Raw genomic sequence first — 57,671 nt, 5'->3', positions numbered from 1 at the left:
TGTGAGCATGAACTGCTCTCCACGGCCGCTCGAGCCCATATGATAGAAAGAAAATTCGCATGGCTGCTGCAAGCCTTTTTCCCTCAGTTCAGAAATAGATAGGTCTATAATTCTGCCGCTCATGCGATCGTACAGCTTTGTAATGATCTCAAGCGTTTTTAATATAGGAACACGGTCTCTTATTAAAGAATCAATTATCTCATAGATGCCGGTTTTCACTTGCGGAAGACTGTCCCGATCGGCTTTTTCGATTTTTTGAACCGTCTTTATCACATTCTCATTTTTCTTTCTCAGCAAATCTGATAATGTCACAATCCCAGCGACCTTTGAACCTTCCATTACCGGCAGGTGTTTGATTCCCTTAAAAAGAATCAGTGAAAGGGCGTCATAATAATAAGCGGACCTTGATACCGTGACTGGACCCGCTGTCATAATGGTGCTTGCTGGAGCAGTAATATCTGCCCCTTCAGCTGCCACCCCTTCCACAATGTCTCTTTCCGTAATAATGCCTTTTAAGCTGTCCTTTTCTGTAACAAGGATCGAGCTAATCTTTCTTTTAAGCATGAGCCGGGCAGCTTCCTGAATGGTTGCAGCGGTGCTGACTGAGGCTGCCTCACTGCTCATGACATCCTGAACCCTGATCATGAATGCATCGTTTTCCCCATAATCTGTCGCAAGCTTGACCTGTTCTGCAAGGGATGTGTATACATCCTTCAATCTGAGGGCTACCTGAGTCAGCAGGTAATCATGAACTGCAGGATCATCCCATCTTTTTCTCACCACTTCAAACGGAATGAACAGTGCCCTTACCTCACTGGAGGCTTTGACTTCAACCAGCTCTGCAGAAGTTTGTTTGGAAACACCCAGGAAATCAGCGAGGCTGGAAAATCCAATCAGCTCTCCTGTTTGGACTACTTCGAGCACTTCCTCCCGCCCGCTGTGGTCATTTTTCACTAATACCTCTGAAAGACCTTCTAAAAGGAGCAGAAGGCCTTCACGCGGTTTATTTTTTTTCAGGATCATATCATTCTTTTTGTAGCAGCGTACTTCACACATGGCTAGAAGTGAAAGGGCCGTGTCAGATTCCACCCCATGGAAAAAGGGGTGAAACCGCACAGCCTCCAAATTGTACAGGTTATACAGATTTTGATTCATCATCGTTCATCCATACTTCACCATCTTTATAGACCATTTGTTCCGGATAGCGAAGATCCATAACTTCCTCCTGAATTTTTTGCGAAGGAGCGGCTGTCATTAGAGAAACAATGATATTAGCTGCAAATGCCGCTGTGGCACCAAACACGCCGGCACCTGTATCAATGATTCCGAGGATTGTAAATCCGCCATATTTAGCTGCAAAGATGTACGCCAAGGTTACACCTAATCCGACCAGCAGACCGGCAATAACCCCCTGTGAATTTGAACGCTTCCACCAGACACCCAGAACGAGCGCCGGGAAGAATGTCCCTGTCGCGAGCGCGAAAGCCCAGGCAACAATTTGCGTAATGGCTCCTGGCGGGTTAAGTGCGATCACACCTGCCAAAAGAGTGGCGATGACAATGGACCAGCGGGCAACGGAGAGACGAGTTTTTTCAGTTGAATTCGGTTTTAGCACCCGGTAAAAAATATCGTGAGCAAATGCGGAAGAAATTGCAATCATCAATCCTCCGGCCGTTGATAACGCAGCAGCCATTGCCCCTGCTGCCACCAGACCGATGACAAACATCCCAAGATTGGCAATTTCCGGTGTCGCCATAACCACGATATCATTTGAGATAATGAGTTCCTTCCATTGCAGGACTCCATCGCCATTGCCATCCGCTACCTGAAGCTTGCCTGTATCCACCCAGGTTTTCGTCCAGGCTGGCAGCTCCGTAATTTTACTTCCGGCAACCTGTGTCATTAAAATGAAACGGGAGAATGCTGCGTATGCAGGTGCAGACAGATAAAGCAAGCCGATGAACAGCAATGCCCATGCTCCCGACCAGCGGGCTGCCTTCATCGTTGATACCGTATAGAAACGGACAATTACGTGCGGAAGTCCTGCTGTACCAGCCATGAGTGTAAACATAAGGGCAAGGAACTGCCATTTCGTTCCATTGGTAAATGGCGCAAAATATTCAGAGATTCCCAGTTCGCGGTCCAGCTCACCCATTTTACCGACAAGTTCACCGTAGGAAATCCATGGCATAGGGTTCCCTGTTAATTGCAGTGCCATGAAAATGACCGGAATTAAGTAAGCGATAATTAAAATGACATACTGAGCAACCTGCGTCCAAGTAATCCCCTTCATGCCTCCGAATGCAGCATAAAAGGCAATCAGAACGACACCGATCATGGTTCCAAGCTTTGCATCAATTTCAAACAGGCGGCCAATTACCACTCCCGAACCGGAAAGCTGGCCAATCGAATAGGTGAAGCTGATGATAATTGTACAAAGGGCTGCAATCACACGGGCAGTATGGCTTTCAAAGCGGTCACCGATGAATTCAGGAACCGTGTAGCGGCCGTATTTCCGCAGCTGGGGTGCCAGCAGGAAGGTTAAGAGCAGATACCCGCCCGTCCAGCCCATAATATAGGCAAGACCGTCATAGCCCAGAAGCATGATCGTTCCTGCCATCCCGATAAAGGAAGCGGCACTCATCCAGTCAGCACCGATTGCCATTCCATTGAAAATCGGCGGCACTCCGCGGCCGGCAACATAGAACTCAGAAGTTTCTTTTGCCTTATTGTAAATGGCTATGCCAATATACAAAGCAAATGTAGCTAAAATGATAGATAATGAGACCAAAAACTGTGTATCCAAGAACATCCCCCTTTTTTTCGATCGATTTTTTTATGACGCCCCTTTTATCTCTCTGTATTGCGGAAGTTCGAACAGCCGCTTATTTTTCGTTAATTAATGATCAAGAACTTTCCCTGAACTGATTTGTTCATTTTTGTTTTCATCAATTCCATATTTCCGGTCGATCGCATCTCCCATTTTTGCATTAACAAACAGCAGAATGATAAACGTCAGTACAGCTCCCTGTGCGCCCATAAAGTAATGGAATGGGAATCCGTTAATGGTAATGCCGCTTAATGGTTCTGCAAAGAAGACCACGCCAAAAGAAGCAAGGAAGCCAATAGCAAAATAAATGATCATATTCCGAGTCTTTTCGCGGAAATAACTGTCCGCTACCTTTTTATCGATTTTCTTCAAAACTCCACCCCCGATAAAAATAATAAATTGCATTCAAATACTGATGAATTTGGTCCAAAGTCACTCCTTAATCGTGATGTATGCAGCCGAATCGCTGCTATTTTACCGGATCCATTATCCGGACCCGGACAAAACCATTACCTTAAACTGAAAATAAATTTGACTGTATCCATGAAAGGTGCGGGAACAAGAATGATTTGAACGAGGAAGTAAGCAAAGATTGATAGAAATGGGACTGCCAGGAAGATTGGCCTTTTCTTCCTTAAAGCAAGAAAAAGGCAGGTACCTGTAATGATCATCATAGCCAGTAACGGAAGCAATTCGGTTTCCCCCTTTTAGAAAGCGTTGTCATTTTTCCGCTTTCTGTTTACACTTCAAGATGGCGCTTGATACATTTTCTGATTTCATTTAATTTTAAGAAAATTCATACTTCATTATGTACAAAAATCATTTTCAGGTCAAGTACATGCTGGGAAAAAATATAAATATTTTTGAAGGACTTTGATATATAAGGTTTTTTCAGCAAAAATAGTTGGCAAAGGCTTTTGGGTATTAGAGGAAAACACTATAGTAATAATGAAAAATGCCAAGAAAAAAAGAGCCATTCCGGCCCCTTAGTCCAATTCTGTTATGATCAGCGTAATTGCCTCCAGCAGATCGGCATCTGACCAGCTTGCCATGCTTTTTTTGCTGGCAGCCGCCAGTGCATGGGATGCCGGAATGTGTACAAAACCCGCCGGTAATTCAGTGTTTGTCAATTTCAGCAGGTGAAGCACGGAATACATAACGTTGTTGCATAGATATGTCCCCGCTGTGTTTGAGATGGCTGCAGGATATCCTGCTTCCTTAAGTCTATTAACCATCCGCCGGATCGGCAGGGTGGAAAAATAACCATCGGGGCCATTTTCCTCTATCAGTTTGTCTTCAGGTGCGATTCCGCTATTATCCGGCTCGCCGTCCTGGCAATTGATCGCGATTCTCTCAGGAGTGATGGCGGTCCGCCCGGCAGCCAGCCCGAGAGAAATCACTGCATCCGGCTTTTTTCCTGCCACTTCCTCTACTATTTTCTGTGGCGCGAGATTAAAATCCACCGGCAGCAGATGCCCCATGATTTGATAGTCTCCAATCGTCTTGCCATCCAATGCATTCACGATCTTTTCTGTAGGATTGATCGGAAAATCAAGAAAAGGTTCAAAACCGGTTAACAGCAGCTTCTTCATGTCTTCTCCCCCTATATAACACTTCGTTTATCGAAATATCATACAGGATAATGGCTGAATTGTCGAAATAATGATTATTCGACAAAATTCGGGTAATGCCAGTAACCAAAAAAGAGCCTGCCATTTCGGCAGACTCCCTATTATTATGCGTCAGTTGATTCAGTTGCAGTGTCTTCTTCAACTTGGTCGTCAGTTTGACCTTCGTCTTCAGAAGTTCCAGCTGGGTCTTCTTCTGTATCAGCAGACTCGTCTTCTTCCGTATTTCCGGCATTTTCATCTGCAGATTCTTCAGCAGAACCTTCATCTTCCGTTTTGCCGGACTCTTCAGTGGACTTGTCCTCAGAAGGAGCAGCCTCATCGTTTTCTTCAGTTGCACCGCTGTTTTCTTCAGCGTCTGCTTTGTCAGCTGTGTCCAGCTCTTGTAAAGAGCTTAGCGGCTTATTGAAGAAATCAAGCGGATTGACCGGTGTTCCGTCTTTGCGGATTTCAAAGTGTACATGTACGCCTGCTTCTTCATTAAACAAGCTTTCGCCTGCCTTTGCAAGGACATCACCTTGTTCTACCTGGTCGCCAACCTCAACATTCATCTCTGTAACAGATTGATATTGTGTTACAATTCCTTTGTCATGCTCCACTTCAATGACATTACCCAACAGTGAATCTTCTTCTACCTTGGTAACTTTTCCGCTTAATGCAGCAAGGACATCAAATGTTTCCCCATCCTTAGTGGCAATATCAATACCTGTGTTCGGATGGTATGTGTTATTGTAAAATACTAGAGCAGCTTCCTGTTCTTCAGCCTTGCCGTCATAGTCATAGAATTGTTTTTGAATGACAGCTGAGTCTGGGTCTTTGACAGGCATTACGAAGTTTTCCATTGCACGGTTAACTTCCAATGCTGGCTCGTCGTACTTTTTGCCGGTAATATCAGTGGCTTCGTAATCGTAGCTGTCAGTGTCTGTAGCGTTGTCGCTAGTCTGGTACCAAAGAACACCGGTTAGAATGATTGCTGCACTTGCAATGTAGATTGCTGGGAATGCCCACCGCTTTTTCATAAAGCGTTTAAAGCTGGAATCTTGAGAAGATCGTTTCTTTTCTTCCTCTCTCATTTATCATCACCTCAGCAATCAGTCTGAACAGATTGAGAGGATTATATACATTTCTCAAAAAAAATTTTTTGGGCTTATTTTTCGACAAACGTTTTTGGATTATGCATGATCTGAGAAAATATTTTTAAAGGAGTTACTGAAGAATGGTTAAGTGGATAATACGCGTGCTGCCTTTCCTGTATATGGCGCTGATTTGGATCCTGTCCAGCATGCCGGCAGATGCTGTGGTGGAGCTGCCGGATTTGGCTGTGGACCGATTTATAAAAGAATCTATGCATCTGATTGAGTTTGGTATTTTATATGTTCTTCTGGTTCTGGCAGCAATGACTGCCGTTAAGCTGACGCCGGGTGTGAATATTCTTTTGGCACTTATTGCGTGCTTTTACGGAATTCTCGATGAGATCCATCAGTCCTTTGTACCGTACCGGTCTGCTGCTGTGATTGATGCTGTTAAGGATATTACCGGTGTGGCGGTGTGCTGGTATTTTATCAGCAGGGCTCTTTTTTATGGGAAGTTTAAAAGGCTTGGTAAGCTTCTTAGTTTCTTTGGCAGGGCAAAACGAAAGAGCTGATTCTCTATGAACCAGCTCTTTCGTTTATTTTTTAGCCGTTACTTTCGTCAGCAGTTGGTCAGAAGCTTCAATTTCCACTCCTTTATAATAGTGAGCAACGATTTCTTTGTAGTTCTTTCCTTCAGCTGCCATGCCATTTGCGCCGTATTGACTCATGCCGACTCCGTGGCCATAGCCTTGGGTGTTGATGATGATATTGTCGCCTTTGCGTTCCCAGGTGAAGTCTGTTGATTTCAGGCCCAGTTTCTCTCTGATGTCTTTTCCGCTGACTACTTTCCCGTTAATATCCACTTTGGAAACCCGCTGGCCGGCTGTTCGCTCAGTCACTGTGCCTATGGTGCTGTCATTTGGAAGCTTCACGCCCAATTTCCTTTCAAAATCCTGTACAGAAAATACCTCTCTGCCGTTAAACTTCGGCGACTGCAGGTCCCATTTGCTTTCTACACTCTTTAAATAAGGAACGGAATTTGGCCAGATGGCTTCGGAATTTTCGGTAAAGCCGTTGCTTGTTGAAAAGAAGGAAGCTGTTATCGGCGAGCCGTCAAAGGTGAGGATCTGGCCCCTTGTTGAGTTTACGGCATCTTTAACCTTTTGAATTTTCCATTTGTAATCTGGTCCCCAAATTTGCTTCAGTTCACTTTCATTTTTATAAACCTGGTGGGTTACGGTATCATACACTAATGCCCCTTCAGGAAGTTCCACGCTATCTTTGTTCATCATTTGTTTCACGATAAAGGTTCTTGCCGCCAATGCCTGTGCCTTTAAAGCTTCTTCTTCAAACTCGGCCGGCATTTCTGATGCTACCACTCCGACAATATAATCTTCAAGCGGTACCGTCTCCACCCTTTTCTGTGCAAGGCGGTAGACTCCTACCTCTATGGCTGGCCCTTGAGGAATTTCTGCCGCCGTCTCTTTCTTGGCATCAGTTTTAAGCTCCTCACCAAGCTTCCCGCTGACATTCCCTTCTGTAAAAGGAATCACAAGCAGGGAGGGAACGATGAGCGTGACGGCAAACAACAGAGCGGCTAGTACGATGAAAGGTTTGAATTTTGTCATGTTTTAAGCCTCCATAGCAAATAAATAATTCGAACTCAATTCATGTTTATGGCTATGGACAAGCTAATATGACAATAGATTAATAATTGCTTCAAAGCAAAAACCGCAGAATCGATTTGTCAGTCCTCTGACAGCTCGATTCTGCGGTTTCAGTTTGAAATGCGCGCAAGGCGACTATTTTGATGACTCTAAGGAAGCCGCCTTGATTGGCATTACTTATGCGTTCATGTCAGAAACAAGACCATTATTAACAGGTGTTTCTTCCACTTCTGTCACACGTTCGATATCTGCTCCCAGTCCGGCAAGCTTTTCGTGGAAGTCCACATATCCGCGGTCAAGATGCTTCAGTTCTGTCACGCGTGTTACGCCTTCTGCCACCAATCCAGTCAGGATCAAGGCTGCTGCTGCACGAAGGTCTGTCGCAGCTACTTCTGCGCCCTGCAGATTGCTTGGTCCGTTCATGATCACGGAACGGCCTTCAATTTTAATATCGGCGTTCATGCGGCGGAATTCCTCCACATGCATGAAACGGTTTTCGAATACAGTTTCCGTAATCACACTTGTACCCTGAGCGTGAAGCAATAGGGCCATCATTTGTGATTGCATGTCTGTCGGGAATCCAGGATGAGGCATTGTTTTAATATCAACGGCCTTCAACTTGTCTGGACCCATAACACGGATGCCTTCAGCTTCTTCAATGAAGGTAACACCCATTTCTTCCATTTTGGCGATTAATGAAGCAGAATGCTCAAGTACAGCACCTTTTACAAGTACGTCTCCGCCTGTAATGGCAGCTGCCACCATGAATGTGCCTGCTTCAATGCGGTCAGGAATGATGTTGTGCTCTGCACCGAACAGTACGTCCACACCTTCAATGCGGATCGTGCCCGTTCCTGCCCCTTTAACCTTGGCACCCATTTTATTAAGGAAGTTAGCCAGGTCCACAATTTCAGGTTCCTTAGCTACGTTTTCCAAAACCGTTGTGCCTTTAGCCAATGTTGCAGCCATCATAATGTTCTCCGTAGCACCAACGCTAGGGAAATCGAGATATATTTTTGCTCCATGCAAGCGGCCTTCCGGTGCTTCCGCTTCAATAAAGCCATTACCAACCTTTACTTTCGCACCCATCGCTTCAAAGCCTTTTAAATGCTGATCGATCGGGCGGGAACCAATTGCGCAGCCCCCTGGCAATGCCACACGGGCACGGCCATTTCTTGCTAATAAAGATCCCATGACTAAAACTGAAGCACGCATTTTGCGTACATATTCAAATGGTGCTTCTACCTTCAACTCTCGAGATGCATTTACTGTTACTGTATTATTTTCAAACTCCACTTCGGCGTTTAAATAGCGTAATACTTCATTAATAGTATATACATCGGAGAGTGTTGGGACATCACGAATTACGCTTTTGCCATCACTTGCTAACAGTGTTGCGGCGATAACCGGTAAAACAGCGTTTTTTGCTCCTTCAACTTTGACAGAACCGCTTAACCTATTTCCGCCGCGGACGATGATTTTATCCAAAGTGTATTCCCCTCCGCGTCCAATTTCTCTATATTAATATTCAATCATTATGATGGGTGTGCCAATAACTATGTTTGTCTTGGCGCCCATTCCATTTGTCCGTAATCCAAGCTGCATGTTCATTTCATTGCCATTTGTCTCAATCGATTCACCAAAAAGCGGCGAATTTGCTGATGCTGAAATAAATTGGTCTTCTTTTAGTGCTTCTATTTCTGTCGCATTAAAAGCGTCCAGTAATTGACTAGCAGTATCAGGCAAAGACTTATTAATCTTACCATTGAATTCGCCTTGGATACAAGAGAAAATTGTGGCATTTCCTCGAAAAATGTCAGAAATCTTACTATTTAGTTCTGCAGCCAGTTTGCTCTGTTCTTGTTTCCACCCCTGACCTTTGGCCTCATAAATCACATACGTCTGAACTTGACCTTTTGTGGGGGTTGATAAAATTTTTACTGTTTCTGACTGAGCATCTGTCTGCTTAATAATAGCTTTTGCTTCCCATGATTTTTCTGTTTTTTGAAAGCTCCATTCCCAATCAGGATATTGAGACTGCAGATCATTGGTGAATGCTTTTACTTCCTGAAGGTTTTGGCTTTCCATTTTTTCTCTCGCATGCAAAGTCCAATCTTTGATAAAAATATTCTCGCCCTGTAAAACCGAGGCCATCGTCAACAGGTCAAGCTCCCCTTTGGCTACAGTCGTCTTATTCCCAATGTTTATCATCATGAAACCAATAATGGCAATAATAAATAATGTACTGAATGATTTTTTCATTTGTAAACTCCTCCCCTTAGTACCATTGTTACCAAGGATAGAGTGAGCATACTTGGGAATTGTCGTCACTTTTTGACAAACTGAAAGGCAGTTAAAATACTGTTAATTTGGAGCTCTTTGTGCGCTTTAGTGCATACTTTGAAAACCATTTCACAAAATAGTATGTATGCAAGGAAACTAGCAACAAAAAGATTTTACTCAATAATTGTCAAAATGAAAACATGTATGAAGACCTATATTTATAAAAAATATGGCTATCTTATACAGTACCTAAAAAAAGGTGATGTTCTGCAGTATAAGCGGAAGCTGCTGGGACCATAAAAGATAGTCGAGAAAGAAGTTGCTGACGGAAGATCCAATTACAATTGAAAGCAGAACATACAATACACGTGCCTGAAAAACATGATTTGCCCGCAAAAGAGTTTCAAACCGCAATGCCTGAAGCGCCCACCAGGCCAGCGCAATAAACACCAGATGCGACATAATGCTGATGAGTGCCTGCTGCCCAAATCCTGATATCATCTTCTTCCCTCCTTTAATTCATTGCCACTTCGCTTACCTGCTCTGTGCGCTACAATACCATTTGACGTTTATACTATCAGGTAAGTTTCATGACTGGATATTTTTTGAAAATTAAGTTTCTTTCTTTTTCGCCGATTGTATGTCCATTATATCGAATTGTCGAATAAACACGAAGTCTAAACCAAGGCAAACAAAAAGAAGGGGAAATTTCCCCCTCTTATTTATACCCCTTTTGTCCCCTTTTTCGTAAAAGCTTTTTAAAACCCCCATTTTAAAAAGCCTTTTCCCTTAAAAATCCTGTCCGTTGATTTCCACTGCGGCCACTTGCTTTCCGCGGGGAGGAACGGGAGCCTCCTCGGCTTCGCCTGTGGGGTCTCCCGCTCCCTCTCCTCCCGCAGGAGTCAAGTGGCCTCCGTTCCAATCAACTCAGTGGAAAAACTTATGTTTGTTTAGAAAACAACAAATTACATTATTAAACACGCTTATTGAAAGAAATCAGTAAACTGATTGAAATTGCCCTGCAGGAAGTCAAATGCGATATTTGGTGCAATTCCGAACAGAATGGTGGCTGCCAGGCTGATTCCGATAACAGCTGTTAAAGCCGCTGGAATCTTAACTTTTCCTGTATCAGCATCAGCTGCAGGCCTGAAGAACATTTGCACCATTACACCGAAATAGTAGAAGTATGAAACGACTGTGGTCGCAATCATAATCGATACCAGTACATAATGACCTTCATTTGGCACTAATGCACCCATAAAAATATTCAGTTTGCCAATAAACCCGGCTGTCCCCGGAATACCTGCAAGTGACAGCAGGAAGATAGCCATGGCGATGGCCAGGAACGGTGCGCGGCGGTAAAGCCCGGCAAATTGGCTGATATCTTCTGATCCCGATTTATGTGTCACCTGCTGGATAATCGCGAAAGCGCCAAGGTTCATGAATAAGTAAGCACCGAGGTAAAACCAGAGCGTATCAAACATGAATAGTGACATGCTTGCAATCACAACCAGCAGGTAACCGGCCTGAGCGATGCTGGAATAGGCAAACAAACGCTTGATATTCCGCTGTCTTAACGCAATCAAGTTCCCAATAATCATCGTGGCTCCTGCCAGGAAGGCAATGTAATCCTGAAGAGCCAGGATCATCGGAAGCCCCTGTACATCACCGGATGGCGCATTCGCAAAGATTGAAAACAGAATGCGGATAACAATGATGAATCCGGCTGTTTTGGAAACTACGCTTAAAAAAGCTGTTACAGGTGTAGGTGCACCCTGGTACACATCCGGCGCCCACATATGGAACGGCGCTGTAGCCAATTTAAAAGAAAGTCCCACCACGATCATAAAGAATGCAAGGCCTAACAGGTAAATATGCTGTTCATTATAGATGGATGTCAAAAATCCGGACATTTCCTTTAAGTTCGTCGTTCCAGTTAAACCGTATACGTAACTCATTCCGAACAAAGTGATCGCTGTGGCAATACTGCCGTTGATCACATATTTCATGGCAGATTCGTTTGAATGCAGATTTCTTTTTCTCATGCCTGCGAGAATGTAGGACGAAATGGAAAGAAGCTCAAGTCCCACAAACAGAGTAATTAAATCTCCGCTTGAAGACATGATCATTGCCCCTAGTAATGCAGCCATGAACAGATAGAAAAATTCCCCCCTGAATTCTTCCAATCCTTCATTCGGCTCATAGCCAATGGCAATCAGCAGTACCATCGCAGATCCGATTAAGAGCAGCAGCTTAAAAGCTTTTGCAAAGGAATCAAGCCTGAACGTATCAAATAAAATGGATTCCGGACTATGCCCGATAAGGCCCATTAAGGAAACAAGAGCCGCGAGAATTCCGGCAAAGCCGACCCAGCCGAGGATTTTCCGGCTTTGGGATTTCGGCATAAACAAATCCATTAGTGAAAGAGCGGTCGCAACACCAAGGATGATGAACTCCGGCGTCATTATGCCCCATTCATAAGATAATAATGTTTCGAGATCCATCCTTCATCACCCTCCTATCCCAAGCATGATCGTTTCAAGTGTTGAGGTCAGCGGTTCGCTCAGCACACTTGGATAAACACCAATCAGGACAATTAAGCCGACTAAGACCAGGACAGGCACGAACTCAAACTTTTTCATATCCGTTATGCCGGCAAAGTCCCGATGCGCTTTGCCGTATGTGATACCCAGGACCGCGCGAAGCAGGTAAACAGCTGTCATAATGATTCCGATTGTACCGACCGCAGCGAGAATCGGCATTTCTTTAAACAGGCCAAGGAAGGCCATAAATTCACTCACAAACCCTGACATGCCAGGCAGGCCAAGGGAGGCCATTGCCCCTGCAAGAAGGAAGCCTGCCGTAATAGGCATCCCTTTTGCCAAACCACCGAGATTTTGAATGCTGGAGGTTTGAAAGCGTTCATAAAAGACACCCACAAGGAAGAATAATAGTGCTGCGATTAAACCGTGAGAAACCACCTGGAAAATCGCCCCCTGCATTCCTGCCTCATTTAATGCGCCTAACCCGATTAAAACGATTCCCATGTGGGAAATAGAAGAGTAGGCAAGCACCATTTTAAAATCGGTCTGAACAAACGCCAGAAACGCTCCATACAGTAAATTCACGACTCCAAGCACAGCCAGCCATACAGCAAGGCTTTGGAATTGCTCAGGAAATATTCCCATCCCGAAGCGGATTAAACCGAATGCCCCTATTTTCAAAAGTACTCCCGCATGCAGCATGACGATTGATGGCGGAGCTTGTACGTGGACCCGCACCATCCAGCTGTGCAGCGGGAAAATCGGAAGCTTTACACCAAATGCAATTAAAAGCGCAATCAGCATGCCCATTTTCATATTTTCAGAGATTGGCGCAACAAGCTGCGGGTTATCCGCGTTCATTGCGGCCATCAAAGCATCAATATTGGCTGTGCCAGTACGGGCAAACAGTACCATAATGACAATCAGCAGAACAGCAGATCCAAGCCCGTTATAGATCAGGAAGCTGTATGCCGCATTTTCTTTTTCATAGTAACCCCATTTCCCAATCAGGAAGAAGGTCGGAATTAATGTGATTTCAAAGAAAATAAAGAAAAGAATCAGGTTTTCAGCGGCAAATACACCCAGCATGCCGACTTCAAGCAGCAAAAACAGCATGAAGTAACCCTTCCATTCTTTTTTAATATGAATAGAAGCAATCGCTGCAAGTGTAGAAAGTACAGCTGTCAGGACAATCATGATCAGGGAGAATCCATCCAGCCCCAATTCATAATCAATGGAAAAAAGGTTTCCAAGCTGGCCGGAATCGCCAAACTGAATCCAGCTTACTTTTTCATTCAGCTGTTCCAGACCAGCACCTGCCCGGTATTGAAAATAGGCGATTAGCGCCAATATCAGCGCAGGAAGCGTGGACAGAAAGCCAACTGTCTTGATCAATGATTCCTGCGTTCTCGGCAGGAAAGATAACACTAAAATACCAAGCAGCGGGGAGAAAACTAAAATGGATAGAAAATAAGCTAAGTTCATTTTAAGTACCCCCCTGTAAACGCATAGATGACAACTAAAATAGCCAGGCCGACAAACGCCACTGTTCCATACGTCTGAATTTGGCCGTTATGGAATTTTGAACCAAGTTTTCCGAGTGCAGACGTGATGCCAGTTACACTCTTTACAAGGCCTTCAACCAGGAATACTTCCAGGAAGCGCAGGAATGAGCTGATGAATTTCGCCCCATTCACTACGGTCAGCGAATAGAATTCATCGATATAGTATTTATTGTACAAAACACGGTATGAAAGCGGCATTCTGCTTGTCAGCCAATCGCGTGAAAGCGAGTGTTTGCCGTACATTAGCCAGGCAAGGAAAATTCCAAGCAGGGATACTGCAGTTGCAACAATCATAATCCATGCAGGCCCTTCAATATGGCCATGGCCAAGTGCATGGTTATCTTCTACCAGCCAATCTCCTAGAAATGTTCCAAACCATGGTGTATTCACATATCCAGCTACTATAGCCAGAACCCCAAGCACTGCCATTGGCAATGTCATAACACTTGGCGATTCATGAACATTTTTCATATCACTTCTTGCTTCACCAGTGAACACCATAAAGAACAGGCGGAACATATAAAATGCCGTAAAGAATGCGGCAATTACCGCAAGCCAGAACAGCACCGTGTTCCCGTGTGCCCAGGCAGCGATTAATATTTCATCTTTACTGAAGAATCCTGAAAATAATGGCACACCGCTGATCGCCAGTGTTCCGATCAGGAACAGAGGGCCAGTTATGCGCAGCTTTTTCCACAGACCGCCCATATGTTCAATGTTCTGTGTATGAACGGCATGGATGACACTTCCTGCTGCAAGGAACAGCAAAGCCTTGAAAAAGGCGTGCGTCATTAAGTGGAACACGCCGGCTACATATCCGGCAGAACCCAGAGCCAGCATCATATAGCCGAGCTGGCTGACGGTTGAATAAGCGAGCACCCGCTTAATATCCTTCTGAACCAAGCCGATGCTTGCTGCAAAGATGGCTGTGAAGGCCCCAATGACAGCAACAGTCATCAGTGCTGTTTCACTTGCTGCAAACAGCGGGAATAGCGCCGCCACTAAATACACACCTGCCGCTACCATTGTCGCTGCATGGATTAATGCGGAGACTGGCGTCGGCCCTTCCATTGCGTCAGGAAGCCATGTGTGCAGCGGGAACTGGCCTGATTTGCCGACAGCCCCTACAAAAATAAGAATCGCTGTTAATGTAATCATTGTGCCTGAAACGGCACCCGCTTCAACTGCTGCAAAAATCTCATCATACTCAAAGCTGCCAGCCTGCCAGAATAATAGAATCATTCCGATCAAAAGGCCGACATCTCCGATACGCGTCATGATAAATGCCTTTTTGGCCGCAGCCTTTGCTTCCTCTTTGTAAAAATAGAAACCGATCAGCAGGAAAGAACCAAGTCCGACAAGCTCCCAGAAGAAATACGTCTGAAGAAGATTAGGCGAGATAACAAGGCCCAGCATGGCAAATGTAAATAACCCTAAATAGGCATAGAAAACAGGAAAACGGTCATCCCCCTGCATATAGCCTTTCGAATACGTATGTACCAGGAAACTGACAAGTGAAACAATCACCAGCATCAGTGCATTTAACTGATTAACTTCAAAACCCGCTGTTAACTGAACATCCCCTATAGTCAGCCAAACGCCTTCTGCTTTATAAGTTGGTGCCGAAAACCGGTCAACCAGCACCAATATGGAATAGACAAGCGATGCCAGGGTAAACAGAATCCCAATATAAGCACTCGCTTCTTTTAGCCGTTTGCCGAATAAAATAAGGAACAAAAACGATAAAAGCGGGAAAAGCGGTATGATCCATGCATTCTCCATCATTATCACAATCCCCTTTTTTGAACACACCCTATTGCACGGCGTGCCAGATTGGGACCTTATGAACAGGTCCTTTCAGGCGGGTGGCCGCCTTTTCAATTCTCAGCCAGCCTGGCTGCATTTTTACAGTATTTTTAGTGCTTCATAGCATCCATTTCATCAATGTTAACGCTCTTTTTGTTACGGTAAAGTGAAATCAGAATTGCTATTCCAACTGCCACTTCTGCTGCGGCAACCGCAATAACAAATAGCGTAAAAATCTGTCCGGTAATGGACGGTGTGATGCCATATTTACTGAATGCCACTAGATTAATATTAACCGCATTCAGCATCAGTTCGATTGAGATCAGGACAATCACAGTATTGCGCTTAGTCAAAGCACCATACAGACCGATGCAAAAGAGGATTAAAGCCAATGCCAGGTATGCTTGAACGGGAACTGTACTCATTCCTTTTCAGCCTCCTTTTCATCGTCTTTTTTAGCCAAGACAACGGATCCAATCAAAGCGACCAATAATAGGACAGATGTTACTTCAAACGGAATAATGAATTTTGAGTAAAGTTCAATTCCAATTTGCTCAGTATTATTGACATGAAGGTCATTCGGCGCTGACGGCAAATCAAGGTTATAAATTCCGATGTAGACCGCGAAAGCGAAGCCAAGAACCCCCACGAATACTAACAGCTTACGCCAGCGGCCGGTTTTGGGCTCGCTTGTGTCGTTATGGCGTGTCAGCATGATCCCGAACAGCATGATGATGGTAATCGCTCCAGAGTAAATCAAAATCTGGACCGCAGCCAGGAATTCAGCTGAAAGCAGCACGTAAATTCCGGCGATGCTTACAAATGTAAATACAAGAGCGACAACCATATGCACAACTTTGGTAAGGTTCAATAAAAGCACGCCGCCGATGACCGCAACTAAAGCTAGAGACATAAACGCTAAAAACTCACCTGAAAACGTCATGCTTTATTCACCTTCCGTATATTTTCATCATTTTCATCGAGCCATTCAAGGTTTTTAAACAGCTCATCACGGCTATATTCCGCCAGTTCAAAATTATTGGTCATGATAATCGCTTCGGTTGGGCATACCTCTGTACACAAGTCGCAAAGGATGCAAATTTCGAAGTTGATATCATAGGTATCAATGATTTTCCCCTTTTTAGCAGGGTCCGGATGCTTTTTCCCTGTCAGCTCGATACAATCGGTGGGACAAATATTTGCACACTGATTGCAGACAATGCATTTTTCAGGGTAAAACTTTTGAATTCCCCTGAACCGGTCCGGAAGCGGAAGCGGCTCATTCGGGTAATCATAGGTTACCTTTTTGCGTGTCAGGTTTTTAAGGGTATACGATAATCCTTTCGCTAAACCAAGCATGTTTTTCACCCCTTGTTAAGAAATGCGGAAGCGCCTTGCCCACCCCCGACAGGCATAAGACGGTTCCTGTAAGAAGGCGTTCTTTCTTCTGAAAGGAAACGGCTTATGACCCCGAGTCCCTAGGAGCCGCAACTAGACAAGCTTGAGACCTCGAGGGGGTAGGCGCTAGAGCTAGACAATTATCGAAGTGCTATGGCTGTTCCTCATTAAAATATATTAAGCCACTCTTTCAGCAAAGCTGTTAAGAAAATATTCGCAAGTGCTACCGGCAGCAGAACCTTCCAGCCAAATTCCATGAGCTGGTCTGCACGGAGGCGCGGGAATGTAACTCGAAACCAGACTAAAACAAAGATTACAGCCGTAAACTTAAGCGCAAACCAGACGGCACCCGGAATGAACTCCAGGAACGGCAGCGGCAGCCACCCGCCAAGGAATAGTACGGTTGTCAATGAAGCCATGGCAAAGAAGTATACATATTCCGCAAGCATGAAGAACGCCCAGCGGAAGCCGGAGTATTCAACATGGAAACCGGCGACCAGCTCTGATTCTGCTTCAGGCAAGTCAAATGGAACACGGTTCAGCTCCGCTGTGGAAGCAATCAGGAATACGATGAAAGCAATAGGCTGCCAAATAATGAACCAGCCATTTTTTTGCGCTTCAACAATTTCATTCAGGTTTAGACTGCCTGTTAAAAGGATAATGCCTAATACAGACATTACGAGCGGAATTTCATATGAAATCATCTGTGCAGCGGCACGCATTCCGCCAAGCAATGCATATTTATTATTGGAAGCCCATGCCCCTGTGACAATACCGACTGTTGTCAGCCCTGAAATGGCGATGTAATACAGCAATCCAACTCCAATATCAGCAAACTGCAGTTTGTCTGTAAATGGAATTGTCGCCAGCACCATGAATGCCGGTGCAAAAGCAATAACCGGTGCAAGAATAAACAGCGGCCTGTCTGCAAGCTTAGGAATGGTGTCTTCTTTTAAAAGAAGCTTTAATACGTCAGCAACGGTCTGCAGAAGCCCCCAGCGTCCGCCGACCTGATTCGGGCCGTGGCGCAGCTGCATAAATCCCATGACTTTACGCTCCGCCAGAATGGCGTAAGTAACAAATCCCAAAACGACTAATAGTAAAACGGTGGCAAGCAAGAAGAAAATACCGAAATTCAGCAGACCTGCTTCGGAATGGAGAAGTTCTTCTACCATTAACCGTCCACCTCCCCAAGGACAATATCAATTGCCCCTAAAATAGCAATCAAGTTCGCAATGTTTTCGCCTTCAAGCAATTTTGGGAGAATCTGAAGATTATAGAATGATGGCCTCCGGAATTTCATCCGGTATGGTTCCTTCTTTCCATCACTCGCGATATAGCAGCCAATTTCTCCCCTTGGAGATTCGATTCTGACAAACGCTTCCCCTTTTGGCGCTTTGATGATTTTCGGCACTTTCGCCAGAATATCGCCTTCTGCCGGGAATTGCTCCACCGCTTGTTCAAGGATCTTTAGTGATTCTTCTATTTCCTGCATGCGCACATGATACCTGGCCCACGCATCCCCGCCGTCCTGAACCGCCACATCGAAATCAAAGCGATCATAGATGGAGTATGGCTCATCTTTGCGAAGATCCCATTTTACGCCTGTGCAGCGCAGATTTGCACCGCTTAGCGAGTAGTTTAAAGCATCCTCTTTCGTATACTTCCCTACCCCTTTGACACGGTTCATGAAAATTTCATTTCCGGTTACCAGCTGATGGTAGCCTTTGAGCTGTTCACGCATATATGGAACAAACTCCCTTACTTTATCAACCCAGCCCTCAGGAGCATCCCATTTAACGCCGCCGACACGCATATAGTTAAACGTTAAGCGGCCTCCGGATATCTCATTCAGCATATTGATAATCATTTCACGCTCTCTGAATGCATACAGGAATGGGCTTGTTGCCCCAATATCCAGTAAATATGTACCCCACCATACAAGATGGCTGGCAATCCGGCCAAGCTCCATCGTAATGATCCTCAGATATTCGGCCCGATCCGGAATTTTCAAATCCATCATCGTTTCAACCGCATGGACAAGGATATAATTATTCGTCATGGCGGCAAGATAGTCCATTCGATCTGTATAAGGAATAATTTGCGTATACTGCAGGTTTTCAGCCAATTTCTCCGTTCCGCGGTGCAGGTAGCCGATGACCGGTTTCGCCTCTTTGATGATCTCCCCGTCAATTTTCAGAACCAGGCGAAAAACACCGTGCGTACTTGGATGCTGAGGTCCAACATTCAATAGCATTTCTTCTGTTCGCAGCATTGGTTACACCTCCACATCGTACGGTTCATAGTCTTTTCGCAGCGGATGCCCGATCCAGTCTTCCCCCAGCATAATCCGGTATAAGTTAGGGTGCCCTTTGAATTTGATTCCCAGCAAATCATATGCTTCACATTCCGGCCAATTGGCTCCTGCCCATAACGGCTGCAGTGAATCAATCACCGGCTCATCGCGGTCAACCTTAACCTTCAGTGCAACAGATTGGCGGTTTTTGTATGAGTATAAGTGAGCATACACTTCCATGTGTGTCTCAAAATCGGTGCCATGAAGCTCTGACAGATAATCAAAGCCAAGCTGTTCATTATATTTCAGGAACTCTGCCAATTTAAAATAGGATTCAGCTCTGGCGACCAAAGTCGGCACTTCCTTGGAAAGATTATTAATATAGTACTCTTCAAGAACCTCAGATCCCAGATTTTTTTCAATTACCTTCACATATTTATCAAGATAAGGCTGATTAACGGATGGAGCTTTCTCTGCAGCTGGTTCAGCGTCAGCCTTGCTTCCGGCAGCTTTAGCCTTCGCTGCGGCTGCGGCCTTTGCTTTCGCGGCTGCGATTGCCTTGGCCTTTTCGTCATCAGCTGATCCGTCTGCTTTGCCTGCTGCGGCTAATTTTGCTTTTGCTGCGGCGGCGGCTTTGGCCTTGGCGGCTGCAATCGCTTTTGCCTTTTCATCGTCCCCGCCTGCTTGTTTTGCTTGAGCTGCTGCTTTCGCCTTTGCGGCGGCGGCAGCTTTGGCTTTTGCGGCTGCAATCGCTTTTGCCTTTTCGTCATCCCCGCCTGCTTGTTTTGCTTGGGCTGCTGCTTTCATTTTAGCCAGGGCGGCTGCCTTCGCCTTCGCGGCTGCGGCGGCTTTTTGCTTCGCCAGATCCATGTCTTCTGCAGGTGTTTCTTCCTTTATTTCTCCCTGCTCTTTCGCTTTCATTTTAGCCAGGGCGGCTGCCTTCGCTTTTGCTGCAGCTTCTTTTTTCAGCTGTTCAAGATCTTTTTCTCCGCTCATAGGTTAGATCACCTTCTTCCCAGTCTTAGCCTCATAACGGATTTTCTCTTTTAACTTATTAATTCCATAAATCAATGCTGCCGGGTTCGGCGGGCATCCTGGTATGTATACATCAACAGGGACAATCTGGTCGACCCCTTTAACAACTGAGTAAGATTTCACATATGGCCCTCCAGCAGTTGCACAGGAGCCCATCGCGATTACCCATTTTGGTTCAGGCATCTGATCATAAAGACGGCGGACAATAGGTGCCATTTTCTTTGTTACTGTACCTGAAACAATCATGACATCAGACTGACGGGGAGATGTACGGAAAAAAGATCCAAAACGGTCCAAATCATAATGCGATGAACCTACACCCATCATTTCAATGGCACAGCAAGCAAGCCCGAAGGTCATTGGCCACAATGAATTGCTCCGCGCCCACGCTTTAATCTGTTCCAAAGTTGCCATAAACACATTGCGCTGCAGTTCTTCCATTTCTTCCGGTGTAATATTATCCAACTTTAAATCCATTTCAGCACCTTCTTTTTCCATGCATAAACAAGTCCAATTATTAACATAAATACAAAAATCAGCATCTCAATCAATGCAAAAATACCAAGCTTCTCATATGCCACTGCCCATGGGTACAAAAATACTGTTTCCACATCAAAAATGACAAACATCAGGGCAAAAATATAATAGCGGACATTGAACTGCACCCTCGAATCATGGAATGGCTCAATCCCGCTCTCATATGTGGTATACTTCGTATCATATGGCTTATAGGGCCGCAAAAGCTTTCCCAAAAACAAAGCCACCACAGGCAGCAATACGCCCAGGCATAAAAACACGAAAACTATCAAATAGTTATTCTGGTATAAATTCCAAAGCTCCATGCCCATCCCCTCCAATGCTGAAAATTTTCACAACATTTAAACATGTAACCGTAACCATTATACACCCTACTCTCCCATGTGTCGACACAACCTCAGACTATTATTGGAAATTCTCAATGGACGCATAATTGGATCTCCGGGAGAGAATTTACATAGCCAATTTTGACACATCTTCCTTAAATTATATGAGCTTGCCCCCTGTCAATATCCATTAAATTCTTCATTATATTCATCTATCATTAAAAAATAAATTTTCTGCAGTGTCAGTGAGATATGTAACACACCGAGAGAAATTTTCTATCTTACTCAATGGAAAAACTTTCTATTTAAACCATCTTAAGGTTTGAATATATCAAATATGACCATATCTAAGGCTTTTCGTCCATCTAGTATGAACATTATGATGGTTTTCCATTTCTTCGTTAATTTCCTGAAATGTGCGTAATTTAATTATAACCTCTCTGTTCTTTTACTCAGAATTTTCTGTGCTAGCATAATAATTGTCAACCAAGTTTATAGGAGGTTAAACATGAAAAAGTATCTTTATTATCTGCTCGCGAGCTTAATCATCTGGAGCACAGCAGGTGTAAGCGCATATGCAGAAGAAGTAACTGTAAATAAAGGGGATACCCTATGGTCCATAGCACAAAAACACGAAGTGTCCGTTCAGGATATTAAAAACTGGAATGGCCTATCAGGGGATCTGATCCACCCAAATGACCAGCTTGATGTTTCACCTGAAGAAATATACATAGTAGAATCCGGTGATACTCTCTGGAATATTGCCAAAACATACAATATAAGTGTACATAACCTTAAGAAGTGGAATCAGCTGAAATCCGATTTTATTAAACCTGGATTAGAGCTAATCATCTATAAAAATGAATCAATGAAAAAAGAAGCTGCTAATCCTAAGACCGTCGTAAAAGCAGCGAACACTAATGAGCCTGCAGCAAAAGAAGGAAAAGTTCTGACTGTCACTGCAACTGCCTATACAGCGAGCTGTGAAGGATGTATCGGCATTACAAAAACAGGAGTCAATCTTATCGATAACCCGGATGAAAAAGTAATTGCTGTTGATCCGGACGTAATTCCTTTGGGTTCAAAAGTATTTGTAGAAGGATATGGCTATGCAACTGCCGAGGATATTGGCGGCGGAATTAACGGACATGAAATTGATGTGTTTATTCCTGGAGAACAGGATGCACTGCATTGGGGAAGAAAAGATGTAAAGGTTACTATCCTTAATTAAAACAAAGAGGTCTCTCACTGCAGGGACCTCTTATTTCAATTGCTCTATTCATTTATAGGCTGCTAATGGATCAAGTGTGTTTCAGATATCCGGCAAAAAGCTTTTAATAGATTTTGCATACATCGAATCCGGATCGCTTCGTCAAATAAGAACACATTGAATATCTCCGCTTCAAGCATAAGGAATACTTTCATCGCAGCATCATCCTTATTGCGTATATGATTATTTGTAAAATAGCTGATTAATTCTCTTTCATAATATTCTACCGTTCCAAATAATACAGTCGACAAGGATATCACCCCCTGGTTTTCTTAAACCTTGTCTTCTAAGTTGATACTATATGACTCTATTCAACGAGTTTCAACAAAATCTGACACTTTTAACAAAATAGTTAAGATGGCAATTCCTTTTTAATATAAATGAAATATAGCTGTTTCCTTTGAAATTAATTTTTGTGATAAAGTTATATTAAGAGCTTAGATTAGGAGAATTACTTATGACTAAAAACAACTGCCCAGCTATTCAAAAATTCGATGAGCTCGTTACTAAAAGCAATGAGCTAAAAAGGGAGCTGGATGTCACTCCTTTTGAAGATAAACAAAAGTTCATGAGCCTTCTAAAAAAACTCATGACCGTTCATAAGAATTTGGATCAGTTAACCCTATATGACCAGACAAAGTACTAAAATAAATGAAGGACAGGCATTTGCCTGTCCTTTCTTCATGTATCAGCTTCAACCACTCACCCACCAACATATCAACCATCAATAAATCCACCAAAAAAACAGGCTGCCCTCTATATGGCAGCCTGTTTCTATCATTAGCGTCTTCTGCGGTTTCTAAGGAACGCCGGTGTATCAAGTGACTCTTCCTGCGGGTCAGCCTGCACACGATAGTTATCCTGCACCGATTCCCGATATTCCCGGGGCTCTCTGACCGGCCGGCGATTGCTTGGTTCTTCTGCATAATGATATGTAGGTTCATATTCTTTTTCTACAGATGGTCTTGTACTCGGTTTCGCCCTTAACTCCTCTTGTTCATTGAAGCCGGTAGCGATAACCGTAACAAGAATTTCTTCTTTTAAGGAATCATTAATGACCGAACCAAAAATCATATTCACTTCTTCATCTGAAGCAGAAGCAACAATATCTGCAGCCTCCTGCACTTCATATAAGCTGATATTTGCTCCGCCTGTAATGTTCATGATAACGCCACGGGCTCCGTTAATGGACGTTTCAAGCAGCGGGCTTGAAATGGCTTTACGGGCTGCTTCAGCCGCACGGTCCTCCCCAGTGGCGATTCCGATCCCCATCAGTGCTGTTCCTTTATGGGACATTACTGTTTTGACATCGGCAAAATCAAGATTGATTAAACCGGGAACGGCAATAAGGTCTGAAATGCCCTGAACGCCCTGGCGAAGAACATTATCCGCTTCCATAAACGCTTCAAGCATAGGTGTTTTCTTATCAATAATCTCCAATAAGCGATCATTTGGAATAATAATTAGCGTATCAACAGCCTTTTTCATGGCTTCGATGCCTGCATCAGCATTGGCTGCACGTTTGCGTCCTTCAAATTTGAAAGGACGGGTTACGACACCAATGGTCAGTGCACCCACTTCACGTGCAATGCGTGCAATAGCAGGAGCAGCACCTGTTCCGGTTCCGCCGCCCATTCCGGCAGTAACGAATACCATGTCAGCACCCTTCAGCACTTCACGAAGCTGGCTTTCACTTTCCTCAGCTGCTTTTCTGCCCACTTCAGGATTAGCCCCAGCACCCAGGCCCCTTGTTAAGGCTGCACCGATTTGCATGGTTACTTCTGCCTTTGATTGATTTAGAGCTTGTCCATCTGTATTTACAGCGATAAACTCTACTCCCTCAACTCCATGTTCGATCATCCGATTTACAGCGTTATTCCCCCCGCCGCCGACTCCGATGACTTTGATCGTAGCGTATTGGTCTATATTTGTATCAAACTCCAGCATTGCGGCTCCTCCTTTTATTTCAAATAGACTTGCATGATAGCTTTAAAAAAGAGAGTAACCTTTAAAGGTTTACTCTCTTCTATTGTAAAGGCCTATATAAAAGAATTCGAGTGATTTATCTCTTTTTTGGGGCAATTTTCTTAAAATTTGGGTGGTAAATATTTCTGAATCAAAAGCTCCAGCGCCTTGCTCACCCCCGACACCTCGAGGGGGTAGGCGCTGGAGCTAGATGCAGACACTCTTCCACAGAGTTATTCACATTGTTCAATTTTGTAATTTCCTATACAAAAACAAAAACACCTCCCAGCTAGGCCAGGAGGTGTTATGAATTGTTATTAGAACTTTCTTTCCGAAACTTCGATACGGTTGATCGCACGCTGCAGTGCAAGCTCTGCACGGCGGAAATCAATGTTTTCACGCTTCTGCTCATTCAGGCGCTGTTCAGCACGCTGCTTGGCGCGAACGGCACGCTCTACATCAATTTCATCTGCCTGCTCAGCAGATTGCGCTAAAATCGTTACCTGCTCCGGACGGACTTCAAGGAATCCGCCGCTTACTGCGACGAAATCAGTTTTTCCGCCGTTTTTTAAACGAACGGCTCCAATTTGTAACGGTGCAACCATTGGAATGTGTCCAGGTAAAATTCCAAGCTCACCGCTTTGAGCTTTTGTGCTTACCATTTCCACATCTGATTCATACACCGGGCCATCGGGAGTAACAACACTGACTTTAATCGTCTTCATTTTTTACCCTCCTGGTCCAGAATTAGACCTCTACGCCCATTTTCTTTGCACTCTCGATTACTTCTTCGATTCGGCCGACAAGTCGGAATGCATCTTCTGGCAGGTGGTCGTACTTGCCTTCAAGAATATCTTTGAAGCCTTTAACTGTTTCTTTAACAGGTACGTATGAACCTGGCTGGCCAGTAAACTGCTCAGCAACGTGGAAGTTTTGTGATAAGAAGAACTGGATACGGCGCGCACGTGCTACGATTAGCTTGTCTTCATCAGAAAGCTCATCCATACCAAGGATCGCAATGATATCCTGAAGTTCTCTGTAACGCTGTAATGTCTGCTGTACCTGGCGTGCAACTGAGTAGTGCTCTTCGCCAACGATTTCCGGTGACAATGCACGGGAAGTGGAAGCAAGTGGATCCACCGCAGGGTAGATACCCATCTCAGAAAGCTTACGCTCAAGGTTAGTTGTTGCATCTAAGTGGGCGAAAGTTGTAGCCGGAGCCGGATCCGTATAGTCATCGGCTGGTACGTAAATCGCCTGGATCGACGTAACAGAACCTACGTTAGTAGATGTGATACGTTCCTGTAATTTACCCATTTCAGTAGCAAGTGTCGGCTGGTAACCAACGGCAGATGGCATACGGCCTAATAGGGCTGATACCTCTGAACCTGCCTGTGTGAAACGGAAGATGTTATCCATGAAGAAAAGAACGTCCTGTCCCTGGTCATCACGGAAGAATTCTGCCATAGTCAAACCAGTCAGGGCAACACGCATACGCGCTCCCGGCGGCTCGTTCATCTGGCCGAATACCATCGCTGTTTTCTTGATAACGCCTGAATCCGTCATTTCATGATAAAGGTCATTACCTTCACGCGTACGCTCACCAACACCGGCAAATACAGAAATACCGCCGTGCTCCTGAGCGATGTTATTGATCAATTCCTGGATTAATACGGTTTTACCTACTCCGGCACCACCGAACAGACCGATCTTACCACCTTTAATGTATGGAGCAAGAAGGTCTACTACCTTAATTCCAGTTTCAAGAATTTCTACTTCAGTAGAAAGCTGCTCAAACTTAGGAGCCTCTCTGTGAATAGAATCACGACGTGCATCTGCTGCGATTGCAGGATCTAAGTCGATTGATTCACCAAGCACGTTAAATACACGTCCAAGTGTTACATCACCTACTGGTACAGAGATAGGAGCACCCGAGTCAATAACTTCACTTCCGCGCTGTAAGCCGTCAGTAGAAGACATTGCAATGGTGCGGACTGTATCATCACCTAAATGAAGGGCAACTTCAAGGGTTAAGTTGATGGCAACTTCAGATTCGTTACGCGCTGGGTTTGTAACAGTCAATGCATTATAGATCGCAGGTAGCTGGCCGCTTTCGAACTTTACGTCAACAACCGGACCCATAACTTGAAGAACGCGTCCTTTGTTCATCTTTTTCCCTCCTCTTTCATTTCACGTAATGGGAGAGTACAGGCAGGACCCGTTCTCCTCATTTCGTTTGTGTCTAGCTCCAGCGCCTAGCCCCTCGAGGTCATAAGCCAATCCCTTCCGGAAGGAAAGAACACCTTCCAAAAGGGCTCGTCTTATGCTTGTCGGGGCTGACCGAGGCGCTTCCGCTTTTCGTTTTTATTCTAACGCGGCTGCTCCGCCGACGATTTCGGTAATTTCCTGCGTGATAGCTGCCTGACGGGCACGGTTGTAGCTTAAGCTTAACGAGTTGATAAGCTCTTTAGCGTTATCCGTTGCATTCTGCATCGCTGTCATCCTTGCAGCATGTTCACTTGCCTTACTGTCTAAAAGCGCTCCGTAGATTAAGCTTTCAGCGTATTGAGGCAGCAATACTTTTAAAATTTCTTCAGCGGAAGGTTCAAACTCATAAGATGTAAGCTTTGTCGAGCTGGAGATATCCGTAAGCGGAAGAAGCTTCTTCTCTGTTACATCCTGTTGAATCGCGCTGACATAATGGCTGTAATACATATATAATTCATCAAATGTCTCATCAGCGAACATGCCAACTGTTTTGCTGGCAATATCCTTGATTTCAGCAAATGCAGGCTGGTCCGCAACAGCAACAATATCCAGAATGACGTTCATATTGCGCTTTTTGAAAAAGTCACGGCCCACACGTCCGACTGCAATGATTGCATACTCATCCGGTGATTTATGGCGCTTTTGAATTGTCTGGTAGACATTTCGCAAAACGTTACTGTTATAAGCTCCCGCAAGTCCGCGGTCAGAAGTGATTACGAGGTAACCAGTTTTCTTGACTGGGCGGCTGGTCAGCATTGGATGTGATACATCTTTGCTTCCCAAAGCGATGCTTGCCGTAACTTCCTGGATTTTCTCCATATAAGGCACGAATGACCTTGCATTCATTTCCGCCTTATTCATTTTCGCAGCCGATACCATCTGCATTGCTTTTGTAATTTGACTCGTTTTCTTCGTAGAAGTAATACGATTTTTTATATCGCGTAATGATGCCACAGGTTCTCACCACCCTTATACAAGTTTGTCAGAACCGAATGCGAGCTGCTTAGATGGGGAGCACTTCCCCATCCAGGCAATCTCCATTATTCGGATACTGCGAAAGTTTTCTTAAAGTCGTTAATCGCAGATGCCATATCGTCATCAGAAGGAAGTTCTTTTGTAGTCACGATATGGTCTAACAAATCTTTGCGGTTATGGTCTAACCATGAAAGGAATTCAGATTCGAAACGACGAATATCCTGTACAGGAATGTCATCTAAGAAGCCGCGAGTTAGAGCGTAAAGGATTGCAACCTGCTTCTCAACTTTTAACGGCTTGTTAAGATCCTGCTTTAGAACCTCTACTGTACGGGCACCACGGTTAAGTTTAGCCTGTGTTGCTTTATCAAGGTCAGAACCGAACTGGGCAAATGATTCAAGTTCACGGTATGAAGCAAGGTCAAGACGCAGTGTACCTGCAACCTTTTTCATTGCTTTGATCTGTGCAGATCCACCTACACGTGATACAGAAAGACCTGCGTTGATCGCCGGACGTACACCGGAGAAGAATAGGTCAGACTGAAGGAAAATTTGTCCGTCAGTGATTGAGATAACGTTTGTCGGAATGTAAGCAGAAACGTCGCCTGCTTGTGTTTCGATAAATGGAAGCGCAGTGATTGAACCTGCACCTTTCGCATCACTTAGCTTTGCAGCGCGCTCTAATAAGCGGCTGTGCAAGTAGAATACGTCCCCTGGATATGCTTCACGGCCTGGAGGACGGCGCAATAGCAATGAAAGCTCACGGTAAGCAGAAGCTTGCTTTGTCAAGTCATCATACACAACAAGAACGTGCTTGCCGTTGTACATGAACTCTTCACCCATTGTTACACCGGCGTAAGGAGCCAGGTATAGCATTGGAGCAGGCTGTGATGCAGATGCTGTTACAACGATTGTGTAATCAAGCGCACCTTGCTTACGAAGTGTTTCTACTGCATTACGAACTGTAGATTCTTTTTGTCCGATTGCCACATAGATACATACCATATCCTGATCTTTTTGGTTCAGGATTGTATCGATTGCAACGGATGTTTTACCTGTTTGACGGTCACCGATGATTAACTCACGCTGTCCGCGGCCGATTGGCACAAGTGCGTCAATCGCCTTGATTCCTGTTTGAAGCGGCTCGTGTACGGATTTACGATCCATAACACCTGGTGCCTGGCTTTCAATCGGACGTGATTTTGTTGTGTTAATTGGTCCCATGCCATCTACTGGCTGTCCAAGAGGGTTTACTACGCGGCCGATAAGTTCTTCACCAACCGGTACCTCCATGATGCGGCCCGTACGGCGTACTTCATCGCCTTCACGGATTTCTGTAAATGGTCCTAAAATGATAATACCGACGTTATTTTCTTCAAGGTTTTGTGCCATACCCATAACGCCGTTTGAAAATTCAACAAGTTCTCCAGCCATGACATTGTCGAGGCCATGAGCACGAGCGATACCGTCACCAACAGAGATAACCGTACCTACATCACTCACTTGAATTTCCGACTGATAGTTTTCGATTTGCTTTTTTATCAGCGCACTGATTTCTTCAGCATTGATGCTCATGAGTTTCACCCCTATCTACGAATCTTAGCCTAACAATTGACGTTCAAGACGCTCTAGCTTCCCGCGCAAGCTGCCGTCGAAAATCCGGTTTCCGATTCGAAGCTTGATGCCGCCGAGCAAGTTAGTATCAACTATATTGTCAATACGAAGTGATTTTTTTCCAACCTTAGCTGCAAATGACACAGATAATGCTTCCTTCTCTGCTTCAGATAGCGGACGGACAGTGTATACTTTTGCATCCGCAATTCCTTTTTTGTCATTCGCCAGGCTTATAAAATGATCTGCCACATCAGAGATATGATCTTCACGGTGGCGTTCAATTAATATCATTAATGTGTTTAGTACAAAGGTGTTCACAGATGCAAATGCTTCTTTTAAAATCTCTTTTTTCTTCTCGATTGAAAGCTTTGGAGATTTCAAAACAGACTTTAAATCTGAGTTATGGTTTACTACTTCTTTCACTGCACGAAGCTCTTCTTCCATTTGGTCAAGAAGCTGGTGTTCATTCGCAAGCTGGAAAAGAGCCAACGCGTAGCGCTTTGCTACTGTGGAGCCCGTCATCGCTTTTCTCCTGCCTCTTGAATGTATTCATTGATCAGCTTTTCCTGATCAGCTGCACTTAGTTCCTTCTCGATAACCTTGGAAGCAATTAGGACAGACAATGAAGCGACCTGCTCGCGGATAGCGGCAACCGCCTGTTCTTTCTGCTGCTCGATTTCAAGCTTTGCAGATTCCTTAATGCGCTCAGACTCAGTGCGGGCAGCCGCAACGATCTCCTCACGCTGAACATCGCCTTGTTTCTTCGCATTTTCGATAAGACCCTGCGCTTCTGTACGTGCTTCTTTTAAAAGACTTCTTTGCTCTTCTAAAAGTTTCTTTGCTTCTGTACGGCTTTCTTCTGCCGCTTGAATTTCACTGGCAATGTGCTCTTCACGCTGCTGCATAATGCCCATTAACGGACCCCACGCGAATTTTTTCAGCAATGCCAACAAGATAATGAACATGACCAGCTGGTACAAAATGTCCCCGCCGTTAAAACCGCCGCCTGCAGCGCCTAATACTAGACTGTTTGTTAACACCCTCGATTCACTCCCTTCAAGAGTTGTTCCACTTATGAAACGGAGTCATATGCATGATTCCGAATTAGTTTACGGTAAAAAAACATAAAGGAATGGCGAAGGTTCATGGAATGATCTTCGCCATTTTTGAACGATTGGTACAGTATTAATTAACCGCCGATAACCATGAACGCGATAACAACGCCAATGATCGGAACGGCCTCAACTAGTGCAACCCCGATGAACATTGTAGTTTGAAGCATACCGCGAGCTTCTGGCTGGCGAGCCATACCTTCTACTGTTTTTGAAACGATAAGACCGTTACCGATACCGGCACCTAGTGCTGCTAAACCGATTGCAATTGCTGCTGCTAAAAGACCCATTATTGAGTTCCTCCTTAAATTGTATGAAAATTTATTTGTTTAAAATGTTTTGTCCATAAAATGAACAGGTATATATTAATGGTCCTGGCTCACTTTGTGTGCCATATAAACCATTGTTAACATACAGAAAATGAATGCCTGGATAGATCCGACAAAGATTGAGAATCCCTGCCATACAAGTGTTGGTATAACTGCGGCAAGCATTCCGCCTACACCGGCACTTGCGAGTCCTCCGACAAGCAACGTCAGCAGGATTTCACCTGCGTAGATGTTACCGTAAAGACGAAGTCCTAATGTCAGAGTATTTGCAAACTCTTCAATGATTTTCAATGGGAACAAGAAAGGCATTGGCCTGATAAAATCCCGGCCGTATTCTCCTACTCCTTTAAGCTTTACGCCATAGTAATGCGAAAGCCCGACTACCATTGCCGCTAATGTTAAGGTGATAACAGGATCGGCTGTTGGCGATTTCCACCATAAAGTGTGATCATAAGTGATCGCGAACGGAAGTCCGAGCATGTTTGAAACAAAAATATACATGATCAGGGTTAATCCAAGGATATGGAATCTTCCGCCTGTCTTCCAGTCCATCGTACTGTTAATGATATTCTTAACAAAATCCATTACCCATTCGAAGAAGTTTTGCATCCCCGTTGGTTTCATGGCCAATCGACGGGTTGAAAGCAAAGCAATAATGAATACAATAGCACTTGCCACTGTGATCATCAGTACGTTTGATAAGTTAAAATTCAATCCTAAAAAGTCCACTATAGGAGCTTCATGATGCAATAGTGTTCACCTCTCTTCCCGCTATTTACGTAATTGAAAAGATTGAAGAAAATAATCTATCATAATGACAATATAGGATGTCATTAATCCAAATACCACACTGATCAGATGCAGCTTCTCAGGGTATTCCAGAGCGATCATCACAGCAAATACTGCTGTAGCCATTCTGGATACCGTTCCAAGTGAACGCACCTTCTCGCCTCTCTCGACCGCCTCTCCAAACTGCAGCGCCTTTCGGGAAATCAGCCACAAATTGAACAGACTTAAGCTTGTACCAAAGATCAAGCCAAGAAAAATAGATTGATAAGGTGTAAAACCCCAGCCGAGAACGTATACAGACAACAAAAGGAATATGTATTTCCGCTGTCTTTGAAAAGTTGCTTTGATTTCCGGCATGTTGTTCATTCCCCTGTGAAAAAATGTTGGATTAGGCGAAGCATGGCGTAAATCCCGGCGCCCAGTCCAATGAACAAGCCGATTAAAAGGAATAAAGGCTCAGTTCCTGCCTTGCTGTCAAGCCATCTTCCGGCGAAAATGCCAATGAGCGTGGAACCTACTAACTGGGAAAGAATGGCGGACATTAAGGCCACCGCCTTAAATGGGTTGCGGTCTTTTTGACGCATAAAAACGCATCCTCCCTTAAAGAGAATGGTAAGAGGGTTTTGAGGCCATAAATAATCATATAAACATCATGCAGAAGTGGGAAATATGTCTGCAAAAATATTTTGAAAACCCTATCATCTTTTACCCTTTGTAAGCATACAATAGGGCTTTGTCAATGTCAATGCGTTTGGAGTGAAAAAGTTCACAAACAAAAAGGCAAAAATATGGTATGTTCACATATTTATCACATTTGATTTTCGGATTTTCTATTGAAAAAGGAGCGAGATTCTGCATCGCTCCTGAAAACGCTTTATTTTCATTTACTTCGCACTCTCTTCTGATTCTGCTGAAGGCTCCGGTTCACCCAGCTGGCCATCCGGCCTCACAAATAGATAGGTTTCGATCCAGTCTTCCCTGCCGGCCTTTTTGGCAAACACTTTCGCCAGGTATAGCCCCGGACCGGGGAGTTTGTCAGCAGGGATTTCCTGCAGCAGCTGCCCCTTGCCGGCATTTCTTTTCCAATCCAGAAATCCCATGAAACGGAGACTTTCCGAATCAAACATTGCAATTCCGAATTCCTCTGCCCCGCCCGGCAGATACACTTCATATCGATACGTGCCTGGCTTATCTCCTTTGCCGATTCCAAATCCCATCACCCTTGGGTAATCCGGCTCTTCCAGCACATACAGGTATGGAATATGGATACTCTCTGCACCTGCTTTCAATAAAAGGTACCCGTCATGGATCTTTTTCTGTAAAAGGGTCGGATCAGCAGACATTTTAATTTCAGCCTTTTTCTTTTCGCCCGGGTTCAATTGAAACGTCATAGGCATTTCCCAATTGATGCCCTGCTCCTTATGTGGTACGGAAAAGGAATAAGACTGCGTGTTTTCACTTATATTTTCAACCGTTATAAAACTGCTGTGGTCATGAAGCCTGTCTGCGATCTGAAATTTCCCGAATTGCATGGACGCCGGGAAGACAAGCGTTTCTGCTTTCAGCGCCTGATCAAGCTGTATCCTGCCGGCCCCCTGCTCATACGTTCTATATGTTTGTCCATCCGCATTCCTAATAAGTTTAGCGGTATTCATGAGTGCCGCCTTGATTTGTTCCGGCCCCCATTCGGGATGAGCCTGTTTGAGGATCGCACAGGCACCTGCTACATGCGGAGCGGCCATGCTTGTTCCCTGGAGCGGCAGGTAGCCGCCGGGAATGGTGCTATTTATGGCAACTCCCGGTGCCACAACATCCGGTTTAATTTCCCATGTGGATGTAACAGGTCCGCGGGAGCTGAAGTCAGCCAGTATGTCCCTTTCTTCTATTATATTAGTCCGGGCAAGTAGCCTTCCTTCCTTCATGAGCTTCTTGAGCTCCTCTCCTTCTTCCTTTGAAAGCGCCGCTGCCGGAATGGGAACCTGGCTGTCCAGATTGCCGAAGAACCTGCCTTTTGTATTGTTATAGATAATGATTCCTTCTGCTCCTGCTTCCATCGCATGGACAGCTTTATCTGTAAACGTCAATTCCCCTCTTTCTATTAGTACTATTTTTCCTTCCGCATTCTTTAATTCATCCGGATGTCCAAGTCCCCCATCGATCATTTCATAGGAGCGGTCAAATTCCCATTCCTTTGAACCCTGGAGCAAATCAAGGCGGATTTCGCGTCCGTTTATGCTCAAAAATGGCACCTTTATTGTTGGTGTAGAGGCTCCGACAGAAATAGCCTTCGACGCTGTTCCTGGAGATCCGACTGTCCAGATATTTGGTCCCGAATTGCCTGATGAAGTGACAGCCGTTATTCCTTTTTCAACCGCTTTATTCAGAGCCATGCTTATTGGAAGGTCTGGCCCGTTTACGTTATTTCCCAATGAAAGGTTTAACACATCCACTTTATCCTTTATGGCCTGTTCGATGGCCGCTATCACCTGTTCTGTTGTTCCGCTTCCGCCTGGTCCGAGAGCCCTGTAAGCGATGATAGTTGATTCCGGTGCAACCCCCTGGATCCTGCCATTTGCCGCAATGATGCCCGCGACGTGAGTGCCGTGCAGTGTGCCTTGTCCCCCGGCAGCCTTTGTTTCCATCGGATCTCTATCATTATCCACCAAATCGCGACCGCCGCCATAGCTTCTTCGCAAGTCAGGATGATTATAATCGATGCCGGTATCGATTACGCCTACTTTCACACCCTTGCCCGTAAGGCGCTGGTTATTTTCATCATAATAGCCTCTGGCATTGAGGCCGCCAATCAGCTTGATATTGTCATCAGAATGAACATGATAGGTATTAACCGGTGAAACAGCAGAGACTGACTCCAGCTTTTGCAGGCTTTGCAATGCAGATGGCTTTCCTTTTACTGAAAAGCCGTTTAATGCCTGATTGAATGTATGCCTGATTCGCAGATCAGGATTTTGCTCTATCATTTTTTTTATTTCCTGTTCCTTCTTTGCATCACTTAATACAATGATTGCCACTTTTTCAATATCAGGTGACTCTTCCGGTATAGGAGGGTGTGAAAGTGTTCGTGCAGAAACGGGAGTTTGACTCCAAAACAAGGATAAGACTGTTATGGACAGTAAGAGTTTTTTCATTAGAAAACCCACCCTCTTTTTGTTTTAGGGTGGGCTGAATAGAAGCCTTGTATGCATCAATATAAAATTACGGCTAGTTCAAGGATTCATAAACAATATTAGCTACTGCTTTAGAAAGAGCGCCTGTGCTGCGGTATGATCCGCTTGGTAAAGGGCCATTGTTTTGTTTGTTCGTCAGCAGGATAATCTGAAGATTTTCCTTTGGATCAATAATAACCTGCGTTCCAGTAAAACCAGTATGGCCAAAGGCTTTGTCAGAATAGTGTTCTCCCATATACCAGCTTTTATCCAGCTCCCAGCCATAACCCTGGCCAAAGCGCTGAGAAGAGGTAAAGGTATCAATCACTTCTTGATCATACATTTTCATTTTCCCATATATTCCGCCATTTAACATGGTCTGGCCCAATACAGCAAGGTCCCTTGCTGTCGAAAATAAACCGGCATGGCCTGCAACCCCTTTATTGCCATAGAAACTATTCCCATCATTAACTTCTCCAACTAAGGTGTAATTTCTCCAGTATTTGAACATGTCCGGGCTTTCTTCAACGTAGTACCCGAAATTAGGGTCATCAATCATTTTATACTCATAAGGATTTCCCCATGAGGTAGCCGCAATTTTTTTCTTGAAATGATCCGGTGGGGTAAACATCGTATCATTCATTTTTAAGGGCTTATAAATATTTTTTTCTAAGTAAATATCCAATTTTTGTCCGCTGATCTCTTCAATTAAAAAACCCAGCATCATAAAGCTAAAATCGCTATATCTTCTGTCCGTGCCAGTCGGATATTCAAGTGGCAGCTTGTTTATATAATTCAAAACCTCTTCCGAATTATCAGCGTAAAGGTATGTCGGTTTCCAGGGAGTTAAACCAGAAGTGTGTGTCAGCAGGTCAGCTACTGTAATATCCTGTTTTCCATGCTGGGCAAACTCAGGAATAAAATCAGATACCCTGTCATTGACCGAGAGTTTCCCGTCACCAACAAGTTTCATAATGCCCTGAGTGGTTCCCATTACCTTCGTAACGGAAGCAAGATCAAACAATGTTTTCTTTTTCATTTTTCTGGGGTTCTCGAGCAATTCCCCCATATCATACTTTTGTGCATATCCGTACGCTTCTTCTTTGACAATCTTTCCATCCTTGGCTACAAGAACTACTGCACCCGGTGTAACACCATCCGCAATAGCCTCCGTAATGACTTTATCAATACCTTTCAATTTCTCCGGATCAAAGCCTGCCTTTTTCGGATGGGCTTGACTTAATTTCTCCCCGGACCGTTCTTTCGCATTCACCATATTTCCTGAAAAAGCTGCAGAACTTAAAACTAATGTGAATACGATTAACAATAACCTTAATCTTTTCAAATCTTCATCTCCTTTTCAAAAACCGACCAATATACAATATTCTGTATAATTAATTCTATCTATCTTCCAATTGATTATCAATATAGTTTTAGTATTTTCAGAAAATGGTACTTTTAGATTATTTAAAAAAACCATCAAATGAATGATGGCTTTCTCCCTTTATGTATTAAAACAGTTGATTCGGTTCCAGTTTTCCTTTTTGAATTAAATGGTCCCGCTTTTTATCTCTCCACATATCCGCTATGGTCGCGGCTATCAGTAATACTGTAAGCAGGATTCCTTTTCCTTCTGCCAGCTTAAATACCAGGGCGATAAAACCTTCAGACATGAAGGTTCCCATTAATGAACCCACAAGCATGATGATCCAGACAATCAATGCTCCTTCTAAAACGGCTAATGCTCTCATTTATTCGACCTCCCGGGTATATAAAATCATTATGCCAATACCCCGCAGACAGCAGTCTAAACGTTGATCTTGCAATTCGGGCATTCCTTTACTTTCCAAATATCTTCTGCCAGATGCTTTTGCTTTTTTCAGCCTCTAATGCACCGGCTACTTCTTCTACAGACTTTTGTGTCGCCATCAGTTTTTCATAGAGGGAAGTAACTTTTTCGCTCTCTTTTTCATAGCCTTGTGCATGGGCATTTCTTAAATCTTCAATTGTGAGTTTTAGCTCGTGCACCTCATGTATCAGCTGTTTGTTTTGTTCCCTGATTTTATTCTGGGTAAGACGGGATTGCTCGTTTTGCTGCACGAGGAAGCTGACAAGCTTTTTCATATCTGTCAGTTCGGAATTCACATTTACAAGCGAGGTGGAGCTGCTTTCTTCCTCATCCTCCACTGTAATGATGACCGGAATTCCTGCATCCTCAAGCTTTGCTGTAACTTCCTCTTTTTTCAGCCCATCTGAATATAATTTCCGGATAAATTTAAGCTTTTCAATTTCGGAAGCCTGGATTTTATAGCGATTATGTTCCTTCCGATAATTTATGTATTCTGCATGCTCCTGCAAATAACGCTTTAAGCTATTCTCAGGTATTTCCGGAAGTGCCTCTTTAAGCTCTTTCATTGTCAAATACTGATTCGCCAACGTCCTCAGCACCTTTCTTGGTATCTTGCCGATCCCCCAGCTTCCGCCGGGCATTACCCATGACTAACCACCTAACCGCCAACAAAACCACCATGGTCATTTTTGCGGTAAATGCTTCATCACTGATGTCATTTCTGCCGCCCTTTCTTCAACCATGAGTACGTCACTTGATCACTCTACACTCTTTGGAAACATTGATATATCAACATTTTGCAAATAACCATCCACCCATCAACCTGTTAACCGCTTACTGTTTCTGTTCAAATCTATCTTCCATTTCATCTATACTCTATCATAACTTTTCCAGCGTGGCGGGGAAAGAGACTTTTAACATAAAAATAAAATAGATTTCTCTATTCAATTTCAACCATCCAACCACCAACATATCAACCATGTTGTTTTTCAGGGAATGAGGCCCGCTTCTCCCCTCCCCTTTTTTGAAAATAGAACAGAAAAATGCACCTCGACTTAAGAGAGGTGCATTTCTATTAGTTTTGCGGTTTATATTCTTCCGGCCGTTCATTCGTCTGTTTAAAATGGTAACGGATCGCATCGCAAATTCTCCTGGAAGCATTTCCGTCTCCATACGGATTTACAGCTTTAGCCATTTTTTCATAAGCCGCCCCATCAGTCAGAAGCTCCGTTGCCAGTTCGTAAATTGGCTGTTCCTCGATGCCGGCAAGCTTAAGGGTTCCTGCTTCAATTCCTTCAGGCCTTTCCGTTGTATCACGCAGAACAAGTACAGGTACACCAAGTGATGGTGCTTCTTCCTGAACTCCGCCTGAATCGGTCAGAATCAGATGAGCTCGTGAAGCAAAATTATGGAAATCAATAACGTCTAGCGGCTCAATTAAGTGTATGCGGCTATCGCTGCCAAGGATTTCTGATGCAATCTCCCGTACAGCAGGGTTCATGTGAACGGGATAGACGACTTGTATATCTTTCTGTTCTTCCACCAGCCTTTTAATAGCCTTGAACATGTTGCGCATCGGCTCTCCCAGGTTTTCACGGCGGTGTGCAGTCAGCAGCACAAGGCGGTCATCGCCAATTTTCTCAAGGACTTCATGATGATACGAATCTTTAACCGTTGTTTTAAGCGCATCGATTGCCGTGTTTCCAGTGATGAAAATACTGTCACTCTTTTTATTCTCATTTAAGAGGTTTTCCGCTGACTTGGATGTTGGCGAGAAGTGCAGATCAGCCATGACACCTGTTAGCTGGCGGTTCATTTCCTCAGGGAATGGAGAATATTTATTCCATGTGCGCAGTCCCGCTTCAACATGGCCTACGACAATCTGGTTATAGAAAGCGGCAAGGCTTGCAATAAACGTTGTAGTGGTATCACCGTGAACAAGCACGATATCCGGCTTTACTTCCTTCATGATCTTATCAAGGCCTTCAAGTCCGCGTGTAGTCACATCCACCAGTGTCTGGCGGTCTTTCATGATATTCAGGTCATAATCTGGTGTGATCTTAAAAATATTTAATACCTGATCAAGCATTTCGCGATGCTGTGCCGTCACGGTCACAATCGATTCAAAATGCTCAGGATGTTTTTGAAGTTCAAGAACAAGAGGGGCCATTTTAATGGCTTCCGGCCTTGTCCCGAAAATCGTCATTACTCTTATTGAGGAAAACATTTAAAGCACCTTCCCCTTACATAAAAGATAAATACCTCTTATCTTTCTATGATTAAAAAAGGGATAAGGTGCTTCAAAAAGGAATTATTTTGTTCCAAATAAACGGTCGCCTGCATCGCCCAAACCAGGGACGATATAGCCTTTTTCGTTCAATTTTTCGTCTAATGCTGCAATGTAGATGTCAACGTCAGGATGAGCTTCTTTCACAGCTTCAACCCCTTCAGGAGCGGCAATCAGGCACATGAATTTAATGTTTTTGCCTCCGCGCTTTTTGAGAGAGTGGATGGCTTCAATCGCAGAGCCGCCAGTTGCAAGCATAGGGTCAACTACGATGAAATCTCTTTCTTCCACATCACTTGGAAGCTTCACATAGTATTCAACAGGCTGCAGGGTTTCCGGGTCACGGTATAAACCGATATGGCCCACTTTTGCAGCTGGAATCAGCTTCAGGATACCGTCAACCATTCCAATTCCTGCACGCAGAATTGGGATGATTCCCAGCTTCTTACCTGCAAGAACATTGGACTTCATCGTGCTGACTGGTGTATCAATTGTGATTTCTTCTAAAGGCATGTCACGGGTAATCTCGAATGCCATCAGAGTTGCCACTTCATCGACAAGCTCGCGGAATTCCTTTGTTCCCGTACTCTTTTCACGAATGTATGTAAGCTTATGCTGAATTAATGGATGATCAAAAACGTAAACCTTTGCCATGAGTATCTCTCCTTTTCATTATGCAGATTAGTCGAACCACACTTCGTCTAATTTTACAGAAAAACAATTCCATCGGCAACTATGATTCGTATTTGTAAAAGAAAAGTCATTATTACAAGAAAAGCGGAAGTAAACCTTTTATTGGCGACTTTGAAGGATTAGCTTAGAACAGGGAGCCAGACAGTTTCACTAAGTCCAAAATTTTCTTATGTTACCACATAAAAGCCGGCCTCAAGCTGAGACCGGCTGATTGATTAATATTCTGGATATAAAGTGAAGGTTCCTGTTAGGGCTTCTACGCGCTGAGCCGCTTCTTTAAGCTTCCCTTCATCTTCGTGATTTTTAAGTGTGAAGGCGATGATGGATGCAATTTCCTGCATTTCTTTTTCACCAAATCCGCGGGATGTAACGGCCGCTGTACCGATACGGATGCCGCTTGTGACAAATGGGCTTTCCGGATCGAAAGGAATCGTGTTTTTGTTGACTGTAATGCCGACCTCATCAAGTACTTTCTCAGCTACTTTCCCGGTTAGGCCAAGGGAGCGGAGATCAACCAGCAACAAATGGTTGTCTGTACCCTGTGATACAAGATCAATTCCTTCAGTCTTTAGTGCTTCAGCCAGCTTTTTGGCATTCGAAATGATATTGCCTGCATAGGTTTTGAAATCATCCTGAAGCGCTTCGCCGAAAGCAACCGCTTTTGCCGCAATGACGTGCATTAAAGGACCGCCCTGGATTCCAGGGAAAATGGATTTATCAATTTTCTTCGCATATTCTTCTTTGCAGAGAATCATGCCGCCGCGCGGTCCGCGTAATGTCTTGTGAGTAGTAGTTGTTACAAAGTCCGCGAACGGTACCGGATTCTGATGAAGCCCAGCAGCTACAAGGCCTGCAATGTGAGCCATATCAACCATCAGCATGGCACCGACTTCATCGGCAATTTCACGGAAACGCTTGAAGTCAATTTCACGCGGATAGGCACTTGCACCCGCTACAATTAATTTAGGCTTAGACGTGCGGGCTTTTTCAAGGACATCTTCGTAATCAATGCGGTGTGTTTCTTTATCCACGCCATATTCAACGAAATTGTACTGCACGCCGCTGAAGTTAACAGGGCTGCCGTGCGTTAAATGTCCGCCATGTGAGAGATTCATACCGAGAACAGTATCTCCCTGCTCTAAGACAGTGAAGTATACGGCCATGTTTGCCTGTGCACCTGAATGCGGCTGTACATTCACATGCTCTGCACCGAAAATTTCTTTCGCACGGTCACGGGCTAAATCTTCGACTACATCCACATGCTCACATCCGCCATAATAGCGGCGGCCCGGATAGCCTTCAGCATACTTGTTTGTTAAAACAGAACCCTGTGCTTCCATTACCGCTTCACTGACAAAGTTTTCAGAAGCGATTAATTCAATCTTTGATCTCTGGCGTCCTAATTCTTCCTGAATCGACTTGAAAACCTGCTCATCCTGCTGTGCTAAATGCTTCATAAGAATCCTCCCTTTTCTCCAACACACTTTTAATGAAGGCAAGCCTCTGAGGGCTTTCCAATTCTATGTATCGATCTTTTTGTGAAAATTCTTTTTTATTTTAGCATGTTTTCTGAAAAAGTGACAGGCACCTATACCAGTTTGGGAGATTGGTATGGGTACCTGTCACCATTCTTTTGGCGTGGCGGGTTCGGACTCTGAATCTATGACTTATGCTTTTTCTGTCCGAAGTTGCGCTGACTTCGGACTCTGAATCCCCGATTTCTACTTTTTGTGTCCGAAGGTGACCTAACTTCGGACTCTGAATCCTCTATTTCTACTTTTTGTGTCCGAAGGTGACCTGACTTCTGACTTTGAATCCCTGATTTCTGCTTTCTATGTCCGAAGTTAACCTGACTTCGGACTCTGAATCCATGATTTATGGTTTTTCAGTCCGAACTGACCTCCAGCGGTCAAAACTCATCAAGAATCCAACAGGGAGTATAAAGCCCCAATCACCAGGCGATCGGGGCATCAAATTAATATTTATCTACCTGCAGGATTCATTCTCAGCGTTCCGTTCATAGATCGCCCGGACACCGCCGATGAGTTTCGGCCTGGTTTTAGCCAGGGTGACGTGGGCCTCGCCGACTGATTTTTGGGATGTCCTGATTGGAACTGCGACATGCTTCAGGTGCATGCCGATCAGTGTGTCGCCGATATCAATGCCGGCATCTGCCTTGATAAACTCCACCATGACGGGATCTTTGAAGTGTTCATAGGCATATGTCGCCATCGCACCGCCGGCCTTGCGGTGAGGGATGACGGCCACTTCATCCAGATTTCTTGCCTCGGCAACAGCCCGCTCCACGACTAATGCCCTGTTCAAATGCTCGCAGCATTGAAAAGCCAGAGCAGCTCCGGTGTCCTGGCTGAGCTTGTCCAGACGCTCAAATATCATTTCAGCCACTTGTTCCGTTCCGGCTGTGCCTATTCGTTTCCCGGCGACTTCACTTGTGCTGCAGCCCACGGCAAGAATATGCTTTTCATTAAAAGGTACTTGTTCGCTGAATTCACGAATGATGGTATCCCATTCTTTTTTCCATTGATTGATCAAAAAGCTCACCCTTTCGAAAGTTTACTTCGTTTCGTAAGCAGTAATCTTTCCGACACGGTTTTCATGGCGGCCGCCTTCAAAATCTGTTGAAAGCCAAACTTTTGCAATTTCACGGGCCAGGCCAGGGCCAATTACCCGTTCACCCATCGCAAGGATATTGCTGTCATTATGTTCACGGGTTGCTTTGGCACTGAATACATCATGCACCAGTGCACAGCGGATTCCCTTTACTTTGTTGGCAGAGATGCTCATGCCGATTCCGGTTCCACAGATCAGAATGCCCTTATCGAATTCGCCGCCTGCAACCTTTTCGGCAACTGGCAATGCATAATCCGGATAATCTACTGAAGTTTCACACTCACAGCCGAAATCTTCATATTCAATGCCCATTTCATCCATTAAGCTTTTTATTTCTTCGCGGAGATTAAGTCCGCCATGATCTGATGCGATTGCAATTTTCATAATGAAACCCTCCAGTTTGAAGCCGCTTTATTTTGACATTATGCTCTTATTTTGACACAAAACCTTGAAAATATAAAGAAAGGGAGCCGCAATTTGGGCTCCCTTATAATTTAAATTTCGTAATGGTGCTATTTAATTTTTCTGCCTGCTCTTTTAGCTCAATAGCGAGCTTTTCCACATTGCCGATAACAGCGGTCTGGTGCTGAGTGGCAGCCGAAACCTCCTGTGCACCCGCTGATGTTTCTTCCGCAATGGCCGCTACTTCCTGAGATTGGGTGGATGTATGCTGGATGCCTTCCATCTGGGAATCCACCAGTCCTGAAATGGCAGACACTGAAGCAGCCATTTCATTGACCACTTTCGCCATTTCCTCTATCACTTCATTTGTTTTCGTGCCTTTTTTCACTTCATTATTAGCAGTCTCCACCTGATAAGAGATTTGCGTGACAACATTGCGGACCTCTTCCTGTATGTTCTGTATCAGCTCCGAGATGCCCTGGACTGCTTTAGCACTCTCATCTGCAAGCTTCCGCACTTCTTCAGCGACTACGGCAAATCCTTTGCCATGGTCCCCCGCACGGGCCGCTTCAATGGAAGCATTTAAAGCAAGAAGATTCGTCTGGGCTGCAATGTCACCGACAAGCTGTATAATCTGCTCTACCTTTACGGCATTCTGCTCAAGACGCTTGACTGTCTGAAGTGATTCCTCATTATCCTGGGCCAGTTTTTCTATGCCGGAAATAAGTGAATGGATTACCTTCTTTGATTCCATCAGGTCCTGAACCATTTCACCGGAAACATGCTGTGATGCTTTTGCTGTATCCTGGACTTCCTGGGCAATGCGCAGAACATCTTCCATGGATTCAGCTGTTGACTGAATGGAAACGGCAGAACTATCTGCTCCCTGGGAAATCTCGCTGATGGTCCTGGCAATCGCATCAGCCTGTTCTGCAGCTGCTGAGGACTCGGAGGACATGGCAATGACTTTTTCATTCGTTTCCCGGAAGTTCTCGTCAATCTTATGAACCATATCCCTTAAATTGAAAAGCATATGGTTGAACGCAATCCCCAATGAACGGATCTCATCATCTGACTTGGAAAGCTCTGCATCCTGGCCGATATCGCCATTGGCAGCCATGAGGGCCGTTTTTTCCAGCTTCTGCAATGGTTTAGTGATAAAGCCTGCTGCAAAAAAGGCTAGTACACCTGACCAGAAAATCCCCATTCCTAAGGTTAGAATAGTAAAAACAGCCTCTCCAAATGGAAGCATCTCTTCAATGCTTGGAAATAAGAAGTAAAGAAATATTGCACTTGTTGTGTATGTAATGATGGCCAGCGATGTGATGAATAACACGAGCTTTTTTCTCAGGCCGAATTTATAGCCCTTTTTCTCCCCCATTATGTTGTCCCCCTGATTAATCTTGTCTCTTTACGCGATCCAGAATCTGCTCAATCGCTTCTGTCAGATCTTTAAATGTGCTTCTATATATCTCAACCGGCCCGCCATATGGATCGATAATATCTCCCGATGCTCCGGCAAACTCTTTTAATGTGAAGGTTTTGCCCTCTGCACCTGGAAACATGGACAAAACCGTATTTTTGTGGCCTGCTGTCATCGTTAAGATATAGGTTGCCCAGTCTATTAGCTCTTCACCCAAACTGGATGACTGATGCTGAAGCGGAATTCCGTTCTCCTCCAGTACACTTTTCGTATTCTCGGACGCTTTACTGCCGTCTGCCGCATATACGCCAGCAGACTTCACTTCCAAATCGGGAATCGATCTGCTTTTTAAAATGGCTTCTGCCATCGGGCTTCTGCATGTATTTCCCGTACAAACAAATAATACATTTGCCATAGAAACTCTCCCTCCTTTTATATCGGTTTATTACTCTAAAACTTTATCCAAACTTTTCTTACATTATAAGACAATTTTCCTATAACACCTATAGCTCCCAAGCAAAAAAAAAGAAAAAGGGCAGCCTGCACCCTTTTCATTTTTCACAAAATATTAACATTTAAACAACGGCTGCATTTCCGCGACTTCTTATTCGACAAAATTCGAGCGGTACCTGTTACCCTATTAAAAGCTTTATCCCAAAAGCGAGGAGGATGGCGCCACCGAGAGCTTCGCTGTAGGAGCCGATCCAGCTTTGGACTTTTCTTCCGGTGAGGAGGCCGGCCCATGTGAGGATGGTCGCCCCGGCTCCGAAGAAGACGAGTACCAGTAAAGTTTTAGCTCCGTAGATTCCAAGGCTTAGGCCGACTGAAAAACTATCAAGGCTGACGCTCAGTGCAAAAATCAGCAGCCCTATGCCCACTGGCGTAATTAAGCTGTCTTCTTCATCCCTGAAGCTTGACCAAATCATCTGCACACCTAATAAAAGGAGCAGCCCCCCGCCAACATATCCGGCAATGGCTCCAAATGTATTTGAAAGGAATCTGCCTGCTATCATTCCCAATAAAGGCATCCATACATGGAAAAGTCCAATGGTGATGCCGATTTTAGCTATTTGTCTGAGGCGGAGTTTGTACATCCCCATGCCAAGACCTACTGAAAAGGCATCCATTCCCAATGCGAATGCCATTAAAGCCAGTGTTAGAATTTCCCCAATCATTGCAGACATTTTTCCGCCCCCTTGGACTTGCTAATTCAGCATATGCACGTCCAGGCGGATTTAGAATGCCCTTCCTCTTTACAAAACAAAAAACCGCTTCATGACGAAACGGTTTCTATATTATCTGCTAATGACCCTGTGTCCGGCTGCTTTCATCAGGCGGTTCATGATGGCATGCCCGACGCCTTCCCCCGGAAACATCTCACAGAAAATAATATCAGCATCAGTTGTATTAAAATATCTTAACGCTTCATAGAGAGAGCTTGCCACGGTCTCAAGCTTTTCCCGCTGCCCGCAGGCATACACATAGTCAGCATGATAGAATTCCCGGTTTTCCACTGTCGTCAGAACGCCAACCGAAAGACCTTCCTGCTTCTTATCCTCAACAAATTGCTGGATATCCTCTCTTGTTCCTTCTACTAAATAAAGAGGTGCATCCGGCGCATAGTGACGGTACTTCATGCCCGGAGATTTCGGCGCCTGGCTTTCATCCGTTAAGGCAGGGTCAACACTGACCTCTCCCACAACCTCTTCCAGCTGTTCTCTTGTAATGCCGCCCGGCCTTAAGATAACCGGCACTTCTCCCGTACAATCCACAACAGTTGATTCCACACCAACACCAGTCGGACCTCCGTCCACTAATCCGGCAATTCTTCCATTCAGGTCTTCCCAGACATGGTCAGCCGTTGTCGGACTTGGCCTTCCGGACCGGTTCGCACTTGGAGCCGCAATGGGCAGCCCAGTTTTCTTCAGCAAAGCCAGGGCAACAGGATGATCCGGCATTCTCACAGCCACTGTGGATAAACCTGCTGTGGCATATTCGGAAAGAACGCCCTCCTTATGAATAAAAATAAGCGTGAGCGGTCCCGGCCAAAAATGTTCTATCAGCGTCTGCGCCTTTTGCGGAATTTCTGTTATAAAAGCGTCCAGCTGAGCTTTATCAGCAATGTGGATAATCAGGGGATTATCACTCGGACGTCCTTTTGCCTCGAATATTTTTTTGACCGCTTGGTCATTTTTCGCATTCCCACCCAATCCATATACGGTTTCTGTTGGAAAAGCGACTACTTCATTATTTTTCAGCAAATCGGCAGCCTGTGTACACTGTGAATAACTATCTTCTTTATCCACACTGTTATCCACCGACCATCTTTTTGTAATCATTGTTATCCACCTTCATAAAAAATGTTTTTTTGCTGTCAAAATTCCTATGTTTTCGACATTTTTTTGAACATTCCTTTGGAAAGTATAGTAGAAGAAGCTGGATAACTCAAGTCTCATCCACAAATTGTGTATAAATAAGACGGATTTGTGTATAACTTTGGCAAGATACCCACAATTCACATCGATAATTTCAAAAAGAAAGAGTTATCCACAGTCAGGATGTGTTTAACATGCTCTGAATTGAATAATACTTCCGGCAAGTAAGCTGTTTCTTCTTCTTTGAAACCAAGCAGGCTGAAAAAGGGCAGTGAATTTCGTTTATTCGATGCGAGATACAAAGCCTCCATGCCCCGATCCCTGGCCAGCATTAATATTTGCTCAAACAAAATAAATAAATCTTTTTCAGTTGCTGTGGATGTCATCACAAGCGATCTCAAAAGACCGGCCTTTCCATGGGGTTCAATTCCCAGGGTAGCCTTAATATCCCCGGAATCATTCTCCATAATTAAAAAATATTCAATTGCTTCCTTTATCCCGTCCGTACTTAAGTTTGCCGATTCCAGAAATGATGCCAGATTCTCCACATCTGAAGCATGAGCACATCTCACTACACCTGTTTCCATTTCTTCACCCCATTTTCTTATTGTCACTCTATGAATATGAAAAAATAGAAAAAGTAGAACTAGATTTTCAGAGAAGAGGAAGTGTCTTGCCGACACCTCGAGGGGGCAGTCTGCTTGTGCTGGACAGTTAGCGGCATAAACTATGACTAAATAGAAAACACGGCAGCTGTCTGATGCGGCTGCCGTGTTATATTACTATCATATACATTTTTTCTGCGGCAGGTTTAGTCGTTCGAGTTGCCGCCTTTCCGGCCGATTTCTTCATAGAAATCGCGGTCATGATTTTCACTGGTTGCTTCTCCGCCTTTTTTGCCTATTTCCTGGTAGAATTCCTTGTCATGGTTTTCGGCTGTTGCTTCTCCGCCTTTTTGGCCAATCTCCTGATAGAAATCACTATCATGATTTTCTGCCGTCGCTTCGCCGCCTTTTTTGCCAATCTCCTGATAGAAGTCCTTGTCATGGTTCTCAGCTGTTGCTTCTCCGCCTTTGGAGCCGATTTCCTGATAGAAATCCTTATCATGGTTGCGGCTTGTTGCTTCTCCGCCCATGCGTCCCCGTTCCTCACGAGACATTTTATCATTGTTATTATTGTTGTTTTTAGCCATAATCTTTCATCTCCTTTTTTGTTTGTGTTTTGTTGCTACACTCCTTTAAATATCCGTTTTTAAGAGAATCAAACGCATGAAAGAAAGATGTTATATGCTTGTCTTAATTGTAATTTGATTTCCAACTTTTAAAATGATTCTAAAAAGGGGGTGGGGACGGGCTCGGGGTTCTGACTCTGCCTGCGCTTTTTCCTGCGTTTGTGTCTGAAGTTGACCCAGGTTCTGACTCTTCCTGCGCTTTTTTCTCACTTTTGTGTCTGAAGTTGACCCAAGTTCTGACTCTGAATCCCCTTTTCCCGCTCCCACTGTCCGAAGCCGACTCCAGGCACACCCATTAACTCACCGTAAAAAGAAAAACCCTGCTCTGCAGCAGGGTTTAACCAAAGATTTTTTCCCATATTTCTACTAAGAAGAATTTTACTTCTACCGGTTCTTCATCTTCCTCTGTATAAACCGGAGGAGTTTCTTTTTCGGAGTCTGTGTCAGCCGCGATTTCTTCTGCTTGTACTACTCCCTTCTTTTCTCCTTCTTCAAACCCTTCGCTTACAGCTACACCGTTTGAGAAGTCAAGGAAGCATAGAGGAGGGAATAGCACACACCACCAGTTGGCGCCTTTTCCTTCGCCAAGAGTGATGAGGATCGCTTCGTATTCGCCAGCAGGATATAAGAATTGTCCGTATAATTTCGTCGGGAAGCTGACTTTTCCAAAGTCGGCATTTACACTTTGGTTCGCCCCTTCTTCAGCAACTACTTGTTCGGCAATCTTCTGAATCTCAGGCAATCTGGACTGGATCAGTTCGCGGGCATCTTCGATAGAAGTCAGCTCTGCCACCCACTCTGTGATTTCTGCATTTACTGCGTCCCTTACTTTTCTTTTAACCGCCTGGTCCTCTTCATTATCACTATTGGCCAGAATGCGCAGCCTGATGGCCTCATTTGGTATGACCATCGGTTCATCAGCTGTCACTTCTGTCTGTGGTATATATAAACTCAAAATAGTTCCTAAGGATAAAATCAGTACATATAATTTCACAATCGTTTTTGTGTTCATCATTTCCGCCACCATCCCTTCACTATCCACAGTGTGGACAGGATGGCAGAATCTTAAACTATTAAAATTAATATTTTTCTAGTTTCTATTATTCGACAAAATTCGGGTGTTGCCTGTCACCCGATTTCCGCAAAAACCATCCGGTCTTTGCCGTTTATATCGTAGATGGTTTCGATATTGGCCTGTGGAAAAGTCTTTTGCAGGAGTGCAGAAACTGCTGCACTTTGGCCGGCTCCTACCTCGAAACCGATGAGGGAACGGTCTTTGATGACAGCTGGCAACTCTGCCATAAAGCGCTTGTATAGATCCAGTCCTTCTTCCCCTGCAAAAAGGGCACGATGCGGCTCGTGCTTGGTGACTACATCTGACATCCACTCGATATCCTTTTCCGGTATATACGGAGGGTTTGATAGAATGATATCAAATTTTTTTCCTTTTGAGATAAGAGGCTGGAGAAGGTCACCTTGGAAAAATTCGATTTCTGCGCCATTTTGTTCTGCATTTTTTTGAGCAAGCTCAAGGGTCGGCCCATAGATATCTGTGGCCGTGACATTTAATTCCGGTTTCTCGAGCTTCATCGTAACAGCAATCGCTCCGCTTCCTGTGCCAATGTCCGCCATTTCAAGCCCAGTTGCGGTACCAAACAGCTTATTTATCTTCTGCAGAGCGTTATAAACCAGTTCTTCTGTTTCCGGCCTTGGAATAAGCACATCTTCATTCACCTGGAAGGTGCGCCCGTAGAATTCCTCAGAGCCGATGATATACTGAACAGGATGGCCCGCTGCGTGTGCCTGCACTGCTCTCTGGAATTCAGCGATGACTTCCGGATGCAATTCTTCGCGCAGATTAGCCAGAAAGCTCGCCCTGCTCATCTTCATAAAATGCTGCAATAGCAGCTCACCGGCATTCTCATCCCGATTTGACTTCTTTAAAAAAGAAGAAGCCCAGTTGAGGGCTTCATATACTTTCATCGTTGAATTACTCATTGGATGCACTGTCCAACTTGGCAGATTGCTCTTCCACGATCAGTGCGTCAATAACCTCATCGAGCTTGCCTTGAAGGATCTGATCAAGCTTTTGGATCGTTAAGCCGATGCGGTGATCGGTTACACGGTTTTGCGGGAAGTTGTACGTACGGATACGCTCAGAGCGGTCTCCGGTACCAACTGCTGATTTACGCTGCTGGTCATATTCCGCCTGTGCTTCCTGCTGGAACTTATCATAAACACGTGCACGAAGAACCTTCATCGCTTTTTCTTTATTTTTGATCTGTGACTTTTCATCCTGGCAGGATACAACCGTACCTGTCGGCAAGTGAGTCAGACGAACAGCTGACATCGTCGTGTTAACACTCTGTCCGCCCGGTCCGCTTGAAGCAAATGTATCCACACGGATATCTTTTTCATGAATATCGATTTCCACTTCTTCTGCTTCCGGAAGAACCGCAACCGTTGCCGTAGAAGTGTGGATGCGCCCTCCGGATTCAGTCTCCGGTACACGCTGAACACGGTGTGCGCCATTTTCAAACTTAAGCTTGGAATATGCGCCATTTCCGTTGATCATGAAGATGATTTCCTTATAGCCGCCTACACCTGTTGAGCTGGTTTCAATGACATCGATTTTCCAGCCCTGCGTCTCAGCAAAGCGGCTGTACATGCGGTATAGGTCACCTGCAAATAAGGCAGCTTCATCACCGCCGGCAGCACCGCGGATTTCCATAATAACGTTTTTGTCATCATTCGGGTCTTTAGGAATGAGGAGGATTTTCAGACGCGCTTCCAGGTCCTCTTTTCTTTCTTCAAGCTCAGACAGCTCTTCTTTTACCATTTCGCGCATTTCTGCATCCAGCTTCTCTTCAAGCATGGCACGCGCATCCTGATACTGCTCTTTCACTTCTTTATATTCGCGGTATGTGTCAACAGTTTCCTGAATACCGGACTGTTCTTTTGAATATTCGCGAAGCTTTTTCGGATCATTGACAATTTCAGGATCGCTCAAAAGCTCATTTAATCTTTCATAACGGTCCTCGACAGATTGAAGACGATCAAACACAGCCATTCACCTCAATTTTTTATCCAATAACCGCGGGGGATTTCCCGGCGGAGTATAGTTAAATTTATTTACAGACATAGCTCCATAACATTCTAATTATAGTATAGCTGAAAGTTACAGTCAAAACGATTCATGGCTTTCTTTTTGTCCGGGAATTTTCTGAAAAATCATTGCCTGGAGTGGTTATATCCTATATATTGGTTTTATCTCTGCAAGGTAAATTGGCTCAGCGCTTTTAACTGGGAAATGAGGTGAACCGGCATGAAAGCCATTGTATTAGGCATTTTCTCCGCCTTCTTCTTTGCTTTCACTTTTGTATTAAACCGGGCAATGGAAATGGATGGCGGGAGCTGGCTATGGAGTGCATCGCTCCGCTATTTTTTCATGATTCCACTGTTGGGTGCCATTGTGGCATTCAGGGGGAATTTGCGGCCCTTATTTACTGAAATGAAAAAGGCCCCAGGACCATGGCTGCTATGGAGCTTTGTAGGCTTTGGCTTATTTTACGCACCTTTATGTTTTGCGGCAGCCTATGGACCCGGCTGGCTGATTGCCGGAACCTGGCAGATTACGATTATCTCCGGTTCCCTGCTTGCACCGTTTTTTTTCGTTGCGTTTCAAACCGGAAATGGAACGGTGAAAGTAAGAGGGAAAATTCCTTTTCGCGGAATGATGATGAGCCTGGTCATTCTTCTTGGAGTTGCGGTTATGCAGGTGGAGCACGCATCCTCCATTTCTTTGCGGGATACGCTGCTTGTCATCATTCCTTTGATTATTGCATCCTTTGCCTACCCGTTAGGCAACCGTAAAATGATGGATGTGTGTGAGAATCGGCTTGACGCCTACCAGCGTGTGCTCGGAATGACGATTGCCAGTCTTCCGTTTTGGTTCCTGCTCTCAGTTGTTGCCATGGCAACAAGCGGAGTGCCCAGTTTCAGCCAGGTCACTCAATCCGGTTTAGTCGCTCTCTTTTCCGGAGTTTTTGCTACAGTATTATTCTTTGCAGCAACAGACCTAGTCCGGGGCAATATGCAAAAGCTGGGGGCTGTGGAAGCAACCCAATCTCTAGAGGTTCTTTTCGCTGTACTCGGTGAAGTGGCGCTGCTGTCAAGCCCGCTGCCATCTGGAATTTCTTTAACAGGGATGGCCCTTGTCATTGCTGGTATGGCACTGCACAGTTTTGTGACCTCGAACAAAGCTATTTTAAAAAGAAAAGCTGCGTAAAAAAATGCCCTGGTAAGCAGGGCATTTTACGTGCGGTCTTCCTGAACCTTCACCTCAATATGATAACGGGGCAGAGCCTTGATCAGCATTTTGTGCAGTTGCGCTTGAGAATCTATTTTTTCCTGATGGGTCATATTGCCTCGTCGATAAGCTGTCACCCACATATCTTCTCCATTAACCCAGACAGCTCCAGGACGGAATCCATCATGAGCAGCAATCACCTTGCGGGCCTGGTCGATATCATCCTGGTTATCCAGGCGTTTGCCGTCAAAATTGATAAAGTTCGGGTTCTGGTCACCGCTCATCGTCCGGTCCATTGTATCATTGTCCTCCGTGCGGTCCAGTTCATTATTGATAAATGAAACCCCATCTCGGCTCTCATGGTCATACTCACTTTCAGTTGCCTGATTGTTGGCACAGCCAGCCATAAATGCGAGCATCAAAAGGAAAATACTCAGTTTCTTCATTTCTTACACCTCCTTTTTATAGCATGTCCGCTAGAGGGAGGATTGTGCGGTCCAATATAAGGCAGAGCTGGGGTGTGAAGGCGTTGATTTTTGATTTGCTGAAGCTTTGGTGAGCATTTTTCTTAGTTTCTTGTCTGAAGCCACTCCGAGTTCAGACTCAAATCATTGGATTTTCGCTTTTTGTGTCTGAAGTTAACTCAAGTTCGGACTCAGTCTCCCGGATTTTACTTTTTTGTCTGAAGTTGACCAAGGTTCGGACTCACTCACGGATTTTTCGCGGATCTTCTGCTTTTCGGCTTCATGAACTCTTCATGGCGACCAATTCTGCTCGGCAAAATAAAAAAACTGCCCGGAACACGCCAGGGCAGAGAGATCGTTAAGTATGAATTTATGATAAAAACTCGGTTGTCTTCTGTTTTTCTAAAACATTGGGTGATTTGGGAACTTCATGGTGATGGCGGCAGCGCGGTTCATAGGCTTCTGAGGCGCCAACTAAAATAACCGGGTCATCATATGAAGCTGGATTTCCATTGATCAGGCGCTGTGTACGGCTTGCAGGTGATCCGCAGACGGCACAGACGGCTTGAAGCTTTGTAACCAATTCTGCTATCGCCATGATGGCAGGCATTTGGCCAAACGGCTCCCCGCGGAAGTCCTGGTCAAGTCCGGCAGCAATGACACGATGTCCGCTGTCAGCCAGGTGCTGAATGACTTTGACAATTTCATCATCAAAGAATTGCACTTCATCAATAGCAATCAAATCAGTTTCAGGTGTAATGTATTTAAAAATATCGGTAGACTGGGTCAGGGGTTTAGCTATGACCGAAGTTCCATTATGTGAAACGACAGCTTCATCACTATATCGGTTATCAATCTGCGGTTTAAATACAGCGATTTGCTGTTTGGCGAACTGAGCTCTGCGCACACGGCGAATCAGTTCTTCTGATTTACCGGAGAACATGCTGCCGCAAATGACTTCCACCCATCCGTGATGATTCATAACGTACATGAACGGCCTCTCCTTCCTCGTTCTAACTAATAGAATGGCTTGTTTTAACTATTTTATGAAGAAAAGGGTCGCGCTTCTAAAAGCAAAAAGGTCCCTAAAGCAATTCTTCATAACAGCTTATTTTGCAATAAAAAACAGGCAAGAAAGTTAACTTGCCTGTTTTTGTTGTTTATTATTTTTGTTCTGACTTAATGCCGTATTTCTTATTGAAACGGTCAACACGTCCGCCGGCTTCAGCGAATTTCTGACGTCCAGTATAGAATGGATGGCACTCAGAGCAAGTTTCAACGCGGATCTCTTCTTGAACAGAACCGGTTTCGAACTCGTTACCACAAGCACATTTCACCATTGCTTTTTTATAGTTAGGATGAATTCCTGATTTCATTCTTTTCATCTCCTTCCGCCCTGAATCATTCGAAACAGAGTTATATATTACGGGCAATCATGAATTGCCGTAAACTTCAAAAACACACTGTCATCATTATAACAAGTCCATGTGTTTTTTGCAATAAGCGAATTCTGCATCCTGGAATTTCCAGATGGAATTTTGTTTATTAACGTTACCCGTTAGTTTCCGCTGCAGGCATTTGCTTTCCGCGGGGAGGAACGGGAGCCTCCTCGGCTTCGCCTGCGGGGTCTCCCGCTCCCTCTCCTCCCGCAGGAGTCAAATGCCCTCCGCTCCAACCAACTCAGTAGAGTAATTTAGATTACTGCAGAAAACAAATTTAAATAAACAGCATTCTTAAAAAAGACAATTGCATCCAAATTTAATTACGAACGCTTAGCCTTCATTTCTTCAGCAAGGTTAGCGAAAAATTCTTCGTTTGATTTTGTCTGTCTTAGCTTGCGAAGCAGTTTTTCGGCGAAGTCCGGTGAATCTGACATGGACTTGCGGATTGCCCACAGCTTGTCCAAGTGATCTTTCTGAATAAGAAGTTCCTCTTTACGCGTGCCGGAGCGGCGGATGTCGATGGCCGGGAAGATTCTTCTTTCAGCCAGTGAACGGTCAAGGTGCAGCTCCATATTACCTGTCCCCTTGAATTCTTCGTAAATAACATCATCCATTCGTGAACCCGTGTCAACGAGTGCAGTTGCCAGAATCGTTAAGCTTCCGCCCTCTTCAATGTTTCGGGCAGCACCGAAGAAACGCTTTGGACGGTGGAATGCCGCCGGGTCAATACCGCCGGACAGGGTTCTGCCGCTTGGAGGAATAACCAGGTTATAGGCTCTTGCCAGTCTTGTGATGCTGTCCATTAAAATGACAACATCACGTTTATGCTCAACGAGACGCATAGCACGTTCAAGAACGAGCTCGGCCACTTTAATGTGGTTTTCCGGCACTTCATCAAATGTGGAACTGACTACATCGCCTGCAACGGAACGTTCGATGTCTGTTACCTCTTCCGGACGCTCGTCAATCAATAGCACGATCAGTTCCGCTTCCGGGTGATTGGTTGTAATGCTGTTGGCAATTTCTTTTAACAGCATTGTCTTACCTGCTTTTGGAGGCGCGACAATCAGACCGCGCTGTCCGAATCCAACCGGTGCAAGCAGGTCCATAATTCTTGTAGACAGCTGTCTTGTACCTGTCTCCAATTTCATATGGCGGTTTGGATAAAGTGGTGTCAGACCAGGGAAGTGAACACGTTCTTTTGCTGATTCGGGATCATCGCCATTCACAGCTTCAACCTGCAGAAGGCCGAAATAACGCTCATTTTCTTTTGGAGGACGGACTTTTCCTGAAACTTTATCTCCGTTTCTCAAATCGAAACGGCGGATCTGGGAAGCGGAAATATAAATATCCTCTGAGCTTGGTGAATAGTTGATTGGACGAAGGAAACCAAACCCTTCAGACTGAATGATCTCCAGGACACCTTCCATGAAGAAGTAGCCTTCCTGCTCTGCTCTTGCTTTCAGGATGGCAAAGATTAATTCTTTTTTCGATAACTTGCTGTAATAAGAAACTTTATATTCACGGGCAAGTTCATAAAGCTCTTTAAGCTTCATATTTTCTAAACTTGAAATGTTTAAACCCATTTTTACACCACACTTTTGAAATTTTCAATTATTTCCTCCATATGCAGCTGTTCAAATGATTGGGCTTTATATGAAAGGAAAGGGAAAGATACTTTGAGGCACTGAAAATAGCTGAAGATTCTATCATTATGTTCTTAATTAAAGGTTTCGAGGAATGGAACGGTTTGCTGTCCGTTTTCGGTTAAAATTTTGAGGTATCCTATTCCATGAAAAACAATCTCTATTTTACCCCTTAATATGAAAATTAATCAATAACAAAATTTGATATGGAAAATATAGCAGGAAGGAAATGGAAATGAGCAGGCTGGCGCAATGCGGCCAGCACTCATTTTCTATCTGTTTATATATATTTATTTATTTCATAACAAGATTAGGCTTTTTCTTCAGACTATGGCGCCCCTCGACAAAGCGGACCGTTCCTGATTTGGCACGCATAACAATTGAATGGGTAGAACCATATGAGCCTTTAAACTGTACGCCTTTCAAAAGCTCTCCATCCGTTACGCCTGTTGCAGCAAAAATCGCGTCATCGCCTTTTACCAGGTCTTCCATAAGAAGGACTTTATTAATATCAAGGCCCATCTTCAAGCAGCGCTCAGCCTCTGCGTCATTTTGCGGAAGAAGTTTCCCTTGAATTTCCCCGCCAAGGCACTTTAGGGCAACAGCTGCCAGTACGCCTTCCGGTGCACCGCCTGATCCGAACAGAATATCGACACCTGTTTCATCAAAGGCAGTATTAATGGCTCCAGCCACGTCGCCATCATTGATTAATTTAATTCTGGCACCTGCTTCGCGAAGCTGGCTGATGATGTGTTCATGGCGCTCACGGTTAAGCACTGTCGCCACGACATCCTGGATATCTTTGTTTTTGGCTTTTGCGACCGCTTTCAAATTATCCAAAACAGAAGCGTTAATATCAATTTGTCCAACCGCTTCAGGACCGACTGCAATTTTGTCCATATACATATCAGGAGCATGCAGAAGATTTCCGTGGTCAGCTACAGCAAGAACAGCTAATGCATTCCAGCCGCCGGATGCTACGATGTTTGTTCCTTCAAGCGGATCAACAGCGACATCCACGCGCGGGCCATAGCCTGTTCCAAGCTTTTCCCCGATATAAAGCATTGGCGCTTCATCCATTTCGCCTTCCCCGATAACGACTGTTCCCTTCATTGGCACCGTATCGAATACATCTCTCATTGCAGAAGTTGCGGCATCATCCGCTTCATCCTTTAATCCGCGGCCCATCCAGCGTGCTGATGCTAAAGCGGCACCTTCTGTTACACGAACTAATTCCATTGACAAACTTCTTTCCATCGATTTTTCCTCCCCGGATTCTAAGGCTGGCAGCATGGCAAAAGCGGACCGGTTTCTTTCCTCCGGCACCGCATGCCTGCCTTAATTTATATTTTTCTGCTGATCTTACAAAGATCAGTCAGCTGTCAATATTCAAAGGTGTTCTATTTATGCGTTCTTCATTTGTTCCATTTCTTCTTTGCTCATTTCTTCGCGCCAGATTGTGGCACCAAGTCCATTCAGCTTTTCAACCAGGTGGCTGTAGCCTCTGTCGATATGCTCTAAGCCTGTGACTTCAGTAACTCCTTCCGCCATTAAGCCGGCAATTACCAGTGCAGCGCCTGCGCGCAAATCGCTCGCCTTAACTTTAGCACCCTGAAGCTGAACAGGCCCATTGATGATCGCAGAGCGCCCTTCCACTTTAATGTTGGCATTCATTCTGCGCAGCTCATCAATATGCTTAAAACGGGCACTATAAATGGTATCAGTGACCATGCTTGTCCCTTCTGCATTCGTTAACAGAGAAGTCAGCGGCTGCTGCAGGTCTGTAGGAAACCCTGGATAAACAAGTGTTTTAATGTCCACAGCTTTCATTTTCTCAGCTGGCCCGACAAATACCTGGTCATCGTTCGTTTCAATCTGAACGCCCATTTCGCGCAGCTTGGCAATTAAGGACTCCAGATGATGCGGAATGACATTGTCAATCAGCACGCCTTCTCCGGCCGCTGCACCAACAATCATATACGTTCCCGCTTCAATCCGGTCCGGGATGATCGTATGCTGGCAGCCATGCAGATGATCCACGCCATCAATGCGGATCACATCTGTGCCGGCACCCTTGATTTTTGCGCCCATATTGGTCAAAAGCGTAGCAACATCAATGATTTCAGGCTCTTTTGCTGCATTTTCGATAATGGTTCTGCCTTTTGCCCTGACAGCGGCAAGCATGATATTGATGGTTGCTCCCACACTGACAACGTCGAGATAAATACGGGCTCCGCGCAGTTCATCGGCACGAAGGTAAATGGCTCCCTGCTCATTGGTCACACGAGCGCCAAGAGCTTCAAACCCTTTTATATGCTGGTCGATCGGCCTTGGCCCGAGGTGGCACCCTCCTGGAAGTCCAATAACCGCTTTTTTAAACCGGCCGAGCATCGCTCCCATTAAATAATAGGAAGCGCGCAGTTTTTTTACTTTTCCGTTCGGCA

General features: G+C 44.7%; 61 protein-coding genes and 1 pseudogene (2 of these 62 cut by a window edge). 4 read left to right on the top strand and 58 right to left on the bottom strand.

The genetic code is table 11. The features are described 5' to 3' along the window. From BK139_RS04635 to spoIIQ, 7 genes are all read right to left on the bottom strand, one after another. Positions 1-1,155 carry the 5' portion of a DUF294 nucleotidyltransferase-like domain-containing protein gene (locus BK139_RS04635; protein WP_076257163.1) on the bottom strand. Its footprint begins 753 nt before the window's first position, so only the first 1,155 of its 1,908 coding nucleotides appear in the window; its start codon is at positions 1,153-1,155; its stop codon lies beyond the left edge, outside the window. After that, the gene (locus BK139_RS04630; protein ID WP_076257160.1) at positions 1,136-2,806 is read right to left on the bottom strand and encodes a sodium:solute symporter family protein; all 1,671 of its coding nucleotides are present in this window, start codon (positions 2,804-2,806) and stop codon (positions 1,136-1,138) included. Before BK139_RS04630 ends, BK139_RS04635 begins: the two co-directional genes overlap by 20 nt. Positions 2,807-2,899: 93 nt before the next feature. Next, positions 2,900-3,202 carry a DUF4212 domain-containing protein gene (locus BK139_RS04625; RefSeq protein ID WP_076257283.1) on the bottom strand — a complete coding sequence of 101 codons (303 nt, stop codon included), beginning with the start codon at positions 3,200-3,202 and terminating at the stop codon, positions 2,900-2,902. A gap of 137 nt (positions 3,203-3,339) precedes the next feature. Then, the gene (locus tag BK139_RS04620) at positions 3,340-3,522 is read right to left on the bottom strand and encodes a hypothetical protein (protein WP_048008002.1); all 183 of its coding nucleotides are present in this window, start codon (positions 3,520-3,522) and stop codon (positions 3,340-3,342) included. A 294-nt stretch (positions 3,523-3,816) separates the two neighbouring features. Continuing rightward, complete coding sequence (locus BK139_RS04615) at positions 3,817-4,422, bottom strand: pyroglutamyl-peptidase I (protein ID WP_076257158.1); 606 nt, start codon at positions 4,420-4,422, stop codon at positions 3,817-3,819. Beyond that, on the bottom strand, positions 4,394-4,546 hold the full coding sequence (locus BK139_RS23840; protein WP_175609059.1) for a hypothetical protein: 153 nt from the start codon (positions 4,544-4,546) through the stop codon (positions 4,394-4,396). The genes BK139_RS04615 and BK139_RS23840 overlap by 29 nt, the downstream gene beginning before the upstream one ends. Positions 4,547-4,565: 19 nt before the next feature. Further along, entirely contained in the window at positions 4,566-5,531 is a 966-nt protein-coding gene (gene spoIIQ, locus BK139_RS04610; protein WP_076257156.1) for a stage II sporulation protein SpoIIQ, read from the bottom strand. A 143-nt stretch (positions 5,532-5,674) separates the two neighbouring features. Between spoIIQ and BK139_RS04605 the strand changes: the two genes are divergently transcribed. Then, complete coding sequence (locus tag BK139_RS04605; RefSeq protein ID WP_076257154.1) at positions 5,675-6,103, top strand: VanZ family protein; 429 nt, start codon at positions 5,675-5,677, stop codon at positions 6,101-6,103. 24 nt (positions 6,104-6,127) lie between these two features. On the opposite strand, the gene spoIID is transcribed toward BK139_RS04605, so the two are convergent. The 15 genes and pseudogenes from spoIID to BK139_RS04530 form a co-directional block, all read right to left on the bottom strand. Then, complete coding sequence (gene spoIID / locus BK139_RS04600) at positions 6,128-7,159, bottom strand: stage II sporulation protein D (protein WP_076257152.1); 1,032 nt, start codon at positions 7,157-7,159, stop codon at positions 6,128-6,130. A gap of 216 nt (positions 7,160-7,375) precedes the next feature. Continuing rightward, complete coding sequence (murA, locus tag BK139_RS04595) at positions 7,376-8,686, bottom strand: UDP-N-acetylglucosamine 1-carboxyvinyltransferase (protein WP_076257150.1); 1,311 nt, start codon at positions 8,684-8,686, stop codon at positions 7,376-7,378. A gap of 33 nt (positions 8,687-8,719) precedes the next feature. Next, positions 8,720-9,460: a YwmB family TATA-box binding protein gene (locus BK139_RS04590; protein WP_076257148.1), complete on the bottom strand. Its 741-nt coding sequence runs from the start codon at positions 9,458-9,460 to the stop codon at positions 8,720-8,722. Positions 9,461-9,730: 270 nt separating this feature from the next. Further along, entirely contained in the window at positions 9,731-9,982 is a 252-nt protein-coding gene (locus BK139_RS04585; RefSeq protein WP_076257146.1) for a DUF1146 family protein, read from the bottom strand. Positions 9,983-10,464: 482 nt separating this feature from the next. Continuing rightward, positions 10,465-11,985, bottom strand: a complete 1,521-nt coding sequence (nuoN, locus tag BK139_RS04580; RefSeq protein ID WP_076257144.1) for an NADH-quinone oxidoreductase subunit NuoN — start codon at positions 11,983-11,985, stop codon at positions 10,465-10,467. Between the two features lie 6 nt (positions 11,986-11,991). Further along, positions 11,992-13,509 carry an NADH-quinone oxidoreductase subunit M gene (locus BK139_RS04575; protein WP_076257142.1) on the bottom strand — a complete coding sequence of 506 codons (1,518 nt, stop codon included), beginning with the start codon at positions 13,507-13,509 and terminating at the stop codon, positions 11,992-11,994. After that, a complete protein-coding gene (nuoL, locus tag BK139_RS04570; RefSeq protein WP_076257140.1) occupies positions 13,506-15,374 on the bottom strand; it encodes an NADH-quinone oxidoreductase subunit L in 1,869 nt (622 codons plus the stop codon). The genes BK139_RS04575 and nuoL overlap by 4 nt, the downstream gene beginning before the upstream one ends. Before the next feature lie 131 nt (positions 15,375-15,505). Further along, the gene (gene nuoK, locus BK139_RS04565; RefSeq protein ID WP_035327883.1) at positions 15,506-15,820 is read right to left on the bottom strand and encodes an NADH-quinone oxidoreductase subunit NuoK; all 315 of its coding nucleotides are present in this window, start codon (positions 15,818-15,820) and stop codon (positions 15,506-15,508) included. Then, complete coding sequence (locus BK139_RS04560) at positions 15,817-16,338, bottom strand: NADH-quinone oxidoreductase subunit J (RefSeq protein ID WP_048007953.1); 522 nt, start codon at positions 16,336-16,338, stop codon at positions 15,817-15,819. Before BK139_RS04560 ends, nuoK begins: the two co-directional genes overlap by 4 nt. After that, entirely contained in the window at positions 16,335-16,754 is a 420-nt protein-coding gene (gene nuoI, locus BK139_RS04555; RefSeq protein WP_035327886.1) for an NADH-quinone oxidoreductase subunit NuoI, read from the bottom strand. The genes BK139_RS04560 and nuoI overlap by 4 nt, the downstream gene beginning before the upstream one ends. A 206-nt stretch (positions 16,755-16,960) precedes the next feature. After that, complete coding sequence (nuoH, locus tag BK139_RS04550; protein ID WP_048007952.1) at positions 16,961-17,968, bottom strand: NADH-quinone oxidoreductase subunit NuoH; 1,008 nt, start codon at positions 17,966-17,968, stop codon at positions 16,961-16,963. Then, positions 17,968-19,068: an NADH-quinone oxidoreductase subunit D gene (locus tag BK139_RS04545; protein ID WP_076257138.1), complete on the bottom strand. Its 1,101-nt coding sequence runs from the start codon at positions 19,066-19,068 to the stop codon at positions 17,968-17,970. Before BK139_RS04545 ends, nuoH begins: the two co-directional genes overlap by 1 nt. 3 nt (positions 19,069-19,071) lie before the next feature. Further along, positions 19,072-20,055 (bottom strand): annotated as a pseudogene (locus BK139_RS04540) (NADH-quinone oxidoreductase subunit C); the annotation flags it as partial. 33 nt (positions 20,056-20,088) lie between these two features. Further along, positions 20,089-20,601 carry a NuoB/complex I 20 kDa subunit family protein gene (locus BK139_RS04535; RefSeq protein WP_035327895.1) on the bottom strand — a complete coding sequence of 171 codons (513 nt, stop codon included), beginning with the start codon at positions 20,599-20,601 and terminating at the stop codon, positions 20,089-20,091. Continuing rightward, positions 20,592-20,966: an NADH-quinone oxidoreductase subunit A gene (locus BK139_RS04530; protein ID WP_035327896.1), complete on the bottom strand. Its 375-nt coding sequence runs from the start codon at positions 20,964-20,966 to the stop codon at positions 20,592-20,594. Before BK139_RS04530 ends, BK139_RS04535 begins: the two co-directional genes overlap by 10 nt. A gap of 529 nt (positions 20,967-21,495) precedes the next feature. Here BK139_RS04530 and BK139_RS04525 point away from each other — a divergent pair. Then, on the top strand, positions 21,496-22,218 hold the full coding sequence (locus tag BK139_RS04525; RefSeq protein ID WP_076257134.1) for a LysM peptidoglycan-binding and 3D domain-containing protein: 723 nt from the start codon (positions 21,496-21,498) through the stop codon (positions 22,216-22,218). A gap of 62 nt (positions 22,219-22,280) precedes the next feature. On the opposite strand, the gene BK139_RS04520 is transcribed toward BK139_RS04525, so the two are convergent. Beyond that, positions 22,281-22,508, bottom strand: a complete 228-nt coding sequence (locus BK139_RS04520) for a hypothetical protein (RefSeq protein ID WP_076257132.1) — start codon at positions 22,506-22,508, stop codon at positions 22,281-22,283. A 206-nt stretch (positions 22,509-22,714) separates the two neighbouring features. Here BK139_RS04520 and BK139_RS04515 point away from each other — a divergent pair, with 206 nt between their 5' ends. After that, positions 22,715-22,903: a hypothetical protein gene (locus tag BK139_RS04515; protein WP_076257130.1), complete on the top strand. Its 189-nt coding sequence runs from the start codon at positions 22,715-22,717 to the stop codon at positions 22,901-22,903. Between the two features lie 134 nt (positions 22,904-23,037). Here the strand turns inward: BK139_RS04515 and ftsZ are convergent, their stop codons facing one another. From ftsZ to prfA, 29 genes are all read right to left on the bottom strand, one after another. Further along, positions 23,038-24,204, bottom strand: a complete 1,167-nt coding sequence (gene ftsZ, locus BK139_RS04510) for a cell division protein FtsZ (RefSeq protein ID WP_076257128.1) — start codon at positions 24,202-24,204, stop codon at positions 23,038-23,040. A 335-nt stretch (positions 24,205-24,539) separates the two neighbouring features. Further along, entirely contained in the window at positions 24,540-24,947 is a 408-nt protein-coding gene (locus BK139_RS04505) for a F0F1 ATP synthase subunit epsilon (RefSeq protein ID WP_035327916.1), read from the bottom strand. Positions 24,948-24,969: 22 nt separating this feature from the next. Beyond that, a complete protein-coding gene (gene atpD / locus BK139_RS04500; RefSeq protein WP_076257126.1) occupies positions 24,970-26,391 on the bottom strand; it encodes a F0F1 ATP synthase subunit beta in 1,422 nt (473 codons plus the stop codon). Between the two features lie 195 nt (positions 26,392-26,586). Continuing rightward, complete coding sequence (locus tag BK139_RS04495) at positions 26,587-27,444, bottom strand: F0F1 ATP synthase subunit gamma (protein ID WP_076257124.1); 858 nt, start codon at positions 27,442-27,444, stop codon at positions 26,587-26,589. 86 nt (positions 27,445-27,530) lie between these two features. Further along, positions 27,531-29,039 (bottom strand): F0F1 ATP synthase subunit alpha, encoded by a 1,509-nt coding sequence (atpA, locus tag BK139_RS04490; protein ID WP_076257122.1) that lies wholly within the window; start codon positions 29,037-29,039, stop codon positions 27,531-27,533. Positions 29,040-29,063: 24 nt separating this feature from the next. Beyond that, positions 29,064-29,600 carry a F0F1 ATP synthase subunit delta gene (locus BK139_RS04485; RefSeq protein WP_035327929.1) on the bottom strand — a complete coding sequence of 179 codons (537 nt, stop codon included), beginning with the start codon at positions 29,598-29,600 and terminating at the stop codon, positions 29,064-29,066. Continuing rightward, complete coding sequence (locus tag BK139_RS04480) at positions 29,597-30,118, bottom strand: F0F1 ATP synthase subunit B (protein WP_076257120.1); 522 nt, start codon at positions 30,116-30,118, stop codon at positions 29,597-29,599. Before BK139_RS04480 ends, BK139_RS04485 begins: the two co-directional genes overlap by 4 nt. 149 nt (positions 30,119-30,267) lie before the next feature. Further along, positions 30,268-30,480 carry a F0F1 ATP synthase subunit C gene (gene atpE, locus BK139_RS04475; protein ID WP_009332220.1) on the bottom strand — a complete coding sequence of 71 codons (213 nt, stop codon included), beginning with the start codon at positions 30,478-30,480 and terminating at the stop codon, positions 30,268-30,270. Positions 30,481-30,555: 75 nt separating this feature from the next. Then, a complete protein-coding gene (gene atpB, locus BK139_RS04470) occupies positions 30,556-31,269 on the bottom strand; it encodes a F0F1 ATP synthase subunit A (RefSeq protein ID WP_076257117.1) in 714 nt (237 codons plus the stop codon). Between the two features lie 21 nt (positions 31,270-31,290). Beyond that, on the bottom strand, positions 31,291-31,665 hold the full coding sequence (locus BK139_RS04465) for an ATP synthase subunit I (RefSeq protein ID WP_076257115.1): 375 nt from the start codon (positions 31,663-31,665) through the stop codon (positions 31,291-31,293). 5 nt (positions 31,666-31,670) lie between these two features. Next, on the bottom strand, positions 31,671-31,892 hold the full coding sequence (locus tag BK139_RS04460) for an AtpZ/AtpI family protein (RefSeq protein WP_076257114.1): 222 nt from the start codon (positions 31,890-31,892) through the stop codon (positions 31,671-31,673). A 300-nt stretch (positions 31,893-32,192) separates the two neighbouring features. Next, positions 32,193-34,457 carry a S8 family serine peptidase gene (locus tag BK139_RS04455; RefSeq protein WP_076257113.1) on the bottom strand — a complete coding sequence of 755 codons (2,265 nt, stop codon included), beginning with the start codon at positions 34,455-34,457 and terminating at the stop codon, positions 32,193-32,195. 73 nt (positions 34,458-34,530) lie between these two features. After that, a complete protein-coding gene (locus BK139_RS04450; RefSeq protein ID WP_286147877.1) occupies positions 34,531-35,820 on the bottom strand; it encodes a serine hydrolase in 1,290 nt (429 codons plus the stop codon). 166 nt (positions 35,821-35,986) lie between these two features. Next, entirely contained in the window at positions 35,987-36,226 is a 240-nt protein-coding gene (locus tag BK139_RS04445) for a hypothetical protein (protein WP_076257111.1), read from the bottom strand. A gap of 88 nt (positions 36,227-36,314) precedes the next feature. Beyond that, positions 36,315-36,911: a hypothetical protein gene (locus BK139_RS04440; protein ID WP_076257281.1), complete on the bottom strand. Its 597-nt coding sequence runs from the start codon at positions 36,909-36,911 to the stop codon at positions 36,315-36,317. A 488-nt stretch (positions 36,912-37,399) separates the two neighbouring features. After that, entirely contained in the window at positions 37,400-38,551 is a 1,152-nt protein-coding gene (wecB, locus tag BK139_RS04435) for a non-hydrolyzing UDP-N-acetylglucosamine 2-epimerase (RefSeq protein WP_076257109.1), read from the bottom strand. An 84-nt stretch (positions 38,552-38,635) separates the two neighbouring features. After that, positions 38,636-39,265, bottom strand: coding sequence for a uracil phosphoribosyltransferase (upp, locus tag BK139_RS04430; RefSeq protein WP_076257107.1), 630 nt, complete (start codon positions 39,263-39,265; stop codon positions 38,636-38,638). Between the two features lie 254 nt (positions 39,266-39,519). Next, on the bottom strand, positions 39,520-40,761 hold the full coding sequence (locus tag BK139_RS04425; protein WP_076257105.1) for a serine hydroxymethyltransferase: 1,242 nt from the start codon (positions 40,759-40,761) through the stop codon (positions 39,520-39,522). Positions 40,762-41,290: 529 nt separating this feature from the next. Then, positions 41,291-41,857: a TIGR01440 family protein gene (locus BK139_RS04420; RefSeq protein ID WP_083675292.1), complete on the bottom strand. Its 567-nt coding sequence runs from the start codon at positions 41,855-41,857 to the stop codon at positions 41,291-41,293. Positions 41,858-41,878: 21 nt separating this feature from the next. Then, a complete protein-coding gene (rpiB, locus tag BK139_RS04415) occupies positions 41,879-42,319 on the bottom strand; it encodes a ribose 5-phosphate isomerase B (protein ID WP_048010927.1) in 441 nt (146 codons plus the stop codon). 103 nt (positions 42,320-42,422) lie between these two features. Continuing rightward, positions 42,423-43,718, bottom strand: coding sequence for a methyl-accepting chemotaxis protein (locus BK139_RS04410; RefSeq protein ID WP_076257101.1), 1,296 nt, complete (start codon positions 43,716-43,718; stop codon positions 42,423-42,425). Positions 43,719-43,734: 16 nt separating this feature from the next. Further along, positions 43,735-44,175, bottom strand: coding sequence for a low molecular weight protein arginine phosphatase (locus BK139_RS04405; RefSeq protein WP_076257099.1), 441 nt, complete (start codon positions 44,173-44,175; stop codon positions 43,735-43,737). Between the two features lie 217 nt (positions 44,176-44,392). Next, complete coding sequence (locus tag BK139_RS04400) at positions 44,393-44,944, bottom strand: manganese efflux pump MntP (protein ID WP_076257097.1); 552 nt, start codon at positions 44,942-44,944, stop codon at positions 44,393-44,395. Positions 44,945-45,055: 111 nt separating this feature from the next. Continuing rightward, positions 45,056-46,099: an L-threonylcarbamoyladenylate synthase gene (locus BK139_RS04395; RefSeq protein WP_076257095.1), complete on the bottom strand. Its 1,044-nt coding sequence runs from the start codon at positions 46,097-46,099 to the stop codon at positions 45,056-45,058. 176 nt (positions 46,100-46,275) lie between these two features. Beyond that, positions 46,276-46,722, bottom strand: coding sequence for a GNAT family N-acetyltransferase (locus BK139_RS04390; protein ID WP_076257093.1), 447 nt, complete (start codon positions 46,720-46,722; stop codon positions 46,276-46,278). Between the two features lie 224 nt (positions 46,723-46,946). Next, a complete protein-coding gene (locus BK139_RS04385; RefSeq protein WP_076257091.1) occupies positions 46,947-47,327 on the bottom strand; it encodes a KGG domain-containing protein in 381 nt (126 codons plus the stop codon). A 376-nt stretch (positions 47,328-47,703) separates the two neighbouring features. Further along, positions 47,704-48,378, bottom strand: a complete 675-nt coding sequence (gene spoIIR / locus BK139_RS04375) for a stage II sporulation protein R (protein WP_286147941.1) — start codon at positions 48,376-48,378, stop codon at positions 47,704-47,706. A gap of 116 nt (positions 48,379-48,494) precedes the next feature. Then, positions 48,495-49,349, bottom strand: coding sequence for a peptide chain release factor N(5)-glutamine methyltransferase (gene prmC / locus BK139_RS04370; RefSeq protein ID WP_076257085.1), 855 nt, complete (start codon positions 49,347-49,349; stop codon positions 48,495-48,497). 7 nt (positions 49,350-49,356) lie between these two features. Further along, positions 49,357-50,430, bottom strand: coding sequence for a peptide chain release factor 1 (gene prfA, locus BK139_RS04365; RefSeq protein ID WP_076257083.1), 1,074 nt, complete (start codon positions 50,428-50,430; stop codon positions 49,357-49,359). 261 nt (positions 50,431-50,691) lie between these two features. Between prfA and BK139_RS04360 the strand changes: the two genes are divergently transcribed. Beyond that, positions 50,692-51,654 (top strand): DMT family transporter, encoded by a 963-nt coding sequence (locus BK139_RS04360; RefSeq protein ID WP_076257081.1) that lies wholly within the window; start codon positions 50,692-50,694, stop codon positions 51,652-51,654. 26 nt (positions 51,655-51,680) lie between these two features. Here BK139_RS04360 and BK139_RS04355 read toward each other — a convergent pair whose 3' ends face one another. From BK139_RS04355 to BK139_RS04330, 6 genes are all read right to left on the bottom strand, one after another. Next, positions 51,681-52,121: a hypothetical protein gene (locus tag BK139_RS04355; RefSeq protein ID WP_076257079.1), complete on the bottom strand. Its 441-nt coding sequence runs from the start codon at positions 52,119-52,121 to the stop codon at positions 51,681-51,683. A gap of 388 nt (positions 52,122-52,509) precedes the next feature. Continuing rightward, positions 52,510-53,130 carry a thymidine kinase gene (locus tag BK139_RS04350; protein ID WP_035327985.1) on the bottom strand — a complete coding sequence of 207 codons (621 nt, stop codon included), beginning with the start codon at positions 53,128-53,130 and terminating at the stop codon, positions 52,510-52,512. A gap of 172 nt (positions 53,131-53,302) precedes the next feature. Next, positions 53,303-53,515: a 50S ribosomal protein L31 gene (gene rpmE, locus BK139_RS04345; protein ID WP_009332279.1), complete on the bottom strand. Its 213-nt coding sequence runs from the start codon at positions 53,513-53,515 to the stop codon at positions 53,303-53,305. Between the two features lie 386 nt (positions 53,516-53,901). Beyond that, a complete protein-coding gene (gene rho, locus BK139_RS04340) occupies positions 53,902-55,167 on the bottom strand; it encodes a transcription termination factor Rho (RefSeq protein WP_009332281.1) in 1,266 nt (421 codons plus the stop codon). Between the two features lie 354 nt (positions 55,168-55,521). Then, positions 55,522-56,484: a class II fructose-bisphosphatase gene (gene glpX / locus BK139_RS04335; RefSeq protein ID WP_076257280.1), complete on the bottom strand. Its 963-nt coding sequence runs from the start codon at positions 56,482-56,484 to the stop codon at positions 55,522-55,524. 147 nt (positions 56,485-56,631) lie between these two features. Next, a protein-coding gene (locus BK139_RS04330) for a UDP-N-acetylglucosamine 1-carboxyvinyltransferase (protein ID WP_076257077.1) crosses the window boundary here: on the bottom strand, positions 56,632-57,671 show its 3' portion. Its footprint extends 247 nt past the window's final position; only the last 1,040 of its 1,287 coding nucleotides appear in the window; its start codon lies beyond the right edge, outside the window — the gene reads right to left on this strand; the stop codon is at positions 56,632-56,634.

Origin of the sequence: Paenibacillus sp. FSL R5-0490 (assembly GCF_001956215.1) — a bacterium.
GTDB lineage: Bacteria > Bacillota > Bacilli > Bacillales > Cytobacillaceae > Cytobacillus.
The sequence above is the reverse complement of the archived record's forward strand: the minus strand, read 5'-3'. Positions and strand labels throughout refer to the sequence as shown.

What these genes read in the sequence shown, in the direction of transcription:
- BK139_RS04410 (WP_076257101.1), bottom strand. Translation starts at nt 43,718, where the DNA reads ATGGGGGAGAAAAAGGGCTATAAATTCGGCCTGAGAAAAAAGCTCGTG.
- rho (WP_009332281.1), bottom strand. Translation starts at nt 55,167, where the DNA reads ATGGGTTTAAACATTTCAAGTTTAGAAAATATGAAGCTTAAAGAGCTT.
- spoIID (WP_076257152.1), bottom strand. Translation starts at nt 7,159, where the DNA reads ATGACAAAATTCAAACCTTTCATCGTACTAGCCGCTCTGTTGTTTGCC.
- BK139_RS04515 (WP_076257130.1), top strand. Translation starts at nt 22,715, where the DNA reads ATGACTAAAAACAACTGCCCAGCTATTCAAAAATTCGATGAGCTCGTT.
- spoIIR (WP_286147941.1), bottom strand. Translation starts at nt 48,378, where the DNA reads ATGAACACAAAAACGATTGTGAAATTATATGTACTGATTTTATCCTTA.
- BK139_RS04590 (WP_076257148.1), bottom strand. Translation starts at nt 9,460, where the DNA reads ATGAAAAAATCATTCAGTACATTATTTATTATTGCCATTATTGGTTTC.
- nuoK (WP_035327883.1), bottom strand. Translation starts at nt 15,820, where the DNA reads ATGAGTACAGTTCCCGTTCAAGCATACCTGGCATTGGCTTTAATCCTC.
- atpE (WP_009332220.1), bottom strand. Translation starts at nt 30,480, where the DNA reads ATGGGTCTTTTAGCAGCAGCAATTGCAATCGGTTTAGCAGCACTAGGT.
- BK139_RS04425 (WP_076257105.1), bottom strand. Translation starts at nt 40,761, where the DNA reads ATGAAGCATTTAGCACAGCAGGATGAGCAGGTTTTCAAGTCGATTCAG.
- BK139_RS04615 (WP_076257158.1), bottom strand. Translation starts at nt 4,422, where the DNA reads ATGAAGAAGCTGCTGTTAACCGGTTTTGAACCTTTTCTTGATTTTCCG.
- BK139_RS04585 (WP_076257146.1), bottom strand. Translation starts at nt 9,982, where the DNA reads ATGATATCAGGATTTGGGCAGCAGGCACTCATCAGCATTATGTCGCAT.
- wecB (WP_076257109.1), bottom strand. Translation starts at nt 38,551, where the DNA reads ATGTTTTCCTCAATAAGAGTAATGACGATTTTCGGGACAAGGCCGGAA.
- BK139_RS04605 (WP_076257154.1), top strand. Translation starts at nt 5,675, where the DNA reads ATGGTTAAGTGGATAATACGCGTGCTGCCTTTCCTGTATATGGCGCTG.
- BK139_RS04465 (WP_076257115.1), bottom strand. Translation starts at nt 31,665, where the DNA reads ATGCCGGAAATCAAAGCAACTTTTCAAAGACAGCGGAAATACATATTC.
- nuoL (WP_076257140.1), bottom strand. Translation starts at nt 15,374, where the DNA reads ATGATGGAGAATGCATGGATCATACCGCTTTTCCCGCTTTTATCGTTT.
- rpiB (WP_048010927.1), bottom strand. Translation starts at nt 42,319, where the DNA reads ATGAAAATTGCAATCGCATCAGATCATGGCGGACTTAATCTCCGCGAA.
- BK139_RS04360 (WP_076257081.1), top strand. Translation starts at nt 50,692, where the DNA reads ATGAAAGCCATTGTATTAGGCATTTTCTCCGCCTTCTTCTTTGCTTTC.
- BK139_RS23840 (WP_175609059.1), bottom strand. Translation starts at nt 4,546, where the DNA reads ATGGCAGGCTCTTTTTTGGTTACTGGCATTACCCGAATTTTGTCGAAT.
- BK139_RS04445 (WP_076257111.1), bottom strand. Translation starts at nt 36,226, where the DNA reads ATGAGAGCATTAGCCGTTTTAGAAGGAGCATTGATTGTCTGGATCATC.
- BK139_RS04545 (WP_076257138.1), bottom strand. Translation starts at nt 19,068, where the DNA reads ATGCTGCGAACAGAAGAAATGCTATTGAATGTTGGACCTCAGCATCCA.
- upp (WP_076257107.1), bottom strand. Translation starts at nt 39,265, where the DNA reads ATGGCAAAGGTTTACGTTTTTGATCATCCATTAATTCAGCATAAGCTT.
- glpX (WP_076257280.1), bottom strand. Translation starts at nt 56,484, where the DNA reads ATGGAAAGAAGTTTGTCAATGGAATTAGTTCGTGTAACAGAAGGTGCC.
- BK139_RS04525 (WP_076257134.1), top strand. Translation starts at nt 21,496, where the DNA reads ATGAAAAAGTATCTTTATTATCTGCTCGCGAGCTTAATCATCTGGAGC.
- BK139_RS04560 (WP_048007953.1), bottom strand. Translation starts at nt 16,338, where the DNA reads ATGACGTTTTCAGGTGAGTTTTTAGCGTTTATGTCTCTAGCTTTAGTT.
- BK139_RS04405 (WP_076257099.1), bottom strand. Translation starts at nt 44,175, where the DNA reads ATGGCAAATGTATTATTTGTTTGTACGGGAAATACATGCAGAAGCCCG.
- atpD (WP_076257126.1), bottom strand. Translation starts at nt 26,391, where the DNA reads ATGAACAAAGGACGCGTTCTTCAAGTTATGGGTCCGGTTGTTGACGTA.
- spoIIQ (WP_076257156.1), bottom strand. Translation starts at nt 5,531, where the DNA reads ATGAGAGAGGAAGAAAAGAAACGATCTTCTCAAGATTCCAGCTTTAAA.
- BK139_RS04505 (WP_035327916.1), bottom strand. Translation starts at nt 24,947, where the DNA reads ATGAAGACGATTAAAGTCAGTGTTGTTACTCCCGATGGCCCGGTGTAT.
- BK139_RS04400 (WP_076257097.1), bottom strand. Translation starts at nt 44,944, where the DNA reads ATGTCTGCAATGATTGGGGAAATTCTAACACTGGCTTTAATGGCATTC.
- nuoH (WP_048007952.1), bottom strand. Translation starts at nt 17,968, where the DNA reads ATGGTAGAAGAACTTCTCCATTCCGAAGCAGGTCTGCTGAATTTCGGT.
- BK139_RS04395 (WP_076257095.1), bottom strand. Translation starts at nt 46,099, where the DNA reads ATGATTACAAAAAGATGGTCGGTGGATAACAGTGTGGATAAAGAAGAT.
- atpA (WP_076257122.1), bottom strand. Translation starts at nt 29,039, where the DNA reads ATGAGCATCAATGCTGAAGAAATCAGTGCGCTGATAAAAAAGCAAATC.
- BK139_RS04385 (WP_076257091.1), bottom strand. Translation starts at nt 47,327, where the DNA reads ATGGCTAAAAACAACAATAATAACAATGATAAAATGTCTCGTGAGGAA.
- nuoI (WP_035327886.1), bottom strand. Translation starts at nt 16,754, where the DNA reads ATGCTTGGTTTAGCGAAAGGATTATCGTATACCCTTAAAAACCTGACA.
- BK139_RS04355 (WP_076257079.1), bottom strand. Translation starts at nt 52,121, where the DNA reads ATGAAGAAACTGAGTATTTTCCTTTTGATGCTCGCATTTATGGCTGGC.
- ftsZ (WP_076257128.1), bottom strand. Translation starts at nt 24,204, where the DNA reads ATGCTGGAGTTTGATACAAATATAGACCAATACGCTACGATCAAAGTC.
- BK139_RS04485 (WP_035327929.1), bottom strand. Translation starts at nt 29,600, where the DNA reads ATGACGGGCTCCACAGTAGCAAAGCGCTACGCGTTGGCTCTTTTCCAG.
- BK139_RS04390 (WP_076257093.1), bottom strand. Translation starts at nt 46,722, where the DNA reads ATGGAAACAGGTGTAGTGAGATGTGCTCATGCTTCAGATGTGGAGAAT.
- BK139_RS04535 (WP_035327895.1), bottom strand. Translation starts at nt 20,601, where the DNA reads ATGGATTTAAAGTTGGATAATATTACACCGGAAGAAATGGAAGAACTG.
- BK139_RS04575 (WP_076257142.1), bottom strand. Translation starts at nt 13,509, where the DNA reads ATGAACTTAGCTTATTTTCTATCCATTTTAGTTTTCTCCCCGCTGCTT.
- BK139_RS04530 (WP_035327896.1), bottom strand. Translation starts at nt 20,966, where the DNA reads ATGGAGCTTTGGAATTTATACCAGAATAACTATTTGATAGTTTTCGTG.
- prmC (WP_076257085.1), bottom strand. Translation starts at nt 49,349, where the DNA reads ATGAAAGTATATGAAGCCCTCAACTGGGCTTCTTCTTTTTTAAAGAAG.
- BK139_RS04350 (WP_035327985.1), bottom strand. Translation starts at nt 53,130, where the DNA reads ATGTACGTTATGAATCATCACGGATGGGTGGAAGTCATTTGCGGCAGC.
- rpmE (WP_009332279.1), bottom strand. Translation starts at nt 53,515, where the DNA reads ATGAAATCAGGAATTCATCCTAACTATAAAAAAGCAATGGTGAAATGT.
- BK139_RS04460 (WP_076257114.1), bottom strand. Translation starts at nt 31,892, where the DNA reads ATGCGTCAAAAAGACCGCAACCCATTTAAGGCGGTGGCCTTAATGTCC.
- nuoN (WP_076257144.1), bottom strand. Translation starts at nt 11,985, where the DNA reads ATGGATCTCGAAACATTATTATCTTATGAATGGGGCATAATGACGCCG.
- BK139_RS04455 (WP_076257113.1), bottom strand. Translation starts at nt 34,457, where the DNA reads ATGAAAAAACTCTTACTGTCCATAACAGTCTTATCCTTGTTTTGGAGT.